Here is a 44,283-nt window from a genome sequence, read left to right on the forward strand (position 1 = left end):
CCGTACTCCTTGACCACCTGGCTGAGCGAGGGCCCCGCCACATAACCGGTCGCCACCCACGGGACCTCGGCCTCGGTGTCGGCGTCCAGCACCGGCGCGGTCCACTTCCCGCCCACCCGGCGTGCGGCCTGCACCTCACGGCGGAAACGGGTGCGGAATTCCTCCTGGGACGCCAGTTCGTCGCGGACCAGCTTCACCGCCACCGTGCGCCCGCGCTCGGAACGCGCCAGGTAGACGATGCCCATCCCGCCCACCCCGAGCCTGCCCAGGAGGCGGTACGCGCCGATCGACCGCGGATCGCCGGACCTCAGCTCGTCCATCGTCGCTCTTCCCCGTCCCGCTCCGCACTGTGCGGCTCCGTCCCGGCACCGCGCCGCCGCCCACCCGTACGGCGAAGAATAAGCGTATGAACGGCAGGGGGTCAGAGGTGTTCCCCGTTCCGCTCGCCGCGCATACGCGTACGGGCTTCGCATATCGTGTGCGGCAGTCACCCGCGCGTACGAACGTACGAATCACCGGAGTACGTGGGCGCGCGCGACGCACAAGGACGACGAAGGAGACGGCATGCCGGACGGCGGCGTATCGCCTGTGCGGCGCAGCAGTCTGCGCCAGCAGATCGCCGACGCCCTGCGCGACGAGGTGCTGACCGGACGGCTCCAGGCCGGCCGCCACTTCACCGTCAAGGAGATCGCCGAGCTGTACGGCGTCTCCGCGACCCCCGTCCGCGAGGCCCTGGTCGACCTCGCGGCACAGGGACTCCTCGAAGTCGAGCAGCACCGCGGCTTCCAGGTCCGCCGTTTCACCGCACAGGACTTCCGCACCCTCACCGAAGCGCGGCTCTTCGTCGTCGAGGCGTCCTTCCGGCGGATGGCCGAGGTCGGCATGGGCGACGTGCCGCCCGACGCCATCGCGTCCGTGCGGCGCCGCGCCGAAGCCGCCGCCCGCGCCGCCCGCTCCGGTGTCCTCGACATCCTCATCGGCTGCGACCTGCGCTTCTGGCGCGAGTTGACCGCCCTCGGCGGCAACCCGCACATCTGCGAATTCCTCGACCGCGTGCGCACCCAGACCTGGATCTACGCCGTCCCCCACCTGCGCGCCCTGCACGACACCGCCGGGGTCTGCTGGTCCGACCACGTCGCCCTCGTGGACGCCGTCGCCGCCCGCGACACCGCGACCGCCCGGCAGCTCACCCTGGAGCACAGCGACCACACCAGCGCCCTCATCGAAAAGCTCGTCCCCGCCCGGCCATGACGCGACCGGCACGGGCGTTTTAGGCTGTACGCCCCCGACCGGATGGAGTGTTCGTGGCCTGCGACTTGTGGCTGGTGCCCCTCGTGGACGTGCTCTGCCACAGCCCGGAAAACCCCTTCTCCGAGGAACTCGCCCGATACGACAAGGCATTGAACGACGCCGGACAGCCGCCCGTCCCCGTCTACAACTACATGCCGGGCCTGTCGGGCGACGTCGGCCCGATCGCGTGCTTCGACTACGACGCCCTGCACTTCCTGCGCCGCGCCTATCTGCTCAGCCTCCAGGGGCTCGAGGTCACCCCGGTCGACGCCCTCGGCGGCGACTACGAACAGCTCCTGGAGATGTTCGAGGCCACCGCCCAGCGGTCGCACCTGGTCTGGCACTACGACCACGCGGGCGCGTACGTCCCCCTCGACTTCCCCCAGCCCGTCGTCAACGACGAACTCCTCGAAGGCGGCGGCCCCCTCGGCTCCAGTCACGGGCTGCTGCGCGAACTCGAATTCGTGGCCCCCGTCATCGGCATCGACCCCGCCAACCCGCCGCTGCCGCCCGCGCCGCCCGAACACCACACCACTCTTGAGGAGCCGGCCGTCTCACCGGTCGTGGGCAACGGGCCGTTCGCGCGGGAACACCACGTGTGGCTCGGCCTGCACGCGGCGGCGACGCGGAGCCTGGGCCAGGGCTCGATGATCGTCTTCAGCTAATCGCACCGGGCTCCTTGGCGAGCCGCACCGGGCTCCTTGGCGAGCCGCACCGCGCTGCCTGGCGAGCCGCACCCGGCCGCCCCGGCCAGTTGGCGAGCCGCCCCCGGCTACCTCGGGCTCTCCGGCGGCCGTTGGCGCGGCATGTTGGGGCGCGTGCTCGGGTGCGCCAGGCGCGGACCCGGCGACGGCTCCTGGCGGCTCGGCCACCAGGCGGCGGACTGGGTGCGCAGCGGAGCGCCGGAGGTGTGGCCGCCGAATTCGACGATCCAGTCGGACGTCTCCATCCGGACGAGGTCGGCCAGGTCGTCGCAGAAGCGGCGCAGGATGGCCAGACAGCGTTCCGCGGCCTCGGCGGCGGTGCCCTCGGTGGGGCCGAGGACCTCGCGGACGCTCTCGGAGGCCCAGTCGAAGCGCAGGGACTCCAGGCGGCGCTGGACGGCCTGGGCGGTGGCGACGTCGCGCATCCACCCCGAGGTCAGGCCGAAGAGGCGGTCGGTGCCGAGGCAGACACCCGCCAGGAGCAGCGCGAGATAGCCCCAGCTCGCGCTGGTGTCCGCGGTGCCGGTCAGCTCCACCAGCGGCAGGGCGGCGCCGGCGGTGCCGAAGAGGACGGCGCCCAGACGCAGAGCGCGGGCGCCGCGGCGCTTGCGGACGCGGTCGTCGAGGTACCAGTCGGCGGTGCGCAGGGCGCCCGTCTCGGCCCAGCGGTACAGCTCCGCCAGGCGTTCCGCGGGCTCGCCCCAGTCGCCGAGCGGGAACGGCAGCGCCCGCAGGTCCTCGTGCTGATGGTGCAGCGCCCGCCGCTGAGGCTCGTCCCGAGGTGCTTCCTCGGGAAACATGTCCGGCTGGCTCACTGCACGCTCCCTCGTATGGCCCCAAGGGCCCCTCGTGGACCTCATATGCGGCTTTCGGCGCCGGATGTCCGGCCCGGTGGTGAAGCACTCTTCTTACCGCCGAACGGCTGAGCGCGGGGTAGCGATCTCCGGATATCCGCCCATACGGGCAGCGTGATCAGGTATAGGCCGATGAATGCGGTCGCTCGAAAGAGTGAGGGCGGCCCGCCGCCCCGCGGCCCACTACCCTGGTGCGCGTGAAGGTCCTTGTCATCGGCGGCGGCGCCCGCGAACACGCCCTGTGCCGCTCCCTCTCGCTCGACCCCGACGTCACCTCGCTGCACTGCGCGCCCGGCAACGCCGGAATCGGCGAGGTCGCCGAGCTGCACCAGGTCGACGCCCTCGACGGCGCGGCCGTCGCAGAACTCGCCGTCTCCCTCGGCGCCGACTTCGTGATCGTGGGGCCCGAGGCCCCGCTGGTCGCCGGGGTCGCCGACGCGGTACGGGCCAGCGGCATCGACTGCTTCGGCCCGTCGGCGCGGGCCGCGGAGCTGGAGGGCTCCAAGGCGTTCGCCAAGGACGTGATGGCGGCGGCCGGGGTGCCGACCGCGCGCAGTTACGTCTGCACGACGGCCGACGAGGTCGATGTGGCGCTCGACGCCTTCGGCGCGCCCTATGTCGTCAAGGACGACGGGCTCGCGGCGGGCAAGGGCGTGGTCGTCACCGGCGACCTGGCCACCGCCCGCGCGCACGCGCTGAGCTGCGACCGGGTGGTCATCGAGGAGTTCCTCGACGGCCCCGAGGTGTCGCTGTTCGCGGTCACCGACGGCGAGACGGTCGTACCGCTCCAGCCCGCGCAGGACTTCAAGCGGGCGCTGGACGACGACGAGGGCCCCAACACCGGCGGTATGGGCGCCTATTCGCCGCTGCCGTGGGCCGACCCCAAGCTCGTCGACGAGGTCGAGCGGACCGTGCTCCAGCCGACCGTGGACGAACTGCGCCGCCGGGGCACGCCCTTCGCGGGCCTGCTCTACGCCGGTCTCGCCATCACCTCGCGCGGTGTGCGGGTCATCGAGTTCAACGCGCGCTTCGGCGACCCCGAGACGCAGGTCGTACTCGCCCGGCTCAAGACGCCGCTGGCCGGACTGCTGCGGGCCGCGGCCACCGGGCAGCTCGCCGCCTTCCCGCGGCTGCGCTGGAGCGACGGCGCGGCGGTGACCGTGGTCATCGCCTCGTACAACTACCCGGACACCCCGCGCACCGGCGACCCGATCTCCGGGCTCGCGGACGTCGCCGAGAAGGACGAGCACGCGTACGTCCTGCACGCGGGCACCCGGGAGGACGACGGGCGGATCGTCAGCGCGGGCGGGCGGGTGCTGTCGGTCACCGCGACCGGTTCCGACCTCGCCAAGGCCCGTGACCGGGCCTACCGCGCGGTCGACCGGATCGGTCTTGACGGTGGTCACCACCGTACGGACATCGCCGCGAAAGCGGCCGGTCTCTGACCAAAGCCACTCCAAGGAGTGATGACTCGGCCATAAGGCTGACTCCTTCCCGGCGCCGAACTAGGGTGCCCCGAAAGCGCACTGCGGGACATTGCGGCAATCAGCCGTACGGCCATTGCGATGTCCGTGGGCGGTGCGACAGTGGGGGGAGGCCGCCATCGGGGCGGTCACCACAGCGCAGGGGGTGAGTCGCCGATGGCCGGAGAAGCAGGTGAGGCGGTCGCGCGCTCCCGTGCCCTGGCGGTGCTCCGGGTCCGGGGCGCCGCGCTCGGCGCGGCCCTGCTGCCCGCCGCCGTCGCCGTCGTCCTGCACGCGGGCGGCGCGACCGGCCGGATCGGCTCGCGCTGGGACGGTGTGCGCTGGGGGATGACCGGTGGCGCGCTGGTGGTGCTGCTGGTCGCGGCGGCTGTCGCGGCGGTGATCGTACGGGCCAGGCCCGCGGTCAGTCCCGCGGTGCCGGTGGCCGAGACCGCCGCGCCCGACCTCTACCGGATGGTCCGCGACCTGGCGGAGCGGATGGAGGTGCCCGCGCCGTCGGCGATAGAGCTGACGCCGGACTGCGACAGCTGGCTGGAGGAGCGCAGGGCCGACCGGCCCGCGGGCCGCAAGGCCAGGAAGGCCGCCAGGGAAGAGGGCAGGCGGACCGCGCCCGTGCTGGTGATCGGCTCGCCCTTCATGTGGTGGATGCGGATCGCGGAGCTGCGCGCGCTGCTCGCGCCCGTGGTGGCGGGCACGGGACCCGCCGCCGATCCGGAGATAGCGGCCGCCCGCCGCTTCGTGCGCGGCCTCGACGCGGCGGCCGGAGTCGCCGCGCACGGCCGCGAGGGCACTGTGCTGCTGCGACCGGTGTTCGGCGTCCTCGGCTGGACGGTCCGGCTGCTGCTGAACGGCTGCCGTGTCCATGTCGCCGAGATGGAGCGGGGCGTCGCCGCCTCCGCCTCCGAGCGCGCGCAGGCCGTCGACTACGGGCTGCGGATCGTCGCCCAGGAACAGGTGGGCCTGGCCTACGCGGGCTGGGACCGGCTGCTCACCCGCGTCGCGCTGCCCGCCTGGCGGATGGGCCGCTGGCCGTCCCGGCTGGACGCCGGGGTGGTCGCCGCGCTCACCGAGCTGTCCCGGCGCGACCGGCTCGCCGACGGCTTCGAGACCCGGCTGGGCGAACGCCCGGCCTGTGATCTCCTGGAGGAGCCCGGCGCGATGGACGAGGCCGTCTCGCTGCTGGCCGCCCGGCTCTTCCACGCGGGCCCGCAGCGGCCCGGCCCCGACTGGGCGCCGGTGAGCTGGAACGGCTATCCGGACGAGGTCGTCGACCGCATCTGGCGCACCGAGGCCGCCCGGTTGATACGCGTCCTGGACGAGGTGCCGCCGCCGGAGCCCGGCATCGCCGCCGCGGCCGAGGAAGAGGACGAAGGACCGGCCGCGATCGGCGGCGGGCGCCGCAGCGGCCTGCTCCTCGGCGACCGGGCCATGACCGGGCCGACCGCCGCCGCCCGCACCTCGGCGGCGGAACGGGCCGCCGCCGCGCTCGCCGACGAGCCGGGCCGCGCCACCCTCACCCGCGTCATCGACCGGCTCTCACGCGGCGGCAGCGAGGAGCTGGCCGCCAGGATCGGCGCGCTCGCCGCCCGCGACGAGGCGGCTCGGCACGCCGCGACGGCCGAGAACGCCAAGGGCGGCGGCGGAACCGGCGGCGGAAACGGTGGCGGAACGGGCGGCGGTACGGAGGAAACCCCCGTGCCCGTCTCCCCGTTGCTGCCGCCCCGCACCGGCCGTGAGCTGCTGACCGACCACGTCACCGCCGTCGTCTGCTGCGCCGCCGTGGACACCGCGGGCGCTGACGCGGGCCTGGACTGGCTGGACGGCCCCACGCTGCTCGTCGGCGGCGCCCGCCGGGCCGATCTGACCTGGCCGGTGCTCCGCCTGGTCGAGAACGGCGACGCGGCACCGCTGCGCTCCTGGCTCAGGGCCGTCGGCGTCCGCCCCGACAAGCCGATCCGGCTGGTGTGATCAACCGACGTATTGCGCCGTCGTGATCGACGGGCGTGACCCGACGTCGTGATCGACCGACGTGACGCGCCGTCGTGACCAACCGACGTGACGCGCCGTCATGATCAACCAATGTGACAAGCGCCACGTCGCCCCCGCGCGAGCGCCGTCCGGGGGCGACGCGTTTCGGCCACGACCGCACACCGCCCGGCACCGCCTCGCGCACCGCCCCGCGGCGCGCCACACGGCGCGGAACCCGCCCGGCTTCTGGCCCGTACCGCCCGCTCCCGACCGCTCGGAGCGCGCGGCGCGACCTCTTGACCTGGGTCATGTGACGTTCACCACACGCCGGTTGACCGAATCTGCTTCACTCGTCGCCCGATCCGTTCCGATAATTCACCACGAACGGTAACCGGTGCGGTGCTTTCTGTGATGTGCTGGGTATGTGCGCCGCACTATTGCACCGCATGGGTGAACCACGGGTGGAGCGGGGAACCGCGGGAGCCGGCGCGGCCGGGGATCGGGTGAGGGAGGGGCTTCGATGAGTACGGACCAGATCCGACGGTGGGAGTCCGGAGCGCATGCCCACGGGGTCTCCGACCCCTTCGGCCAGGGCCCGCTGCCCTGGCTGCGCGGCGCCTCCCAGTACCTGGACGACGACGGCCAGGTCGTCCCCTGGTACGTCGACCTGGCCGTGAGCAGCGGCGACGCCGCGCACCGCCCGCGCTTCCCCGGACCGCGTACCGCCGACGACGTACGCCGTCAGATCAAGGGCTTCGCCTCCGCGGGATCCGTCGTGCCCGGCGAGGCCATCGACTTCCGGATCACCGTGGACCCGCCGCAGGAGTTCACGGTCGACGTCTACCGGATCGGCCACTACGGCGGCGACGGCGCCGCGAAGATGTCCGCGAGCCCCCGGCTGTCCGGCATCGTCCAGCCCGCGCCGCTGGCCGCCGGAAGGACGGTTTCCTGCCACCACTGGTGGCAGTCCTGGCGGTTGCAGATCCCCACGTACTGGAACACCGGCGCGTACGTGGCCGTCCTCACCACCGCCGACGGCTACCGCAGCCACGTCCCCTTCACCGTCCGCGCCACCCACGAGGCGGACCTGCTCCTGCTGATGCCCGACGTGACCTGGCAGGCGTACAACCTCTACCCCGAGGACGGCAGGACCGGCGCCAGCCTGTACCACGCGTGGGACGAGAAGGGGCAGCTCCTCGGCGAGGAACAGGCCGCCACCACCGTCTCCTTCGACCGCCCCTACGCGGGCGCCGGGCTCCCGCTGCACATCGGCCACGCCTACGACTTCGTACGCTTCGCCGAGCGCTACGGCTACGACCTCGCGTACGCCGACGCCCGCGACCTGCACGCGGGCCGTATCGACCCCACGCGCTACCGCGGCCTGGTCTTCCCCGGCCACGACGAGTACTGGTCCAAGCCGATGCGCCGGGCCGCCGAGACCGCGCGCGACGCGGGCACCTCGCTGGTCTTCCTGTCGGCCAACACCATGTACTGGCAGGTCGAGCTGGCCGCGTCCCCGGCCGGGGACGCGGACCGGCTGCTGAGCTGCCGCAAGCGCCGCGGCGACAACAAGGGCCGCACCGCGCTCTGGCGCGACCTCGGCGAGCCGGAACAGCTCGTGCTCGGCGTGCAGTACGCGGGCCGCGTCCCCCAGCCGTCGCCGCTCGTCGTCCGCAACGCCGAGCACTGGCTGTGGGAGGCCACCGGCGCCACCGAGGGCGACGAGATCGACGGCCTGGTCGCGGGCGAGGCCGACCGCTACTACCCGCGCGCCCCGCTGCCCGAGAGCATCGAGCGCATCCTGCTGGCCCACTCGCCGTACGAGTCCACCGACGGCCGCCGCTGCCACCAGGAAACCTCGCTCTACCAGGCCCCCAGCGGCGCGTACGTCTTCGCCTCCGGCACCTTCGCCTGGTCCCCGGCGCTCGACCGCCCCAACCACGTCGACCCGCGCGTCCAGCGCGCCACCGCCAACCTCCTCGACCGCATCTGCAAGCACGACTGAGGGGTGGGTCCGCCGGAGCCTGCGAGCCGGAGGCGGCGCGCCGGGTCCTAGCCGCCGGAGGCGAGCGGGCGGCGAAAGGAGGAGCCCCCGCGCGCTCCAGCTGTCCCGATAAGCGAGAATCGGGAGCTGAACCGCCGAGTGGGGAGGACGACCCGTGTCCGGATTCGTCGAGAAACCCGAACCTGTCCAGGTGCCGGGACTGGTACATCTGCACACCGGCAAGGTGCGCGATCTGTACCAGAACGCGGAGGGCGACCTGGTGATGGTCGCCAGCGACCGCACCTCCGTCTACGACTGGGTACTGCCCACCGAGATCCCCGACAAGGGCCGGATTCTCACGCAGCTCTCGCTGTGGTGGTTCGACCTGCTCGCCGACATCGTGCCCAACCACGTGATCTCCACCGAGCTGCCCGAGGGCGCCCCCGCGCAGTGGGCGGGCCGCACCATGGTGTGCCGTTCGCTGCGCATGGTGCCGGTCGAGTGCGTCGCACGCGGCTATCTGACCGGCTCCGGCCTGGTCGAGTACAACCGGGACCGTACGGTGTGCGGCCTCGCGCTCCCCGAGGGCCTGGTGGACGGCTCCGAGCTGCCCGCGCCGATCTTCACCCCCGCCACCAAGGCCGAGGTCGGCGAGCACGACGAGAACGTGTCGTACGAGGAGGTCGCCCGCGAGGTCGGCGCCGAGACCGCGGCGCTGCTCCGGCAGACCACGCTGGCCGTCTACGGCAGGGCCCGCGACATCGCGCGCGAGCGGGGCATCATCCTGGCCGACACGAAGTTCGAGTTCGGTTACGACGAACAGGGCACGCTGGTCATCGCCGACGAGGTGCTGACCCCCGACTCGTCCCGCTTCTGGCCGGCCGACCTGTGGGAGCCGGGCCACGCGCAGCCGTCCTTCGACAAGCAGTTCGTCCGCGACCACCTCACCGACCCGGCGCTGGGCTGGGACCGCAACGGCGAGGAGCCGCCGCCCGGCCTGCCCGCCGAGGTCGTCGAGCAGTCCCGCGCCCGCTACGTGGAGGCGTACGAGCGCCTCACCGGCACCGCCTGGTCGTAGCACCCCGGCGCGGAAGCGGAGAGACGACGAAGGCCCCGGTCGTGGTGACCGGGGCCTTCGCGATGCTGGAGCGGACGACGAGATTCGAACTCGCGACCCTCACCTTGGCAAGGTGATGCTCTACCAACTGAGCCACGTCCGCAGGCCGTGCAGACACTGTACCCGATCGGACGCGGCCATTAGAAACCGATATATCCCGCCGCCCCGTGACGCGCCGAGCGGACGCCCGGATACGACGAAGGCCCCGGTCGTGGTGACCGGGGCCTTCGTGACGCTGGAGCGGACGACGAGATTCGAACTCGCGACCCTCACCTTGGCAAGGTGATGCTCTACCAACTGAGCCACGTCCGCATTGCTGCGGCCACTCTACCCGATCCATAGGACCGGCCGGAGCGACCAGAGCGGGCGACAGGAATTGCACACTGCCCCTCCCCCCTGGAAGGGGGGCGCTCTGCTACTGAGCTACACCCGCGTGACCTCCGCTGACCTGGCCTTTCCGGCCCTGCCCTCGGCGTGCTCCACACACTAGCGGAAGGGTGGGGGTGGCTGTCCAGTCGGCACCACCGCCCCCGCCCGTTCGCCCGGCGGTTGTCAGTGAGTTGTCGCGGAACCGTCAACTGGCCTTGTTGAACGCTTCGTAGACCTTCTTGGGGATGCGCCCGCGGGCCGGGACCTCGAAGCCGTTCGACTGCGCCCAGGCGCGGACGGTGGCCGGGGTCGGGGCGATCGGCGTGCGCTTGTAGGCGCGGCCCGAAAGGGTGCGGCGGCGGCCGGCCTCCACGTAAGGAGCCAGGTCATTGCGCAGCTTGTCCGCGTTCTGGGACGAGAGGTCGATCTCGTACCACTGACCGTCGACGCCGAATGCGATGGTTTCCGCCGCTTCTCCGCCGTCCAGGTCGTCGGCGAGGGTGACCAGTACGCGTTGCGCCATAGGGATGTGGTCCTTTCGTACGCCATCGGCCTTGCCGGGGCCCGGCGATCGCACGCGGCCCGTGTGTCGTGGCGGTCGCGAGCGGGAACGGTCGCGACCGGACGCCGGGCCCCGGTGTCACGGGTGGGCCGACAAGTCGAGTGTCGACAAGTTTTCATTTGTACGATGCCACGAAATGGGCACCGCGTGATACATCGTGACACCTGTTAATTCCCCCGGGTGCCGCTTCGTAATCGGGACCCTATGTTTCACCTACGGGTTTCCCCAAGCATTTCGGCGGCCGATACATAAACGTGATCAGTGATCTAGGGGTGCGCTAGGGGTCGCGTTCATATCTACTCGCGTAGATTTTCGCACCGGGTACGCTGAGAGAACCTCACGCACCACACCACCGGGAGTGCAAGTGGCACGCGTCGTAGTCGACGTCATGCTCAAGCCGGAGATCCTCGACCCCCAGGGCCAGGCGGTGCAGCGAGCACTGCCGCGCCTGGGCTTCGACGGGATCTCCGACGTCCGCCAGGGAAAGCGCTTTGAACTAGAGGTCGAGGGGCCGGTCGACGACGCCGCCCTCGCCCGCATTCGCGAGATGGCGGAAACCTTTCTCGCGAACACCGTGATCGAGGACTTCGCCGTAAAGGTGGAGTCGTGACTGCGCGCGTTGGCGTCGTCACATTCCCCGGCACGCTCGACGACCGTGACACACAGCGCGCCGTCCGGGTCGCGGGCGCCGAAGCCGTACCGCTGTGGCACCGTGACAAGGATCTCCAGCAGGTCGACGCGGTGGTTCTGCCGGGCGGCTTCTCGTACGGCGACTATCTGCGGGCCGGCGCGATCTCGCGTTTCTCGCCGGTGATGGAAACGATCATCGAACAGGCGAAGGCCGGAATGCCGGTTCTCGGCATCTGCAATGGGTTCCAGGTGCTCACCGAGTCGCATCTGCTGCCAGGCGCGATGCTGCGCAACAACCACCTCCACTTCGTCTGCCGCGACCAGAAGCTGCGGGTCGAGACCAGCGCCACCGCCTGGACGTCGCAGTACGCGGACGGCCAGGAGATCTCCATCCCGCTGAAGAACATCGACGGCCGCTACACCGCCGCCGAGCGGGTGCTGGACGAACTGGAAGCCGAGGGCCGGGTGGTCTTCCGCTATCTGGACGGCAATCCGAACGGGTCGCTCCGTGACATCGCGGGCATCAGCAATGCCGCGGGCAATGTCGTCGGCCTCATGCCGCACCCCGAGCACGCCGTCGAGCCGCTGATCGGCACCGGCCGCACCGACGGCCTCGGATTCTTCACCTCGGTCCTGAAGAAGTTGGTCTCCGCATGACCCTCGATACCGTCAAGCACGCCGCCGAGACGCCCGAGGCCGGGCAGCCGTGGAAGGAACTCGGCCTCAAGGAGGACGAGTACGCCCGGATCCGCGAGATCCTGGGCCGCCGCCCGACCGGCGCGGAACTGGCGATGTACTCGGTCATGTGGTCGGAGCACTGCTCGTACAAGTCGAGCAAGGTGCACCTGAAGCAGTTCGGCGAGAAGGCCCCGCAGACCGACGCGCTGCTCGTCGGCATCGGTGAGAACGCGGGCGTCGTGGACGTCGGCCAGGGCTACGCCGTCACCTTCAAGATCGAGTCGCACAACCACCCGTCGTACATCGAGCCCTACCAGGGCGCGGCCACCGGCGTCGGCGGCATCGTCCGCGACATCCTCGCGATGGGCGCGCGGCCGGTCGCCGTGATGGACCCGCTGCGGTTCGGCGCGGCCGACCACCCCGACACCCGGCGCGTCCTGCCCGGCATCGTCTCGGGCGTCGGCGGCTACGGAAACTGCCTCGGCCTGCCCAACATCGGCGGCGAGGTCGTCTTCGACCCCTGCTACCAGGGCAATCCGCTGGTCAACGCGCTGTGCGTGGGCGTCATGAAGCACGAGGACATCCACCTCGCGCAGGCGTCGGGCCCCGGCAACAAGGTGATCCTGTACGGCGCCAGGACCGGCGGCGACGGCATCGGCGGCGTCTCGGTGCTGGCCAGCGAGACCTTCGACTCGACCGGCCCGTCCCGCCGCCCCGCCGTCCAGGTCGGCGACCCCTTCCAGGAGAAGCTGCTCATCGAGTGCACCCTGGAGATCTTCCGCGAGCAACTGGTCGCGGGCATCCAGGACCTCGGCGGCGCGGGCCTGTCCTGCGCCACCAGCGAGCTGGCCTCGGCCGGCTCCGGCGGCATGCGCGTCGAACTGGACACCGTGCCGCTGCGCGACGCGACGCTCTCGCCCGAGGAAATCCTCATGAGCGAGTCGCAGGAGCGCATGTGCGCGATCGTCGAGCCCGACAAGGTCGAGCGCTTCCTGGCGATCTGCGAGAAGTGGGACGTCATCGCCACCGTCATCGGTGAGGTGACCGAGGGCTCGCAACTGGAGATCTTCTGGCACGGCGAGCAGATCGTGGACGTGCCGCCGCGCTCGGTCGCGCACGACGGGCCGACGTACCACCGCCCGTACGCCCGGCCGGACTGGCAGGACGCGCTCCAGGCCGACGACGCGGGGAAGCTGCCGAGGCCCGGTACCTCCGCCGAACTGCGCGAGCAGGTGCTCAAGCTGGTCGGCTCGCCGAACCAGGCGTCCAAGGCGTGGGTCACCGACCAGTACGACCGCTTCGTGCAGGGCAACACGGTGCTGGCGCAGCCCGAGGACTCCGGCATGATCCGGATCGACGAGGAGACCGACCTCGGCGTGGCCATCGCCACCGACGGCAACGGCCGCTTCGCGAAGCTCGACCCGTACACGGGCGCGCAGTTGGCGCTCGCGGAGGCGTACCGCAATGTCGCCGCCTCCGGGGCCAAGCCGCTGGCCATCTCGGATTGCCTGAACTTCGGCTCGCCCGAGGACCCGGCCGTGATGTGGCAGTTCGCCGAGGCCACCCGCGGTCTCGCCGACGGCTGCCTCCAGCTCGGCACCCCGGTGACCGGCGGCAATGTGTCGCTGTACAACCAGACCGGCGACGTGGCGATCCACCCGACCCCGGTGGTCGCGGTGCTCGGCGTGATCGACGACGTCAACCGGCGTACGCCGATGGCCTTCAAGGACGAGGGCCACCTGATCTACCTGCTCGGTGACACCCGCGAGGAGTTCGGCGGCTCGGCCTGGTCGCAGGTCGTCCACGACCACCTCGGCGGTCTGCCGCCCGCCGTCGACCTGGACCGCGAGCGGCTGCTCGGCGAGATCCTGATCTCCGCGTCGCGCGACGGCATGATCGACGCCGCCCACGACCTCAGCGACGGCGGTCTCGTCCAGGCGGTCACCGAGTCCTGCCTGCGCGGCGGGCACGGCGCGCGGCTGGTCGTCCCGGACGGTCTGGACGCCTTCACGTTCCTGTTCTCCGAGTCCGCGGGCCGCGCCGTCGTCGCGGTGCCGCGCTCCGAGGAACTGCGCTTCACCGACATGTGCGGGGCGCGGGGGCTTCCGGCGGCGCGGATCGGCGTCATCGACGGCGACGAGATCGACGTGCAGGGGGAGTTCAGCATTCCGCTGGGCGAACTGCGCGCCGCGCACGAGGGGACGATTCCGGCGCTGCTCGCCTGAGCGTTCCGCTGATGTGACGGAAAAGTCCACCGGGTGCCCCGGCCGCGATGACGCGGCCGGGGCATCTGTGCGGTGTGGCGTGGACCGGCGATGGTCTTAACGGTCTGACGAACGGCTTGACGTTTTACGGGAATCGGGCGTCGTGGCAATTGCCGGAGGCGTCATAAGACGGCATGTGCCGGATCCACCCGTATGGCGGTGCTCGGGGCTGTGCGCCGTCACCCATGATCGTTTCGCGCGCTCGCACGTTGGCGCACGAAACGAGGGGAATGTGCAGTGATCACACGTAAGAACATCGCCGTGCTGCTGTCCGCCGCCGTGATGACGGCGGGTCTCGCCATGACCGGCGGGGCCTCGGCCACGGCCGCCGCCGCCGCTCCGGCGAAGGAGAAGGTCAGGCCGGCCGCCGAGTGCGGTGTCCGCTCCGACGGCCGTCTGTACTGCGGCAACAAGGTCGGGGCCAGGGGCTTCGCGGACCGCTCTTACCGCTCGGCGACCCGCGGCACCCTGACCACCGGCTTCAACTGGTTCGTCTGCTGGGGCCACGGCGACCCGCACGCGGGCCAGAACGACATCTGGTACTGGACGCAGCTCGACAACGGCGCCTGGGGCAACGTCCCGGCCGTCGACCTCTACACCGGCCAGGACCCGGCGCCCGGCCTGCGGGAGTGCTGAGACCGTTCGCCACTCGGGGATGACCGCCTCCCGGTGCCGCGGGCACAGAGGTGCCGGGGGGCCGGGGGGCCGGGGGCCGGTCAGAATGGACCGTGACCTCAGAGCAGACCGAGACCCCCGACCCGCGCACCGGCCCGCCGACCACGGGCGGTGAGCGCGAGACGCTGCGAGGCTTCCTCGACTACCACCGCGAGACCCTTGCCATGAAGTGCGACGGCCTCACCGACGACGAACTGCGCCGCTGTTCCATGCCGCCGTCCACCCTCAGCCTGCTCGGGCTCGTCCGGCACATGGCCGAGGTCGAACGCGCCTGGTTCCGTCGGATCATCGACGGCGAGGACATCCCTCTCGTCTGGTCCGCCACCGGCGACTTCCAGGAGGCGTACGACGCCTCCGGCTCCACCCGCGACGAAGCCTTCTCCGCCTGGCACGCCGAGGTCGCCCACTCCCGCCGCATCGAGGGCGCCGCCCCCACCCTCGACCTCGTCGTCCACAACTCCCGCCACGACGAGGACGTTTCGCTCCGCCTGGTCATGCAGCACGTCATCCTCGAATACGCCCGTCACAACGGCCACGCCGATCTGCTCCGCGAGGCCATCGACGGCACCGTCGGCGCCTGACGGCGCCGTTCCGCGTGGGCGCGCTCACCCACCACGCTCCCGCAGGTCACCACCCGCCCCGGGCGGGGCAGTTCGGTTGTTCCCGGACCACCGGCCGGTGGTGGGTTGCTCGCGCAGTTCCTCGCGCCCCTGAAATGCCCCGCCTTGCGCAAGGCCAGCGACCCTCGTCCTCATCCGCGAGGGCCTGTGCGGGCGGTGAGCCGGTCTTTTGAGGGGCGCGGGGCTGTGTTTGATGTGCGGCTGCCGCCGCGTGGGCGCGCTCAGCCATGACGCTCCCGCAGGTCACCGGCCGCCCCGGCGGGGCAGTTCGGTTGTGCCCGGACCACCGGACGGTGGTGGGTTGCTCGCGCAGGTCCTCGCGCCCCTGACGGGGCGGACTGTCTTTTGTCCGGGCGGTGGGCCGGTCTTTTGAGGGGCGCGGGGAACTGCGCGACCGGCCACGGGGTTGGTGCGCCTTTGAGAACCGGCCCCAGTGGGGCAGATGCGGTTGTTTTCGGGCTGGCGGCCCGGCGGGGGTGGGTCGCGGCCCATGGCGGGGCACGTCGTGGGTGAGGGCGGCGAAGTTCACGGGGCCGCCCGCCGCGCCCCGGTGGTGCCGCCGCTTTCGGTGCGGCGGCACGGGAGTTGGGGCTACCGTCGAAGAGTGACCGGTGTGGAGATTGCGATCGGGTACGTGTGCGCGTGGCTGGTGGCCAAGGCGCGGCGGGTGGCGGGGCGGGCGGACGCGGAGGTGGACCGGGGTCTGGACGCCGGAATGGACCGGCTGCACACGCTGGTCTCCGGTGCGCTGGGGGAGGACCCGGCGCTGGAACGGGCGGCACGGGAGGCGGACGCCGGGGAGGTGTCCGCCAGGACGCGCCGTCGCCTGACCGACGCGCTGGACGAAGCGGTCGAGCAGGACGGGGAGTTGGCGGAGGCGCTGCGCCGCGTCGTTGACGAGGTACGGGCGTTGACGCCCGCGACGGCCTCGGCGGAAGGCGACGGCGTCGCCATCGGAGGGAACGTCGAGATCCGCGCGGACGGCGGCTCGGCCGCCGCCGTACGGATGGGTGACGTGACGATCGGGAACCCCCCGGCGCCGGACCCTCAGGTGCCGGGTCCGCCACAGGGCTGAGCGCACCCGGCGCTCCACCCGAAGAGCCCACGAGGACGCCAACGGCCGTCACGATAAGGGCCGTTGACGGTTCCGTCGCGGCCCACACCGTCCACGGCGGACTCCACCAGCACCACCACCCGCCCCCGCGCCCGCCCGCCGCCTGGCCCGTACAGATCGGCGTCGTCCCGCGCGAGGCGGACTGCTTCCAGGACCGCGCGGCCGTCGGCGCCCTGGACGCGGCGCTCACCGACGCCGGTACGGCCGTGGTCGGCCAGGTCCTCACCGGCATGGGCGGCGTGGGCAAGACCCAACTCGCCGCGCGGCACGCCCGGGACGCGTGGCGGTCCGGCCGCCTCGACCTGCTGGTGTGGGTCACGGCGACCAGCCGCCAGGCGGTGGTGGACGGCCTCGCGGAGGCCGCGCAGTCGCTGCTCGGGGCGGACCGCGAGGACCCCGAGCGCGCCGCCCGCGCCTTCCTGGCGTGGCTTGAGCCCAAACCCGCCCCGGAAGCGCCGCGTTGGCTCGTCGTCCTGGACGACGTCACCGACCCCGCCGACCTCACCGGCCTGTGGCCGCCCGACAGTCCCACCGGCCGTACGGTCGTCACCACCCGCAGCCGCGACGCCGCCCTCACCGGCCGGGGCCGTAGACAGGTCACCGTCGGCGTCTTCACCGAAGAGGAGAGCGAGGGCTATCTGACCGCCGCCCTCGCCGCCCACGACCGCGAGCCGCTGCGCGAACTCATGGCCCTGGGCAGCGCATTGGGCTGGCTGCCGCTCGCCATGTCCCAGGCCACGGCGTACGTCGTGGACGCCGGAATCACCTGCGCGACCTACCGCGCCCGCCTCGCCGACCGCGCCCAGCGCCTCGCCGACCTGCGCCCCACCGCCCTGCCCGACGACCAGACCACCGGCGTCGCCGCCGCCTGGACCCTGTCGCTCGACCGCGCCGACCACCACGCCCCGGTCGGCCTCGCCCGCCCCATGCTCCAACTCGTCTCGATGCTCGACCCCAACGGCATCCCCGAGGCCGTCCTCACCGGCGCCCCGGCGCTCAACTGGCTCGCCCAAGAAGCCCCTTCCCAGGACACGGTCTCCTCCGACGACGCCGTCCGCGCCCTCCGCGTCCTCCACCGCCTCAGCCTCCTCGACCACAGCCCCCGTACCCCGCACCGCGCCGTCCGCGTCCACCGCCTCGTCCAGCGCGCGGTGCGCGACACCTTGACCGAGGCGGAACAGGACGCGCTGGCGCGGGTGGCCGCCGACGGGTTGGTGGAAGCCTGGCCCGAGGTCGAGCGGGACACCGAACTGGCGCAGTCGCTGCGGGCGAACACGGCCGCCGTGATCGGGGTCGCGGAGAAGGCGCTGTACGAGCCCGCGTCGCACGTCGTGCTGCACCGCTACGGCAGGTCGCTGGGAATGGCGGGCCAAGTCTCCGATGCCATCGCCTACTACGCGAACGTCGTACGCGTGTCGCACACGCTTTTGGGCCCCGCCCACCGGCACACCTTGTTCAACCGTGCCGTCCTCGCCAACTGGTACGGGCGGGCGGGAGACGGTACGGCCGCCGCCGCGCTCGGGGAGTGGCTGGAGAGCCCGCATCTGAAGGTGAGCCCCGACGATCCACTCACGTTCGCCATCCGCAGCGACCTCGCTCACCAGGAAGGCGGCACAGGCGATCCGTCCTCGGCCGTCGCGACGTACGTCGAACTCCTGGCGGACGCCACGCGGGTGCTCGGCCCCGATCACGATCAGACGCTCGCCATCCGTGGGCACCTCGCCGAATGGCAGGGCAGAGCGGGTGCTCCGTCCGGTGCCGTGGCCGCGTACGAGGCGCTGTACGAGGACTACGCGCGGGTCCTCGGCCCCGAGCATCCGCACACCTTCCTCCTCCGTGCCAGGCTTGCCAACTGGCTCGGCGTGGACAGGAGCGCCGCCGCCGCTGTCACCGTTCTCACGTCGGTGCTGGACGACATGGTCAAGGTGCTCGACCCCGAGCATCGCGACCTCCTTCTCGTACGCGAGCGGCTGGCCCACTGGCAAGCGAAGTCCGCCACTGACCGGACGCGTTGAAGCACCCGCTCCCGCCCCCTCTAGAACGTGCTGTGAAGTCCTTGTGAGGACCCCGCGATCCCCGCCCCGCACAAGGCGACAATTGGTGCTCCTGTGACTCCCGCCCCGGCGGCCGAGAAGGAATGAGCGCCGTGGAGCCGCTACAACCGGAGGACCCGGAGCAGATCGGGGGTCATCGGCTGCTGGCGCGACTGGGCGCGGGCGGAATGGGCGTGGTGTACCTGGGGCGTTCGCCGGGCGGGCGCGCGGTGGCGGTCAAGGTCGTCAAGGCCGGGTTCGCGCGGGACGCGCGCTATCGGGCGCGCTTTCGCAGGGAGGTGGCGGCGGCCCGTACGGTGACGGGGGCGTTCACCGCGCCGCTGCTGGACGCCGACGCGGACGCCGCCGTGCCGTGGCTGGTGACCGAGTACCTGCCGGGCCTGTCGCTGCGGGAGGCGGTCGGCGCGTACGGCGGTCTGCCGCCCGCCGCCGTACGCCTGTTGGCGGCGGCCCTGGCCGAGGCGCTGGTGGACATCCACCGCGCGGGCCTCGCGCACCGGGACCTCAAGCCGGAGAACATCATGCTCACGGTGGGCGGCCCCCGCGTGATCGACTTCGGGATCGCCCGCCCCGACGGCGCCACGTCGATCACCGCCCCCGGCGCGCTGCTCGGCACGCCGGGCTTCATGTCGCCCGAACAGGCGTCCGGCGGGCTCGCGGGCTCCGACAGCGACATCTTCGCGCTCGGCGCGGTGCTGGTGTTCGCGGCGACCGGGCGGGAGCCCTTCGGCGACGGCGACCGGGCGGCCACGCTGGAACGGGTACGGCGCGCGCGGACGGATCTCACCGGGGTGACGGATCGGGGGCTGCGGGCCCTCGTCGCGTCCTGCCTGCGCCGCGAGCCCGGCGAACGCCCCAGCGCCGCCGCCCTGTTGGAACGGCTCGGCGAGCCGGAGGCGTCCGTGCAGGGCACGCGGTGGCTGCCGCCGCCGATGGCCGAGGCGGTGGACCGGCGGATGACGGGAGCGGAGCCGCCGCCGTACGCCCCGACGCCGGGGCGGGTGCGGCCCGAAGGAGCGCCGGGACCGCAGGCCGTGGCGCCGGGCCAGACGACGGCCGACCCGGCCGCCGGTCCGCCGCCGCTGCCGCCCGGGCCCCCGAAGCCACCCGGCACCCTCCGCGACCCGAGCCGCCGCACACTGCTGCTGACGGTGGCCGCCGTCGCCGCCGTACCCGTCACGGCAGGGGTCGTACTGGCCGTACGGGGCACCGGCTCGGACCCGGGCCCCGGGCCGTCCGGCAAGGGCCGGGCGTCCGTCGGGCCGAAGCCGTCGAGCGGCCCGGCCTCGCCGCCGTCCCCCACCGACCCCCCGGAAGCCACCTCGCGGTGGAAGACCAAGGTGCCCGCCAACGGGCAGGGCTACCCCGACATCTACGCCACCGGCGACGTCCTCCTCACGGCGAACGACACGGGCACCGCCGTGGCCCGCGCCCTCGACGCGCGCACCGGGAGGCAACTCTGGTCGCGACCCATCGACTTCGCCACTCAGGCATCCAAGATCACCGTCGGCGACGGCGCCGCGTTCGTGATCGACGAGCGCGAGAACGACACCTCCACGCTGCGCGCCCTCGACCCGGCCTCGGGCGCCACCCTGTGGACCTACCGGGTGCCGCTCATGAACTTCGTGTGGGGCGCGGCGGCCACCGGCTCGATGGTCTGCGTCACGGGCGGCGACGCGGTGACGGCGTTCGACGCCAAGAGCGGCAAGGTCATCTGGCGTACGACCGTGGAAGGGCAGTACGCCACGGCGGGCGCCGGGCTCGTCCTGGTCGAGAGCACCGCGCGGGGCACCAACGCGATCACCGCCCTGTCCGCGACCACCGGCCGCGTCCGCTGGACGCACAAGCTGGCGGACCAGCCGATGGACACCGTCATCGGCGGCGACGGCTTCGTGTTCACCCACGACGCGTACGGCAACCTGTTCGCTCTCCACTCCGCCACCGGCAAGGCCGCGTGGAACAAGACGGTGGACACGCGGAGTTCGTACCGCCGCACCGGCGGCGGCCTGCTCTTCGCCGACGACGTCGACGGCCACATCCGCGCGCTGCGGGCCAGTACGGGCGCGGAGGTCTGGTCGCGCCGCATGGGCCAGGACACGGCGAGTCCGTACGGCGAGTCGACGGCGATCGGCCTGTCGGGCGGCACGCTGTGGGTCGGTACGACCGACTCCGTCGTCTACGCCCTCGACGCCGCAGACGGCAGCGTCCTGTGGACCTACGGCGCCGACGCGATGAACGAACCCGGCGCCTCCGCCGATCCGGCGTGGGGAGCGCTGGCAGTCGGCGGGCTCGTCGTCCTGGGCACACGGGACGGCTACCTCGACGCGGTCAGCCCGCCGGACGGAATCCGGAACGGAACGCCGGGCGGAATCCGGAGCGGAACGCCGGGCGCGACGTCAGGCGGCGTGACACCGACCGCCACACCGGGTGGAGCGCCGAGCGTCACACCGAGTGGGTCACCGAACGGAGCCCCGAATGCTGCGGCTTGAACCCGGCGACCCCGGTACGGTCGGCCCGTACCGGACCCTGGCGCGCATCGGCACGGGCGGCATGGCCACCGTCTACCTGGCCCGTTCCCGGGGCGGCCGGTCCGTCGCCGTCAAGGTCATGCACGCCGACCTCGCCCGCGAACTCCCGTACCGCGAACGGTTCCGGCGTGAGATCGCCGCCAACTCCGCCGCGGGCGGCGTCCACAGCCCCTCCGTCCTCGGCACGGACCCCGACGCCGCCACGCCCTGGATGGCCACCGAATTCCTGCCGTCGCTCTCCCTGCGCGACACCGTCGAGCGCTTCGGCCCGCTCCCGGCCGCCTCTGTCCGCCGCCTCGCCGCCGGTCTCGCCGAAGCCCTCGCCGACCTCCACCGCAACGGGGTCGCCCACCTCGACGTCAAGCCGGCGAACGTCCTGCTGACGGCCGACGGCCCCCGGCTGATCGACTTCGGCATCGCGACGACGGCCCCGCCCGCGCCGCCCGGGACGCCGCCCGGACCCGGCCACGTATCGGTCAACGCGTCCGGCCACGCGGGCTCTTGGGGCTTCATGTCCCCGGAGCAGGTCGCGGGCGCGGCCGGTCCGCCGAGCGACGTCTACTCGTTGGGCGCGACGCTGGCGTACGCGTACGGGAGCGCCGACGGCGGGGTCGAGGACGGCGGCGGTACGGACGCGCTGCGTGCCCTCGTCGCCGACTGCCGACGGCCCGACGCCGCCGCGCGCCCGACCGCCGCCGCGCTGGTCCAACGGCTCGCCCCGGCGCCGGACGAGAGCGCGGTCCCCGCCGTCCACTGGCTCCCGCCGCAGGTCGTCACGGCCATCGACGCGAACGCGAGCGCCGCCGACAACCCGCCCGGCCTCTCGCCGCCGTCAACCGGGCCGGGGCGGCGCCGCGTCCTGCTGGGCGGCGTGGCGGCGGCCGTCGTGGCCGTGGCCGGGGCCACGGCGGCGGTGCTGGCCACGCACTCGGACGGCTCGTCGTCCGGTGAGGGACCGGGCGGTGACGGGAAGTCGCGTACGACGCCCACGCGTTCGCGCGCGGGCGCCACCCCCACGGCCACGGCGGCCCCCACGGCCCCCACGCCCTCGGCGAAGCCGGTCTCCCTGGTCTTCGAGGTCACGGGGACCGGCACCCTGACGACGGTCTCGTACGCCGTCAACGGCAAGGTGACCAGGAGCAGGAAGCCGCAGAAGCTGCCCTGGCGCAGGACGGTCGAGGTGCCGGGGGTCGCGGGCTCCGTCGGCTGGGAGATCAGGCTCACCCTCGGCTCGGGCACGGCGCACTGCCGCATCCTGCTGGACGGCAGCGCGGTGTTCGACCAACGCGCTCCCACCAAAACGCCGTTCGGTCCGACGTATCCCACCGACATCGCGGGGGGCGGGTCCAGTTCCCTGCCGGGACCCCTCCCGGGGCTCGACGGTTAGCGTGTGCGCCCCCGGCCGAGGAGAAAGGCATTCACCATGGTGAGCAAAGTCAGCTTCCTGCCCAAGGACATCGGCAGCCTCAGCCGGGGAATTCCCGCCGCCGCGCCCGGCACGCTCTTCGTGCTCGGCCCGAGCGGCGGCATGAGTGTCGCCCCGGACGCGGACTTCGCCGTGATGTTCGGCCGCAACGAGCTGGACGTCCACGTCTGCGTCGGCACGGGCGACGCGTGCGTCAGCCGCCGCCAGGGGATCATCGCCTACGCGCACTCCCGCTGGACCCTCGGCAACACGGGCAAGCTGCCGATCCGCTTTCCCGGTTCACGTCTCGTACTCGGCGGCGACCAGGCCGAGTTGAGCACCGGCTACACCCCGCTCTTCATCGTCGCCCCGCGCCAGGAGCACCTGCTGGAGGTCCGGATCGCCTCCGCCGGCCCGCAGCCCGGCGCCGCCGTCCGGGGCTCGGCCTCCGTCGCCCACGAGCGCGAGACCAGCGACCGCGAGACCCGCGACCTCACCGACGAGGAGAAGCTGGTCCTCACCTGCCTCGCCCAGCGCTACCTCCGCAACGACCCCCAGCCCCAGCCCCTCACCTGGTCCCAGGTCGCCTACGAACTCACCGACCTCCACCCCGCCGACCCCTGGAGCGCCAAACGCGCGGCCCACGTCGTCGCCAAGCTCCGCCGCCGTCTCCACCGCGAGACCGACATCCGCGGCCTCCTCGAACACGAGGTGCCCCCGCCGGTCGGCAACGCGCTCAACCACAACCTCATCACCGACCTTCTGCTCACCACCACGATCACCAAGGCCGACCTGGACCTCCTGGGCGACTGATGACGGCGACAGATGACGGCGACTGACGACGGCGAATAACGACGCCCGCCCGGTGAAGTGGCGTGGTCAGCCCGCCAGTTCGCCGAGGAGCGTCCAGGTGCGCAGGCGGTCCGCCTCGCCCGCGATGTCGGTGCCCGAGAACACCACCTCGGTCGCGCCGGCGTCCCGGTAGCGCCGTACCTCGGCCGCGACCGTCTCCTCGTCGCCGATGACCGCGACGTCGGAGGCGCGCCGGCCGCCGGAGAGTTCGATGGCGCGCGCGTAGGAGGGGATCTGCTCGTAGAAGGCCAGTTGCTCGGTGGCCTTCGCCCGGACCGTGTCGACGTCGTCCGTCACCACGCCGGACACCAGGGCCACGATCCGGGGCGCGGGGCGGCCCGCCGCCCGCGCCGCCGCGGTGACGGCCGGGACGATGTGCTCGCTCAGGGCGCGCGGCCCGGCCAGGTAGGGCAGGATGCCGTCGGCCAGTTCCCCGCTGACGCGCAGGGCCTGCGGCCCCATCGCGGCGACCAGCAGCGGAACACCGCCCTCGGCGCCCGGCACGCGCGCGGGAACCGGGGTGGCGGCGGTGAGCAGTTCGCCGTGGAAGTCGGCGGCGCCGGTCTGCGTCAACTGCCGCAGGGCGGTGAGGAATTCGCGCAGGCGGGCCACGGGCCGCTCGAAGGGGATGCCGAATCCGGCCTCGGTCAGCAGCTTGGTGCCGAGCGCGAGCCCGAGGTGGTAGCGGCCGTGCGTGGCCGCCTGGGCGGTCTGGGCCTGGCTGGAGACCAGCAGCGGGTGCCGCCCGAAGACCGGGATCGCGGAGGTGCCGACGTGGAGGCCGGGCACCTCACGTCCGACGATCGCGGCGAGCTGCGGCGAGTCGGCGCCGAAGGTCTGCCCGAACCAGGCCGAGCGCAGGCCGTGGGCCGCGGCCTCACGGGCGAGTTCTACGGTGGCGTCGACCTGGTTCGCCGCCTCGGACGCGTGGAGTGTCACTCCTACAGTCATGGTGGTGAGAACCCCGCGCTCCTGACCAGGTATTCCGCCGAGTGTGACGGCGTCGTGTCAGGTGTGTGAACCGGGGGCGGAAGGACACCGGGCCGGGTCGCGGTCGGCCGGCGTCCGGCCCCGCCGGCCCGCCCGCGGCGCGCGTCCGCACCGGCCGACCGGCTCACTTGTGGCGAACCGGTGCCGGGCGCGCGCCCGGCTGTGACACGATCCGGTGAGACCGTGTTCTGGTGGGCGCGGGAACGGACGCCGGGGGGTGGCGGTAGTGCGGTTGAGTATTGCGGCGGTGGACGAGGACGGGGCCGCTGAGCTGCGGGAGCTGTCCGAGTGGCTGCGCACCGACGAGGACGGTCCCGACGAGGTCCGGCTGGCGACGCGGACCGGCGGTAAGGCCGGGGAGATGGGCCCCGTCGAGGTCATCGACCTCGTGCTCACGCACGCCGTGGCCCTCGCCAACCTCGCCGTGGTGTACGCCGGTTGGTGGAAGTCGCGGGCGCCGCGCCCGCCGGGATCGGGCTTCACCTTCACCCGTGAATCCGACGGGCTGACCGTGACCGTGTCGGGGCAGGACGGTTCCGAAGAGGCCGTACGCCGCCTGCTGGCCGTCCTCGCGGAGCCGCAGCAGCCGCCCGCGGGGCCGCCCGAGGTGGAGTAGGGCCGTGGAACTCGCCGACCCGCTCCGCTCGTACGCCGTCCTCATCGGCTCCTCGACCTTCGCCGACCCGGGCCTCGACGACCTGCCGGCCGTCGCGAACAACCTCGCCCGCTTAGGGGAGTTGCTCGAAGACCCCACCGTCTGGGGCCTGCCGCCCGACCGCTGCGTACGGGTCCCGGAACCCGCGTCGCCGGGCGAGGTGCTGGACGCGGTCCACGACGCGGCCCGCAGGACCGAGGACACGCTGCTCGTGTACTACGCGGGCCACGGCCTCAGCGACGCCGACGGCCTGCTGCTGACGCTGCCGTCCACCGACCCCCAACGCCCCTACACCTCCGTCGGTTTCGACTCCGTGCGCCGCGAAGTCCTCACCGCCCGACGGGACGCGAACCGCATCGTGATCCTCGACTGCTGCTACAGCGGCGGCGCGCTCGTCGGCGGCATGAGCGGCGGCGGCGCGGCGAACGCGCCGGTCGAGATGGCCGAGCAGACCCGTATCGCCGGGTCGTACCTCCTCACCGCGAGCGCCGCCACCCGCAAGGCGCTCGCCCCGCCCGGCGAGACCTACACCGCCTTCACCGGCGAGCTGATCCGCCTCCTCGACCAGGGCCTGCCCGGCGGCGACTCCCTGATCGAGGTCACCAGCGTCTACGAGCGGCTGCGCGGCGAACTCCTCGCCAAGGGACGGCCGTTGCCGCAGCAGCGGCTGAGCAACACCGGCCGCACGCTGGCCATCGCCCGCAACCGGTACGGGGCGGCGCACGCGGCGCCGCCGCCGTCCGAGACGCTGCCGGGCCCGAAGCCCGCCCCGCCCGCCCTCACGATCCCGAACGACCTGAAGGAGGCGCTGCGAGGAAAGCCCCGCGCCCTCGCGAGGGAGTACGTGCGGTTGGGGCAGACCGAAGGCGGACGCGCGCACGCCCGGGAACTGCTGCGCCTCGCGGGCGCGTTGCGGCCCCCGCAGGAGGTCGCGGCGCTCGTCGCCCTTCTGAACGGGGACAGTTGGGGCATCCCCTTCCAGGAAGTCGCCGCGCGAGGCCCGCAGGCGGTCGTGGAGTGCCTGGAGGCGCTGTACGCCGTGGACGGCGCGGAAGAGGCCCCGCACGGGCTGATCGAGGTGGTGACCACCCAGATCCCCGAAATCGTCGTGGGCACGGTGCGGGCGCTGCGCGCCGCCGGATACCCGGCCGAGGCGGACCGGCTGCTGTCCAGGACGGTCGCGGAGAACGCGTACACCGAGTACGTCCTCGGCCTGCTCGGCGCCCTGTGGTCCGCGGAGCTGGACGCCGACGCCGACCGCGTCCTGGCCGAGGCCACCACCGAGTCGGACGAGGAGGCCGTACGGTTCGCGGACGCGCTGCTGACGATGGGCCGTCGGCAGAAGGCGTTCGAGCTGTACGTGCGGGCCGCGGCGGTCGTCGTCCGAAGGTCGCCGGTCGACCTCATCCGCGTCCTGAAGGCGGTGGACGAGGAGCGGGAGGAGGAGCGGACCGGGGGCCGGCCGCCCGAGACGGCGGACGCGCGGATCGTCCTGCTCCAGGGATTCGCGACCACCCTGCTCGACACCGCCGTCACGGAGGCCGAAACACCCGCCGGGCTGGCCGAGTTGTGCGAGGCGCTGTGGAGCGCGGGCATGGAGGGCCGCGCGCTGATCGCGCTCGCGGCAGCCGCCGAGTCGTACGACGCCCCTGCCGTCGTGGAGCTGGCCGACGCCCTCCGCGAGAGCGGCCACGCGGACGGCGTACGCCACCTGATGCGCGCCGCCGCTTTCACACATCCCGTCGAGACGACCCCCTACTTCGTGGAGGCGCTGCGCGACATGGGCTGGCCGGTGGACGCCAACCGGCTGCTCGCCACCGCCCTGACCCGCTCGCCCGAGGAGATCGCGGCGCTGCTCGCGTCGTTCGGGCCGGGCCGGGAGCGGGACCGCGCCCAACTGGTCACGGCCGTCAACAGCCGCCCGGTCGCCGACCGGCTCCGGCTCCTCAGCGGTCTGCTGGCAGCGCCGGGCGACTACGAGGACTTCCTCGCCTCGGTCGCGCTCCTGCCGGACGAGGACTTCCTGGAGGTCCTGGAGGCGCTGCGCGCCGCCGACGACCCGACCGCCCTGGTCACGCTGTTCCGCTTCCAGATCCGCGCCGACCCGATGGGAGCCGCGAGGCGGCTGCTCTTCCTCATCGACAACGCGGAGGCGTTCGGCGTCGAGAGGGCCGTGCTGGCCGCGCTCGCCGCCAAGGAGCGGGACGGCGACAGCGAGCTGTCGGTCGCCGAGGTGAGCCGTCTGGTCGGTCCGACCGTCGCCCTCGAAGCGCGCGTCTACGCCACCGCCGCGCTGTGGGCCGCCGGATACGGCGAGCAGGTCCGCACCGCCCTGTCCCGCCAGCACTACGTGGCGACAGGCACCTACCTGGTGAGGTGGCTCGTCGCCCTGCACGACCACTCCCTGCCGGAGTGCGTCAACGCGGTCATCGCCAGCCGCTCCCTCACCGAGAGCAGCCCGCCCATCCTGGCCGACCTCGTCGCCGGTCTCGCCGAGGCGGACATGAAGGACGCCGCCACCTTCGCCCTCAAGCGGTACGCCTTCGCTCTCGGCCCCCAACAGGTCAGCGCCCTCGCCCGCCGTCTCGCCCTCATGCCCGCCCTCCCGGCCCCGTCCCGCCCGTGACCGTCGCTGTCAGTGGGCCCGTATAACCTCGGGCGCATGCCCGTTGAACGGCGCCGACGCGCGCGGACGTATGAGCCCGACCGGACGTGGGGGGCGCTCACCGCGCAGGCGGGGCATCTCCGGTCGGCCGTGAGCGCCCTGACGGGGGAGCGGCTCCAGCGGGAGAGCGGGCTGCCCGGCTGGGACGTACGGACGCTCGTCGCGCATGTCGTACGGCAGACCGTGGTGCTGCCGCGTTACGTGGCCGAAGCCGTGCCCGCCGGGAAAGGGCAGCTGACCGACCTGGACACCTGGGCCGTCTCGACGGCCGGGATCGCCGACCGGCTGGACGCCACGACCAAGGAGGCCGCCGCGGCCATGGGGGACCCGGCCGAGGCGATGGCGGCGGCGGCCGAGGAACTGGCCGGGTGCAGGGAGCGGGCGCTGCGGACGGATCTGGTGGTGCCGGACGTGTTCGGCGGGATGCGGGCGCTGGACTTCACCGTGACGCGGCTCGTGGAGCTGGTGGTGCACAGCGACGACCTGGCGCGGGCGACCGGCGTGGACGTGCCGCTGGACCGGCACGCCGTCGCGGCCGTCGTCCGGCTGCTCGCGGACGCGCTCGCCGCCAAGGCGCCGGGCAATTCCGTGGAGGTCCGCGTCCCGCCGTACGCGGCGGTGCAGTGCGTCGAGGGCCCGCGGCACACCCGGGGCACGCCGCCGAACGTCGTGGAGACCGATCCGCTGACCTGGCTCCGGCTGGCGACCGGCCGTACGACCTGGGCGCGGGAAGTGGACGCCGCGACCGTGAGCGCCAGCGGCGAGCGCGCCGACCTGGACGCGTACCTCCCCGTCCTGGGCTGACCTCCCCACCGGACGACGACCCGGCCCCCGGGACCGGCGGCACCCGGAGCCGACCCGGCCCCCGGACCTGGGGGCGCCCGGAGCTGCCCCGCCCGGACCGGTGGCACCCGAACGGCGGGGCCCACGTCACATGCCCTTGCCCCGCAAGGCACTACGCGCATAGAACCTGGAGATGCAAGGGTCGCCCGTTCGGACGATGGGCAATCCTGCCCTAGACTCGTGAACGTGCCTCGTGGTGATGGACGACTCAGCCACGACCTGCTCCCCGGTGAGAAGGGCCCCCAGGACGCCTGCGGCGTTTTCGGTGTCTGGGCCCCCGGTGAAGAGGTCGCCAAACTCACCTATTTCGGGCTGTATGCCCTGCAGCACCGCGGTCAGGAGTCCGCGGGCATCGCAGTGAGCAACGGCTCCCAGATTCTGGTCTTCAAGGACATGGGCCTGGTCTCCCAGGTCTTCGACGAGACCTCTCTCGGCTCGCTGACCGGCCACATCGCCGTCGGCCACGCCCGCTACTCGACCACCGGCGCCTCCGTGTGGGAGAACGCGCAGCCCACCTTCCGCGCCACCGCCCAGGGCTCCATCGCCCTCGGGCACAACGGCAATCTGGTCAACACGGCCGAGCTGGCCGAACTGGTCGCCTCCCTCCCGCAGGGCCCGGGGCGGGCCACCAAGGTCGCCGCCACCAACGACACCGACCTGGTCACCGCGCTGCTCGCGGGCCAGGTCGACGACGAGGGCAACCCGCTCTCCGTCGAGCAGGCCGCCACGAAGGTGCTGCCGCAGGTCAAGGGCGCCTTCAGCCTCGTCTTCATGGACGAGCACACCCTGTACGCGGCCCGCGACCTCCAGGGCATCCGCCCGCTGGTCCTCGGCCGGCTGGAGCGCGGCTGGGTCGTCGCCTCCGAGACCGCCGCCCTCGACATCTGCGGCGCCAGCTTCGTCCGGGAGATCGAGCCCGGCGAGCTGATCGCCATCGACGAGAACGGCCTGCGCACCTCCCGCTTCGCCGAGGCCGCCCCCAAGGGCTGCGTCTTCGAGTACGTCTACCTCGCCCGCCCCGACACCGACATCGCCGGGCGCAACGTCTACCTCTCCCGCGTCGAGATGGGCCGCCGTCTCGCCAAGGAGGCCCCGGTCGACGCCGACCTGGTGATACCGACGCCGGAGTCCGGCACCCCGGCCGCCGTCGGGTACGCCGAGGCCAGCGGTATCCCGTACGGCTCCGGGCTGGTCAAGAACAGCTACGTCGGCCGTACGTTCATCCAGCCGTCGCAGACCATCAGGCAGCTCGGCATCCGGCTCAAGCTCAATCCGCTCAAGGAAGTCATCCGCGGCAAGCGCCTGGTGGTCGTGGACGACTCGATCGTCCGCGGCAACACCCAGCGCGCCCTGGTCCGGATGCTCCGCGAGGCGGGCGCCGCCGAGGTGCACGTACGGATCTCGTCGCCGCCCGTGAAGTGGCCCTGCTTCTTCGGCATCGACTTCGCCACCCGCGCCGAACTGATCGCCAACGGCATGACCGTGGACGAGATCGGCACCTCGCTGGGCGCGGACTCACTCGCGTACATCTCCATCGACGCCATGGTCGAGGCGACCACCATCCCCAAGGACAACCTCTGCCGCGCCTGCTTCGACGGCGTGTACCCGATGGACCTGCCCGACCCGGAGCTGCTGGGCAAGCAGTTGCTGGAGACCGAACTGGCCGGTGGCGCGGACGCCGCGGACGCGCTCCGCCGCCCGTAGGCTCCGCGGCAGCCACGCAGCCCTCCGCACGAACGACACGAAGGTTCCCCAGCTATGTCTGAGTCAACCGGCGCCGCCTCCACCGGCGCTGACTTCTCCGGTGCCAGCTACGCCTCCGCGGGCGTCGACATCGAGGCCGGCGACCGTGCCGTCCACCTGATGAAGGAGTGGGTCCGCAAGGCCACCCGCCCCGAGGTGGTCGGCGGGCTCGGCGGCTTCGCCGGACTCTTCGACGCCTCCGCGCTCAAGCGGTACGAGCGCCCGCTGCTCGCCTCCGCGACCGACGGCGTCGGCACCAAGGTGGACATCGCCCGCCGTATGGGCGTCTACGACACGATCGGCCACGACCTGGTCGGCATGGTCGTGGACGACCTCGTGGTGTGCGGCGCGGAACCGCTGTTCATGACCGACTACATCTGCGTCGGCAAGGTCTACCCCGAGCGGGTCGCGGCCATCGTCAAGGGCATCGCCGAGGGCTGTGTGCTCGCGGGCTGCGCGCTGGTCGGCGGCGAGACCGCCGAGCACCCGGGGCTGCTGGCCGCGGACGACTTCGACGTGGCGGGCGCGGGCACCGGAGTGGTCGAGGCCGACCAAGTGCTGGGCGCGGACCTGATCCGGCCCGGTGACGCGGTCGTCGCCATCGAGTCGTCGGGGCTGCACTCCAACGGCTACAGCCTGGTCCGGCACGTGCTGTTCGACCGGGCGGGCTGGTCGCTGGACCGGCAGGTGCCGGAGTTCGGCCGCACGCTCGGTGAGGAGCTGCTGGAGCCGACGAAGATCTACTCGCTGGACTGCCTGGCGCTGACCCGTACCACCGAGGTGCACGCCTTCTCGCACATCACCGGCGGCGGGCTCGCCAACAACCTGGCGCGGGTCGTCCCCGACCACCTGCGGGCCACCGTCGACCGCTCCACCTGGGAGCCCGCGCCGGTCTTCGGACTGGTCGGGGAGCTGGGCGGGGTCGAGCGCCTGGAGCTGGAGAAGACGCTGAACATGGGCGTCGGCATGATCGCCGTCCTGCCGCAGGAGTCCGTGGACGTCGCGCTCGCGACCCTCGCCGACCGGGGCGTAGGGGCCTGGGTGAGCGGCGAGATCACGGCACGCGAAAGCGGCACGGCGGCCGTCGAACTGACCGGCGACTACGCGCGGTAGAGCGGTGGGGTCCTCAGCGCCGACGAGCCGACGACGAAACCCGGTCCGGGGCGGGACCCCGGACCGGGCCGACGTGACATGCGGTGATGTGCGTCTACGTGACAGGTGTCAAGCGTGACGGCGCTGGGGGGATGACTCGGACTCGTCGTCCTCGTCCCCGTCGTTGTTGTAGCGATCCGCGTACTGTGCGTACGGGTCGTCATCCTCGTCGTCATCGTCCTCGACAGGCTCCGGATTGACCGGAAGCGGTGACGATGCGCCCAGCTCGTCGGCCAGACGTGAGAGATCCGTGCCGCCGCTGTTGTACTTCAGCTGGCGGGCGACCTTCGTCTGCTTGGCCTTGGCCCGGCCGCGCCCCATGGCTCGACCCCCTTAACGGCGGGGCTCAGCGGCCCCGAGTCTTGACACGCGTTCATGATTCGGAGCGGCCTCCCCGGAGAGAGACCGGTCCGTAGGCCCACAACGGTACCTGCTTCCGACGCCGCACGGTACGTCGCCCGCACGACACGCGTCGGAACAGGGGTCGTTCACGGCCCTGTTCTGCCTGGTCAGGGCCGATTTTACCTTCTTCTAGCGCGAACTTGCTATCGGGCCGTGCTGTCGGTCACGCGGACCCCTCCGGACGCAGCCATTCCGAAGCCGGTGTACGGTCCGCGATCCGCTGTTCCGCGAGCCTGTCCGCGGCCACGGCCGGGGGGACGCCGTCGGTCCTGGCCCGGTCGAAAATGGCCAGAGTCGTGTCGTAGATCTTCGTGGCCTTGGTCTTCGCGCGGTCAAAATCAAAACCGTGCAGCTCGTCCGCGACCTGGATCACGCCACCGGCGTTCACCACGTAGTCCGGCGCGTAGAGGATGCCGCGGTCGGCGAGGTCCTTCTCGACTCCGGGATGGGCGAGCTGGTTGTTGGCCGCGCCGCAGACCACCGTGGCGGTCAGCGCGGCGACCGTCGCGTCGTCCAGGGCGCCGCCGAGCGCGCAGGGCGCGTACACGTCGAGCGGGGTGCGCACCAGCACCTGCGCGTCGCTCACCGAGGTGACCCGCGGGTGACGGGCGACGATCCGGTCGACGGCGTCCGCGCGGACATCGGTGATCACGACCTCGGCGCCGTCCTCCAGCAGGTGCTCCACCAGGTGGTGGCCGACCTTGCCGACGCCGGCCACGCCGACCCGGCGGCCACGCAGCGTCGGCTCGCCCCACTGGGTCTTCGCGGCGGCGCGCATGCCCTGGAAGACACCGAAGGCGGTGAGTACGGAGGAGTCGCCGGCGCCGCCGTTCTCCGGCGAGCGGCCGGTCGTCCAGCGGTTCTCGCGGGCCACGACGTCCATGTCCGCGACATACGTGCCGACGTCGCACGCCGTGACGTACCGGCCGCCGAGCGAGGCCACGAACCGGCCGTAGGCGAGCAGCAGTTCCTCGGTCTTGAGCGTGTCGGGGTCGCCGATGACGACGGCCTTGCCGCCGCCGTGGTCGAGCCCGGCGAGCGCGTTCTTGTACGACATGCCGCGGGAGAGGTTGAGCGCGTCCTCGACGGCCTCCTCGTCGGAGGCGTAGGCGTGGAAGCGGGTGCCGCCGAGGGCCGGGCCCAGGGCGGTCGAGTGGAGCGCGATGACGGCCTTGAGGCCGGTTGCGCGGTCCTGGCACAGGACGACCTGCTCGTGCCCGCCCTGTTCCGATCGGAACAGTTTGGCGAGGACGGTCGACGCGGTGGAGCCGGTCGACTCGACTGACGAGGAGCGGTCGGTCTGTCGTACGTCGGTCACGGTGGTGACTCCCATAGTCCAGTTTTTCCGGGCGAACCCGGTTGGCCTTGCTGGCCTCCGGCTCCCCGTGCGGGTGGCGGGAGGCCGGATATGCAGAAGGGTAGGCCCTGGGCGGGCGATCATGGGACCGCGTACATGTGTGGGTTTCCGGTGATCCCGCGACGGTTTTTCACAGTGGCCGGGATCACCTCCGGGGCGGGGGGTCGCGTGGGACGATCGGAGCATCAAGGCCGTGACGAGGGAGCGGGTGTGGGCGGTTCACCGGTACTGGTCCCGTACGCGGCCTATTTGCGGGTCTACGAGCCCCTGGCGGCCTTTCCAGAGCCCGAACGCACCCACTGGTACCGGTATGCGTCGGCCGGGCTGACGCGTACCGCTCAGGACGAGCTACGGCAGTCCCTGGCCGACCTCCTGCCGGTGCCCCCGGTGGCCGTCCCGGTGCACGAGAGCGGCGACGCCTTCGTGGCCGTGGTCTCCGGCGTCACCCACATCTGCCCCTGGCGCACCCGGCTGCGCGGCTGGCTCGCTCTGGAGAACGTGGGGGAGCTGCTGCCCGAGCCGGTGCTGGACGCGATGCTGCCGCCGGTCGTACGCCGGCAGGCCGCCGCCGACCACGAGAGCTGGCGGGAGCGGAATCCGGACGCCCGGCCGTGGATCCGCTCGGCCACCTGGCACGTGCCGGTGCGCTGGTTCGCCCTCGTCGGGGACGACGAGCGGGAGTACGAGCCGTCGGGCGCGGGGGAGTCGAAGGAGCCGCTGCTGCGGTACCGCACGCCCATGGTCCAGGCCAGGCGGCGGGTCGCGCGGGCGCTGCGGGTGCTCAAGGACGCCCTGGACGAGGGCCCGTTGATCGACGGGCTGATCGATGTGGGGCGCTGGCTCGAGGAGTTCCACCCGCGCTCGCTGGTCGAGCTGGACTACGGCGGCCTGGTGCACGTGATGGGCCAGGACACGCTCGCGGAGGACCGCTCGGCGGCCGATGTGGCCGAGGGGCTCGCCGCGCTGCGGGCCGGGGACTCGGCGGCGGCCGGGGTGGCGTACGAGCGGCTGACCGACCGGTGGCGGGCGGTCAGGGAGCTTCAGTTCTCCAGTTGAGGGCAGGCGGGACGTGACGCGGGTCACGGTCGGGACTCCGGCGGAATGTGCGCCGAAGCTCTGGCCCTGGCATCGACTCCGCGTTCGACGCATGGGCCGATGTGACCTTCGGCGCAGGGTTCGCGGGTCCTCTGTTGTCTCGTTGTGTCTCTTCCGCCTCTCAGCTTGCCTTTTGGCATCGAGAGCGGCGGTAATGGCCCAAGCGTGACGGAGAGCACGTAAGCGGACTCTTGCCTGCATCACCATGTCTCGTGTCAAAATGGGACATCGGGTCCTCCTCGGACTCGTTTCGAAGGTGGGGATGGGGCAGATGATCAGGTTGTGACTGATCGTCACGTTGGTGTGACTGTCCGCTATGGCATGGTCCATCGGCTTCCGCCGAGCTTGAACACCTGAGAGGGCAATTCCATCGGTTTGGCCGACGAGGCTGGACGGATGGTGTAGTTGTAGTGCCGAGGACAAGCCGTTCGTCCTATTACCGACTCGGCCCGCGTCTGCCATTTCGGGCAACGTGGGTCAAGGTGCAGAATTTAGAGGAAAGAACCGCGTTGGTTCGGTTCTCTCGAGGAGGCCGCTCATGACCGCTCGCACCCCTGATGCCGAGCCGTTGCTAACCCCTGCTGAGGTCGCCACCATGTTCCGCGTCGACCCGAAGACGGTCACGCGCTGGGCAAAGGCCGGCAAGCTCACATCCATCCGCACGCTCGGCGGGCACCGCCGCTACCGCGAGGCGGAGGTCCGCGCGCTGTTGGCGGGCATTCCGCAGCAGCGCAGCGAGGCCTGACAGCCCTTTTGGGCGGCTAACGGGGCCCCCACCCCATACGTCGCCCGGCCCGAAGGCCACCTGCCCCCATCAGGGACGCCGGAGGGAGCTACGAGCTCTACCAGCTCCACCCAGCTTCACCAAGACCGCATCGGACTCCGCCGGGTCCGATGCGGTCTTTTTCGTGCCCGCGGCGGCCCGGGGCGGCGCCGGGGCGGCGCGGGGTCATGTGGGGCCGCGCGGGCGGTTTGTGGGCGTTCCGTGCGCGCCGGGGGCGTGGTCTGTGGGGTCCTGGGGGCGGTTGCGTGCTAGCGCCGGAGTCGTCCCCAGGGAGGTGCAATTGCACATATTAAATCGAGAGCCTTCCGGAGGGCGTCGAGTTCCCCACTCCCGAAACGGGTTTCCGTGACTCCCGTCACACGCCGGGCTCTTGTGGATCTTGATCCCCGTGCGCTAATGAACTCCCCCCGGTGCGGAGGGAGTAGGCCGAGAGCGCTCTCCGCGCCGACGCCGGTGCCCCGCCCGCGGCGGTACGAGGAGGCCGTAGCGGGCGCGGCTTCGGGGGACAGCGAAAGGGCCCGCACCTTGAGGAGGCACGGGCCTTGCGACGTACTGTGGTGCGGTCTGCGGGGACAGCGAAAAGACCCGCACCTGAGCAGGTGCGGGTCTAGTGGCAGACGGTACGGCGGTCCTGACGGGATTTGAACCCGCGGCCTCCACCTTGACAGGGTGGCGAGCACTCCAAACTGCTCCACAGGACCTGGTGTCACAGCCTGTTGGGCTCGGCTGCGAGACAGACTGTACAGCAGGTCAGGGGGTGGGGTCGAACTCGTTGCCGGGGGGCGGCCGGGCGGTGCGGGGCGGTCAGGCCCAGGCGTCGTCGAGGGCCTTGAAGACGCGTTTGTCGGAGACCGGGAACGCCGTGCCCAGCGCGTGCGCGAAGTAGCTGACGCGCAGCTCCTCGATCATCCAGCGGATGTCCCGCACCGCGGCCGGCACCGGCCGCCCGGCCGGCTGGGCGGCCAGCAGCTCGCCGTACTCGGCCTGGATCTCCCGGACCTTCTCCATTCGCGTGGTGTCCCGCTGGACCCCCGTCGGCATCTGCTGGAGGCGGCGGTCGACGCCGACCAGATACCGCATCAGGTCGGGCAGCCGCTTGAGCCCCGCCTCGGTCACGAAACCGGCGTGCACCAGGCCCGCGAGCTGCTCCCGTACGTCCTGGAGGTTGGCGACCAGCGCGAGGCTCGTGGTGTCCTTCAGGCGCCGCTCGCAGGACTGCCAGGCGGCCAGCACCTGCTGGACCCGCTGGACGCTGCGCGAGGTCAGCTCGACCAGATCGGCGCGGACCGCGTCGTACAGCTTGCGGAAGGACTCCTCGTCCCACGCGGGCCCGCCGTGGTCGGCGATCAGCCGGTCGGCGGCGGCGGTCGCGCAGTCCTCGAAGAGCGCCTGCACGCTGCCGTGCGGATTGCGCGAGAGCGCCAGCTTCTGCTGGTTGGACAGCTTGTCCGCGGCGAACTTCGCCGGATTCACCGGCACGTTGAGCAGGATCAGCCGCCGTGTGCCCCGCCACATCGCCGCTGCCTGCTCCGGCTCGGTGTCGAAGAGCCGTACGGCCACGGTGGCGCCCTCGTCGACGAGCGCCGGGAACGCCTTGACGGGCTGGCCCGCGCGCCGCGCCTCGAAGGTGCGCGGCAGCGCGCCGATCGTCCAGTCGGTGAGCCCGGTGCGCTGCTGGACCGAGGCCAGCGCGGGGTCGGAGGCCGACTCGAAGGCCCTGGTGATCGCCTCCCGCGTCTTCGGCTTCAGCCGCAGCCGCAGCGCGTCCAGGTCCTTGTCCTCGGCGAGCTTGCGGCGCCGCTCGTCCACCACCCGGAAGGTGATCTTCAGATGCTCGGGCACCTTGCCGAGGTCGAAGTCCTCCCCGGTGACCGGCACCCCGACCATCTTCTGCAACTCCCGCGCCAGCACGGACGGCAGGGGGTCGGGCCCGGCGACCGCGCGCTCCAGGAACTTCTTGGCGTAGTTCGGCGCGGGGACGTAATGCCGGCGGATCGCCTTGGGCAGCGAGCGGATCAGCTCGGTGACGACCTCCTCGCGCAGGCCCGGGATCTGCCAGTCGAAGCCGTCGGCCGAGACCTGGTTGAGGACCTGGAGCGGGATGTGGACGGTGACGCCGTCGGCGTCGGCGCCCGGTTCGAACTGGTACGTGACGCGGAATTTGAGCGCGCCCTGCCGCCAGGAGTCCGGGTAGTCGTCCTTGGTGACGGCCTCCGCGTTCTCGTTGATCAGCATGGAGTGCTCGAAGTTCAGCAACTCCGGCTCTTCGCGCCGCTTCTGCTTCCACCAGGAGTCGAAGTGGGCGCCGGAGACGACGTCCTCCGGCAGCCGCGCGTCGTAGAAGTCGAAGAGCGTCTCGTCGTCCACGAGGATGTCGCGGCGCCGGGCGCGGTGCTCCAACTCCTCGACCTCGCCGAGGAGTTTGCGGTTGTCGTGGAAGAACTGGTGGTGGGTGCGCCAGTCGCCCTCGACCAGCGCGTTGCGGATGAACAGCTCGCGGGAGACCTCGGGGTCGATCCGGCCGTAGGTGACCTTGCGCTGGGCGACCAGCGGGACGCCGTAGAGGGTGACGCGCTCGTACGCCATCACGGCCGCCTGGTCCTTCTCCCAGTGCGGCTCGCTGTAGGTGCGCTTGACCAGGTGCTGGGCCAGCGGCTCCACCCACTCCGGCTCGATCCGCGCGTTGACCCGCGCCCACAGCCGGGAGGTCTCCACCAACTCGGCCGACATGATCCAGCGCGGCGGCTTCTTGAACAGCGCCGAGCCGGGGAAGACGGCGAATTTCGCGCTGCGGGCGCCCAAGTACTCGTTCTTGTCGGTGTCCTTGAGCCCCAGGTGCGACAACAGCCCCGCCAGCAACGACTGGTGGACCCGTACCGGATCGGCCGCGTCGTCCTCGGACCTGGGCTCGGTGACCGTGATGCCCAGGGACTTGGCGACCGTACGGAGCTGGCTGTAGATGTCCTGCCACTCGCGGATGCGCAGGTAGTTCAGGAACTCCGAGCGGCACATGCGGCGGAAGGCCGACGAGGACAGGTCCTTCTGCCGGTCGCGGACATAGCCCCACAGGCTGAGGAAGGACAGGAAGTCGCTGGTCTCGTCGCGGAAGCGGGCGTGCTGCTGGTCGGCCTGCGTCTGCTTGTCCGCGGGGCGTTCGCGCGGGTCCTGGATGGACAGCGCCGCCGCGATCACCATGACCTCGCGCGCGCACCCGTTGCGGTCGGCCTCCAGCACCATACGGGCGAGCCGCGGGTCCACCGGGAGCTGCGAGAGCTTGCGGCCCAGCGGGGTCAGCCGCTTGCGCGGGTCCTTCTCCTTGGGGTCCAACGCGCCCAGCTCTTCGAGGAGTTGGACACCGTCCTTGATGTTCCGGCTGTCCGGCGGGTCAATGAAGGGGAAGCGCGCGATGTCGCCGAGCCCGGCCGCCGTCATCTGGAGGATGACCGAGGCCAGGTTGGTGCGCAGGATCTCGGCGTCGGTGAACTCCGGCCGGGACAGGAAGTCGTCCTCGTCGTACAGCCGGATGCAGACGCCGTCCGACGTACGGCCGCAGCGGCCCTTGCGCTGGTTGGCGCTGGCCTGGCTGATCCGCTCGATCGGCAGCCGCTGCACCTTGGTGCGGTGGCTGTAGCGGGAGATCCGGGCGGTGCCGGGGTCGATCACGTACCGGATGCCGGGGACGGTCAGCGACGTCTCGGCGACGTTCGTGGCCAGCACGACGCGGCGCCCGCTGTGCTGCTGGAACACGCGGTGCTGCTCGGCCGACGACAGCCGCGCGTACAGCGGCAGCACCTCGGTCGAGCGCAGGTTCTTCTTGGTCAGCGCGTCCGCGGTGTCGCGGATCTCGCGCTCGCCGGAGAGGAAGACCAGGATGTCGCCCGGCCCCTCGGCCTGGAGTTCGTCGACCGCGTCGCAGATCGCGGTGATCTGGTCGCGGTCGTCGGCCCCCTCGTCACCGTCCGCGCCCTCGTCGGCCAGCGGCCGGTAGCGGACCTCCACCGGATACGTCCGGCCGCTGACCTCGACCACCGGCGCGTCCCCGAAGTGCCGGGAGAAGCGCTGCGGGTCGATCGTCGCCGAGGTGATGATCACCTTCAGGTCCGGGCGGCGCGGCAGGAGTTGGGCCAGGTAGCCGAGGATGAAGTCGATGTTGAGGCTGCGCTCGTGCGCCTCGTCGATGATGATCGTGTCGTACGCGCGCAGCTCGCGGTCGGTCTGGATCTCGGCGAGCATGATGCCGTCGGTCATCAGCTTGACCAGCGTGGAGTCGCCGACCTGGTCGGTGAAGCGGACCTTCCAGCCGACCGCCTCCCCGAGCGGTGTCGCCAGCTCCTCCGCCACGCGCTCGGCGACGGTACGGGCCGCGATCCGGCGCGGCTGGGTGTGGCCGATCAGGCCGCGCACCCCGCGGCCCAGCTCCAGGCAGATCTTCGGGATCTGCGTCGTCTTGCCCGAGCCGGTCTCGCCCGCGACGATCACCACCTGGTGGTCGCGGATCGCCGCCAGGATGTCGTCCTTCTTCTGGCTGACCGGCAGCGCCTCGGGATAGCTGATCCTCGGCACGGCGGCGCGGCGGGCCGCCAGCCTCGCCTCGCCCTTGTCCATCTCGGCGGCGATCTCGGCCAGCACCGCGGCCCGCGCCTCCGGCTTGCGGATACGGCGGGCGCCGTCGAGTCGGCGGCCGAGCCGCTGCTCGTCGCGCAAAGTCAGCGACGGCAGCCGTTCGGCGAGATCAGCGGAGGTGGGTTGGGTAGACATACGCGGTCCAGGATCGCATCTGCGGCGGGCGCGCGGCGAACGCATTTCCCCGCGGCGGTACGCACGGTGACGGTGGGGCGCATGGCGCACGGGAACGACGTAGGCCCCGTCCGGAGACGGGGCCTACGTCGTGCGGTGGCTGGGGCCGGGGTCGAACCGGCGACCTACCGCTTTTCAGGCGGTCGCTCGTACCAACTGAGCTACCCAGCCGCAGCGGTCCTGACGGGATTTGAACCCGCGGCCTCCACCTTGACAGGGTGGCGAGCACTCCAAACTGCTCCACAGGACCAAGCTTGTGCGGGATAATTCTCGCACAGGATCTCGGATGCTCCGTACCGCTTGTCCGCCGCTGATCCGGGACCAGAAAGTGACCGCAGGATCACGCTGGGACAGGGGCACGTCGCTGGATCAGCGTAGCAGACCCCCGAGGTGGTCCTTTTCGGTGAGCGGGCGGAGCGGGGTGCCGGTGAGCAGGCGAGGGCGACGCCGTCAGACCGTCTCGTCGCGGAACACCGCGCGCACGATCCGGCCGATGCCGTCGCGGCCCGGAGCCACTTCCCACTCGTCGCACACCGCGTCCACCAGCAGCAGCCCGCGGCCGTTGACCTCATGGGTGCCGCTGTCGCGCATCACCGGGCCCTCGCCGACGTTTCCGTGGTCCTCGACCTCGATACGGACTCGTACGCCGTCCCGCCGGACGGAACAGATGACGGTCGGGCTCGTCGTATGACGCACGGCATTGGTGACGAGTTCACTCACCAACAGAGCGGCCGTATCGCAGGCGTCCAGCCCGCATCCGCGCGCGGTCAGATATGCGCGCGCACGGCGCCGGGCCTCGGAAACCGACGCGCCGCATGCCAGCAGTTCGAATGTGCAGCCGTCGGCACGGGGGCGGGGCGTACGGGAAGCGGAGCCAATGCCGGGAGTAGTCAGACGGGAACTCACGGTATCGGTGGTAGGTGAACCCACAGCGGAGATTCCTCTCCATCGCGTGTGCGTGAACGTGGTCACCTGGCCACTATGCGCCCCGACGCGCTCAGTGGGCAAGGTTAATCTTGATAATTTCACCGAGAAGGCAATCGAGGTGTGGATATCACTGAGGGGGTGGCACACTTCTCCCATGGACTCGGTGAGAGGAGCCGGGGCGTGACCGCTGCGCAGTCGTCGGGCGGCTCGACCGTTCGGCTGATGGTGCTCGGCAGACGATTGCGCGACCTGCGGGTCGCCGCCGGGAAGTCGTTCGAGGACGCCGCCGTCGTCCTCGACGTGGCTCCTCTGACGATCCGACGCATGGAGCTGGCCAAGGGCAAGTGGAAGCTCCCCTACGTCAAGACGCTGCTGGAGGAGTACGGCGTCCCGGGCGATGAGGCCAGGACCTTCCTCGCCCTCGTCCGCGAGGCCAACCAGCCCGGCTGGTGGCACCGTTACCGGGACGCCCTGCCCACCTGGTTCAGCGGCTACGTCAGCCTGGAGGAAGAGGCCAGCCTCATCCGGGCCTACGAACCCCACTACATCCCCGGCCTGCTCCAGACCGAGGAATACGCGCTGACCGTGCTGCGGGCCGGCCTCCACGACGCGGAGGAGAAGGCCGCCCAGGAGGTCGAGCGCCGGGTCGCCGTCCGCAAACAGCGGCAGCAACTGCTCACCTCCGCGAATCCGCCCGAATTGTGGGTGGTCATGGACGAGACCGTGTTCCGCCGTCCCATGGTGCCCGCCGAGATCATGCGGGCCCAGATCGACCGCCTCATCGAAGCGGCCGAACAGCCGAACATCAAGCTTCAGGTGATGCCTTTCGGCATCTGCGCGCACGAGGGCATGTACGGGTCGTTCCACATCTTCCGATTCCCGCACGAGGAGATCTCCGACATCGTCTATGTCGAGAATCTCGTCGGTGCGGTCTATCTCGACGAGTACGACGATGTCACGACGTTCCAGGAAGCCCTGGACCGTATGTGCGCCCACGCCCTGCCAGTACAACGCACCGGAGAATTCCTCGGTGCCATTCGCAAGGAGCTCTAGGCCAGTGAATCGCATACACAACGCTGTTCTCACGCTGGGAGCGGAAGGCTGGCACAAGCCGTGGAGCGGGAGCAACGGCGGCAGTTGCGTGGAGGTCCGCAGGCTTCCCGACGGCCGTTACGCGGTCCGCCAGTCCACTGATCCGGAAGGTCCCGCGCTGATCTTCACGCAGATCGAACTCGACGTCTTCTCCCAGGGCTGGGAGGCTGGACAGGCCAGCCTCCCGGTTTCCTGACGCTCATCACTTACTTAACGCAGGCGTACTCAGGAGGAACAGCGGATGCCCGACGACATGGCCTGGACGCGGCGGCCTGCGAACTACGAGCCGCCCGAGATCGACACGAGCGTCGCGCACTCGGCACGCGTGTACGACTACATTCTCGGCGGCAAGGACAACTACCCGCTGGACCGCGAGGCCGCCGAGCAGATGCTGAGCGGCTGGCCCAGTCTGCGGATATCGATGCGTGAGAACCGTAAATTCATGCACCGGGCCGTCCGCTTCATGGCCGAGCAGGGCATCGACCAGTTCCTGGACATCGGCACCGGCATTCCGACCTCGCCGAATCTCCACGAGGTCGCGCAGGGCGTCACCCCGAGCGCGCGCGTGGTCTACATGGACAACGACCCGATCGTGCTGGCCCACGCGGGCGCCCGGCTGACCAGCACGCCCGAGGGCCGTACCGCCTACATCCACGCGGACATGAAGGACCCGGCGGCGATCCTGGGCTCGGCCGAGCTGGCCGAGACCCTGGACCTGTCCCGGCCGGTCGCCCTGTCGATCATCGCCGTGCTCCAGTTCGTCACGGACGACCAGAAGGCGTACGACCTGGTCAAGCAGTACGTGGACATCCTGCCGTCCGGCAGCTACCTGGCGATCTCCACGGTCACCACCGACTCCAGCCCGAAGCCGATCGGGGGTGTCGTCGCCGAGTACACCAAGCGCGGCATGCCCGCCCGCAACCGGACCCACGCCGAGGTGCTGCCCTTCTTCGCGGGCCTCGACCTGGTCGAGCCCGGTGTCACCCTCGTCCACAACTGGCGCCCGGACCCGGCCGCCGAGGGCACGGTCGACGACTCGCAGGTCGCGATGTACGGGGGAGTGGCGTACAAGCCGTAACGGCTCGTACGTCCTCGGCTCGTACGTCCTCGACTCGTACGTCCTTGGCTCGTACGTCCTCGGCCGGTGCAGGTTCCCGCGCCGATACCCTCCCGCGCCGATACGTTCCGCGCGGATGTGTCCCGCCCGGCCGCTCCCTGAGCGGCCGGGGGGACGGTGACGCCGTCGGCCGCCGATGAGGCGCCGCGGCCCCAGCGGGACAAGGTTTCCCGCCACCCAAGACGGCGCTTCCGACGATAACCACAGGTCGGCGGGGCGCGCGGGCGTGGCCGGAAAATGCGGTCCATCCTCTTGACGTGACGCGTGGCAAGGTCCACAGTGCTCGTTAATGCGCATTACTAATGCGCATTAACGAAGGAGGAGCACAGGTGGACGAACCCAGGAAGCGATCCCGGCCGGGCCGGGCGCCCTCGCCGACCGGGCGCACGTCACGGCCGCGCCAGGCGGAGGTCGCGCGGCTCGCGGGCGTCTCGCAGGCCACGGTCTCGCTGGTGCTCGGCGGCAAGCGGGAGGGTGTCGCGATCTCGGAGGAGACCCGGCGCAAGGTGCTCGACGCCGCGCGCAGCCTCGGATACGTCCCCGACCCGGCCGCCCGCAGGCTGGCCGCCGCCCGCAACGACCTGCTGGGCGTCTTCAGCTTCACCGCGACCTTCCCCACCGACGTGCAGCACTCGTACTACCCGTTCCTGGTGGGCGTCGAGCAGGAGGCCGCCGCGCGCGGCTACGACCTGGTGCTCTTCACCGGCTCCAGTTCCGGCGGCGCGGGGGCCGCCGGACCCGAGGCGCTGAGCCGGGTCCGGCTGGCGGACGGCTGTCTCTTCCTCGGCCGTCACGCGCCCGCGCAGGAGCTGAGCCGCCTGGTCGGCGACGGCTTCCCCGTGGTCCACATCGGCCGCAGGGACGAGCTGGAGGGCCTGCCCTGGGTCGGCGCGGACTACGTCAACGCCACCCGTGAGGTCGTGGCCCGGCTCGCGGAGCTCGGCCACCGCCGGATCGTGCTCGTACGCGAGGACGACGAGGCGCCCGCGTCGACCGACCGTGAACACGGCTTCCTCAAGGGCCTGGAGGCGGCCGGGCTGCCCGGCGGCCCCGCGGCCGTCTTCCGCTCGGCGGCGCCCGAGCGCGAGCTGACGCCCGAGCGGCTGCGCGGCTGGCTCGCCGAGGGCGTCACCGCGTTCGTCGCCGAGGAGACCGACACCGGCAGCGCGTGGCGGGCCCTGCGCGGCGCCGCCCGCGCCGCCGGGATCGAGGCCCCGCGCGACGCCTCGCTCGCCCTGCTCGGCAGCCCGCCGCCCGACCTCGCGGGCGAGCCGGTGCCCACCGGATTCGACATCCCCCGGCCGGAGTTGGGCGCCGCGGCCGTCCGCATGCTGGCCGCCCTCGTGGCGGGCGAGGACATCGCGGCGGCCACCGAGCCGCTGGTGGCCTGCCCCTTCCGGCCGGGCGCCAGCGCGGGACCGCCTCCGGCGCGGCCCCGGGACCCACGCCCATGACCCCCCACCCGCCCTGCCCGCCGCCCGCGAGCCCACGCGCCGGGGAGCCGGTGCTCGG

35 protein-coding genes and 6 tRNA genes (1 of these 41 running past the window's edge) are annotated in these 44,283 nt (G+C 71.9%); 27 read left to right on the forward strand and 14 right to left on the reverse strand.

The features are described 5' to 3' along the window. Positions 1-320, reverse strand: partial view of a protein kinase gene (locus ACIQCJ_RS02775; RefSeq protein ID WP_402710508.1) — the beginning only. Its footprint begins 1,423 nt before the window's first position; 320 of the gene's 1,743 nt are visible here — the first part of the coding sequence; it begins with the start codon at positions 318-320; the stop codon falls past the left edge of the window. 244 nt (positions 321-564) lie between these two features. Between ACIQCJ_RS02775 and ACIQCJ_RS02780 the strand changes: the two genes are divergently transcribed. Together ACIQCJ_RS02780 and ACIQCJ_RS02785 are read left to right on the forward strand one after the other, a co-directional pair. Continuing rightward, complete coding sequence (locus ACIQCJ_RS02780; protein WP_402710509.1) at positions 565-1,251, forward strand: GntR family transcriptional regulator; 687 nt, start codon at positions 565-567, stop codon at positions 1,249-1,251. 53 nt (positions 1,252-1,304) lie between these two features. After that, positions 1,305-1,955: a hypothetical protein gene (locus tag ACIQCJ_RS02785; protein WP_188284155.1), complete on the forward strand. Its 651-nt coding sequence runs from the start codon at positions 1,305-1,307 to the stop codon at positions 1,953-1,955. Positions 1,956-2,062: 107 nt separating this feature from the next. Here ACIQCJ_RS02785 and ACIQCJ_RS02790 read toward each other — a convergent pair whose 3' ends face one another. Beyond that, positions 2,063-2,809: an SLATT domain-containing protein gene (locus ACIQCJ_RS02790; RefSeq protein WP_402710510.1), complete on the reverse strand. Its 747-nt coding sequence runs from the start codon at positions 2,807-2,809 to the stop codon at positions 2,063-2,065. A 236-nt stretch (positions 2,810-3,045) separates the two neighbouring features. Between ACIQCJ_RS02790 and purD the strand changes: the two genes are divergently transcribed. The 4 genes from purD (at position 3,046) to ACIQCJ_RS02810 (ending at position 9,362) form a co-directional block, all read left to right on the forward strand. Further along, positions 3,046-4,293: a phosphoribosylamine--glycine ligase gene (purD, locus tag ACIQCJ_RS02795; protein ID WP_355336130.1), complete on the forward strand. Its 1,248-nt coding sequence runs from the start codon at positions 3,046-3,048 to the stop codon at positions 4,291-4,293. 195 nt (positions 4,294-4,488) lie between these two features. Beyond that, positions 4,489-6,300, forward strand: a complete 1,812-nt coding sequence (locus ACIQCJ_RS02800; protein WP_355336132.1) for a hypothetical protein — start codon at positions 4,489-4,491, stop codon at positions 6,298-6,300. A gap of 520 nt (positions 6,301-6,820) precedes the next feature. After that, a complete protein-coding gene (locus tag ACIQCJ_RS02805) occupies positions 6,821-8,305 on the forward strand; it encodes a N,N-dimethylformamidase beta subunit family domain-containing protein (RefSeq protein ID WP_391042664.1) in 1,485 nt (494 codons plus the stop codon). A gap of 154 nt (positions 8,306-8,459) precedes the next feature. Continuing rightward, a complete protein-coding gene (locus ACIQCJ_RS02810; protein WP_401314290.1) occupies positions 8,460-9,362 on the forward strand; it encodes a phosphoribosylaminoimidazolesuccinocarboxamide synthase in 903 nt (300 codons plus the stop codon). 66 nt (positions 9,363-9,428) lie between these two features. Here the strand turns inward: ACIQCJ_RS02810 and ACIQCJ_RS02815 are convergent. The 4 genes from ACIQCJ_RS02815 to ACIQCJ_RS02830 form a co-directional block, all read right to left on the reverse strand. Further along, positions 9,429-9,504: transfer RNA gene (locus ACIQCJ_RS02815), tRNA-Gly, on the reverse strand. Between the two features lie 133 nt (positions 9,505-9,637). Further along, positions 9,638-9,713: transfer RNA gene (locus tag ACIQCJ_RS02820), tRNA-Gly, on the reverse strand. A 49-nt stretch (positions 9,714-9,762) separates the two neighbouring features. Beyond that, positions 9,763-9,834: transfer RNA gene (locus tag ACIQCJ_RS02825), tRNA-Gly, on the reverse strand. Between the two features lie 141 nt (positions 9,835-9,975). Then, positions 9,976-10,293: an Lsr2 family protein gene (locus ACIQCJ_RS02830; RefSeq protein ID WP_188284161.1), complete on the reverse strand. Its 318-nt coding sequence runs from the start codon at positions 10,291-10,293 to the stop codon at positions 9,976-9,978. A gap of 403 nt (positions 10,294-10,696) precedes the next feature. On the opposite strand from ACIQCJ_RS02830, the gene purS reads away from it, so the two are divergent. The 10 genes from purS (at position 10,697) to ACIQCJ_RS02880 (ending at position 23,113) form a co-directional block, all read left to right on the forward strand. Further along, the gene (purS, locus tag ACIQCJ_RS02835) at positions 10,697-10,942 is read left to right on the forward strand and encodes a phosphoribosylformylglycinamidine synthase subunit PurS (protein WP_093716007.1); all 246 of its coding nucleotides are present in this window, start codon (positions 10,697-10,699) and stop codon (positions 10,940-10,942) included. Beyond that, on the forward strand, positions 10,939-11,619 hold the full coding sequence (gene purQ / locus ACIQCJ_RS02840; protein ID WP_355336137.1) for a phosphoribosylformylglycinamidine synthase subunit PurQ: 681 nt from the start codon (positions 10,939-10,941) through the stop codon (positions 11,617-11,619). The genes purS and purQ overlap by 4 nt, the downstream gene beginning before the upstream one ends. Next, a complete protein-coding gene (purL, locus tag ACIQCJ_RS02845) occupies positions 11,616-13,865 on the forward strand; it encodes a phosphoribosylformylglycinamidine synthase subunit PurL (protein ID WP_391130439.1) in 2,250 nt (749 codons plus the stop codon). The genes purQ and purL overlap by 4 nt, the downstream gene beginning before the upstream one ends. Positions 13,866-14,141: 276 nt before the next feature. Beyond that, entirely contained in the window at positions 14,142-14,540 is a 399-nt protein-coding gene (locus tag ACIQCJ_RS02850) for a hypothetical protein (protein ID WP_391159372.1), read from the forward strand. Between the two features lie 92 nt (positions 14,541-14,632). Further along, positions 14,633-15,160 (forward strand): DUF664 domain-containing protein, encoded by a 528-nt coding sequence (locus tag ACIQCJ_RS02855; RefSeq protein WP_391130444.1) that lies wholly within the window; start codon positions 14,633-14,635, stop codon positions 15,158-15,160. A 652-nt stretch (positions 15,161-15,812) separates the two neighbouring features. Next, positions 15,813-16,274: a hypothetical protein gene (locus tag ACIQCJ_RS02860; RefSeq protein ID WP_355336145.1), complete on the forward strand. Its 462-nt coding sequence runs from the start codon at positions 15,813-15,815 to the stop codon at positions 16,272-16,274. 245 nt (positions 16,275-16,519) lie between these two features. After that, a complete protein-coding gene (locus ACIQCJ_RS02865) occupies positions 16,520-18,328 on the forward strand; it encodes an NB-ARC domain-containing protein (RefSeq protein WP_402710511.1) in 1,809 nt (602 codons plus the stop codon). 131 nt (positions 18,329-18,459) lie between these two features. After that, complete coding sequence (locus ACIQCJ_RS02870; RefSeq protein ID WP_402710512.1) at positions 18,460-20,856, forward strand: PQQ-binding-like beta-propeller repeat protein; 2,397 nt, start codon at positions 18,460-18,462, stop codon at positions 20,854-20,856. Beyond that, positions 20,843-22,282 (forward strand): serine/threonine-protein kinase, encoded by a 1,440-nt coding sequence (locus tag ACIQCJ_RS02875; protein ID WP_402710513.1) that lies wholly within the window; start codon positions 20,843-20,845, stop codon positions 22,280-22,282. Before ACIQCJ_RS02870 ends, ACIQCJ_RS02875 begins: the two co-directional genes overlap by 14 nt. A 36-nt stretch (positions 22,283-22,318) precedes the next feature. Beyond that, a complete protein-coding gene (locus ACIQCJ_RS02880) occupies positions 22,319-23,113 on the forward strand; it encodes a hypothetical protein (protein ID WP_355336152.1) in 795 nt (264 codons plus the stop codon). A gap of 66 nt (positions 23,114-23,179) precedes the next feature. On the opposite strand, the gene ACIQCJ_RS02885 is transcribed toward ACIQCJ_RS02880, so the two are convergent. After that, a complete protein-coding gene (locus ACIQCJ_RS02885) occupies positions 23,180-24,136 on the reverse strand; it encodes a TIGR03564 family F420-dependent LLM class oxidoreductase (RefSeq protein ID WP_391043550.1) in 957 nt (318 codons plus the stop codon). Between the two features lie 253 nt (positions 24,137-24,389). Here ACIQCJ_RS02885 and ACIQCJ_RS02890 point away from each other — a divergent pair, with 253 nt between their 5' ends. The 5 genes from ACIQCJ_RS02890 to purM all read left to right on the forward strand — a co-directional run bounded on the left by ACIQCJ_RS02890 (position 24,390) and on the right by purM (position 31,161). Continuing rightward, a complete protein-coding gene (locus tag ACIQCJ_RS02890; RefSeq protein WP_355336154.1) occupies positions 24,390-24,758 on the forward strand; it encodes a hypothetical protein in 369 nt (122 codons plus the stop codon). A 4-nt stretch (positions 24,759-24,762) separates the two neighbouring features. Continuing rightward, positions 24,763-27,423, forward strand: a complete 2,661-nt coding sequence (locus ACIQCJ_RS02895; RefSeq protein WP_402710514.1) for a caspase family protein — start codon at positions 24,763-24,765, stop codon at positions 27,421-27,423. 36 nt (positions 27,424-27,459) lie between these two features. Beyond that, positions 27,460-28,266 carry a sterol carrier family protein gene (locus ACIQCJ_RS02900; RefSeq protein WP_402710515.1) on the forward strand — a complete coding sequence of 269 codons (807 nt, stop codon included), beginning with the start codon at positions 27,460-27,462 and terminating at the stop codon, positions 28,264-28,266. Between the two features lie 225 nt (positions 28,267-28,491). Further along, positions 28,492-30,009, forward strand: a complete 1,518-nt coding sequence (gene purF, locus ACIQCJ_RS02905; RefSeq protein ID WP_355336160.1) for an amidophosphoribosyltransferase — start codon at positions 28,492-28,494, stop codon at positions 30,007-30,009. 54 nt (positions 30,010-30,063) lie between these two features. Beyond that, complete coding sequence (gene purM / locus ACIQCJ_RS02910) at positions 30,064-31,161, forward strand: phosphoribosylformylglycinamidine cyclo-ligase (RefSeq protein ID WP_355336161.1); 1,098 nt, start codon at positions 30,064-30,066, stop codon at positions 31,159-31,161. A 108-nt stretch (positions 31,162-31,269) separates the two neighbouring features. Here purM and ACIQCJ_RS02915 read toward each other — a convergent pair whose 3' ends face one another. Both ACIQCJ_RS02915 and ACIQCJ_RS02920 read right to left on the reverse strand, forming a co-directional pair. Beyond that, positions 31,270-31,521 (reverse strand): DUF3073 domain-containing protein, encoded by a 252-nt coding sequence (locus tag ACIQCJ_RS02915; protein ID WP_355336163.1) that lies wholly within the window; start codon positions 31,519-31,521, stop codon positions 31,270-31,272. 244 nt (positions 31,522-31,765) lie between these two features. Further along, a complete protein-coding gene (locus ACIQCJ_RS02920) occupies positions 31,766-32,920 on the reverse strand; it encodes a Leu/Phe/Val dehydrogenase (RefSeq protein WP_401716927.1) in 1,155 nt (384 codons plus the stop codon). A 249-nt stretch (positions 32,921-33,169) separates the two neighbouring features. Here ACIQCJ_RS02920 and ACIQCJ_RS02925 point away from each other — a divergent pair, with 249 nt between their 5' ends. Then, positions 33,170-34,015, forward strand: coding sequence for a hypothetical protein (locus ACIQCJ_RS02925; RefSeq protein WP_355336167.1), 846 nt, complete (start codon positions 33,170-33,172; stop codon positions 34,013-34,015). Positions 34,016-34,592: 577 nt separating this feature from the next. Beyond that, positions 34,593-34,799, forward strand: coding sequence for a developmental transcriptional regulator BldC (gene bldC, locus ACIQCJ_RS02930; RefSeq protein ID WP_003949541.1), 207 nt, complete (start codon positions 34,593-34,595; stop codon positions 34,797-34,799). Positions 34,800-35,464: 665 nt separating this feature from the next. On the opposite strand, the gene ACIQCJ_RS02935 is transcribed toward bldC, so the two are convergent. The 5 genes from ACIQCJ_RS02935 to ACIQCJ_RS02955 all read right to left on the reverse strand — a co-directional run bounded on the left by ACIQCJ_RS02935 (position 35,465) and on the right by ACIQCJ_RS02955 (position 40,718). Next, a tRNA-Asp gene (locus tag ACIQCJ_RS02935) sits at positions 35,465-35,539 on the reverse strand. Between the two features lie 103 nt (positions 35,540-35,642). Continuing rightward, positions 35,643-39,596: an ATP-dependent RNA helicase HrpA gene (gene hrpA, locus ACIQCJ_RS02940; protein ID WP_391159393.1), complete on the reverse strand. Its 3,954-nt coding sequence runs from the start codon at positions 39,594-39,596 to the stop codon at positions 35,643-35,645. 136 nt (positions 39,597-39,732) lie between these two features. Continuing rightward, positions 39,733-39,806 (reverse strand) — tRNA-Phe (locus tag ACIQCJ_RS02945). Between the two features lie 4 nt (positions 39,807-39,810). Further along, positions 39,811-39,885 (reverse strand) — tRNA-Asp (locus ACIQCJ_RS02950). A 200-nt stretch (positions 39,886-40,085) separates the two neighbouring features. Further along, positions 40,086-40,718: an ATP-binding protein gene (locus ACIQCJ_RS02955; protein ID WP_355336171.1), complete on the reverse strand. Its 633-nt coding sequence runs from the start codon at positions 40,716-40,718 to the stop codon at positions 40,086-40,088. A 24-nt stretch (positions 40,719-40,742) separates the two neighbouring features. Between ACIQCJ_RS02955 and ACIQCJ_RS02960 the strand changes: the two genes are divergently transcribed. The 4 genes from ACIQCJ_RS02960 to ACIQCJ_RS02975 all read left to right on the forward strand — a co-directional run bounded on the left by ACIQCJ_RS02960 (position 40,743) and on the right by ACIQCJ_RS02975 (position 44,225). Next, a complete protein-coding gene (locus ACIQCJ_RS02960; RefSeq protein ID WP_355336173.1) occupies positions 40,743-41,615 on the forward strand; it encodes a helix-turn-helix transcriptional regulator in 873 nt (290 codons plus the stop codon). A gap of 4 nt (positions 41,616-41,619) precedes the next feature. Then, the gene (locus tag ACIQCJ_RS02965) at positions 41,620-41,850 is read left to right on the forward strand and encodes a DUF397 domain-containing protein (protein ID WP_355336175.1); all 231 of its coding nucleotides are present in this window, start codon (positions 41,620-41,622) and stop codon (positions 41,848-41,850) included. A gap of 45 nt (positions 41,851-41,895) precedes the next feature. Next, complete coding sequence (locus ACIQCJ_RS02970) at positions 41,896-42,732, forward strand: SAM-dependent methyltransferase (protein ID WP_355336177.1); 837 nt, start codon at positions 41,896-41,898, stop codon at positions 42,730-42,732. Between the two features lie 368 nt (positions 42,733-43,100). Then, positions 43,101-44,225: a substrate-binding domain-containing protein gene (locus ACIQCJ_RS02975; protein WP_391159396.1), complete on the forward strand. Its 1,125-nt coding sequence runs from the start codon at positions 43,101-43,103 to the stop codon at positions 44,223-44,225. Positions 44,226-44,283 lie beyond the last annotated feature (58 nt).

Origin of the sequence: Streptomyces sp. NPDC093221 (genome assembly GCF_044753885.1) — a bacterium.
Taxonomy (GTDB): Bacteria; Actinomycetota; Actinomycetes; order Streptomycetales; family Streptomycetaceae; genus Actinacidiphila.

Coding starts and splice junctions, on each gene's coding strand:
- ACIQCJ_RS02780 (WP_402710509.1), top strand. CDS start 565: ATGCCGGACGGCGGCGTATCGCCTGTGCGGCGCAGCAGTCTGCGCCAG.
- ACIQCJ_RS02800 (WP_355336132.1), top strand. CDS start 4,489: ATGGCCGGAGAAGCAGGTGAGGCGGTCGCGCGCTCCCGTGCCCTGGCG.
- ACIQCJ_RS02805 (WP_391042664.1), top strand. CDS start 6,821: ATGAGTACGGACCAGATCCGACGGTGGGAGTCCGGAGCGCATGCCCAC.
- ACIQCJ_RS02830 (WP_188284161.1), bottom strand. CDS start 10,293: ATGGCGCAACGCGTACTGGTCACCCTCGCCGACGACCTGGACGGCGGA.
- purL (WP_391130439.1), top strand. CDS start 11,616: ATGACCCTCGATACCGTCAAGCACGCCGCCGAGACGCCCGAGGCCGGG.
- ACIQCJ_RS02875 (WP_402710513.1), top strand. CDS start 20,843: ATGCTGCGGCTTGAACCCGGCGACCCCGGTACGGTCGGCCCGTACCGG.
- ACIQCJ_RS02880 (WP_355336152.1), top strand. CDS start 22,319: ATGGTGAGCAAAGTCAGCTTCCTGCCCAAGGACATCGGCAGCCTCAGC.
- ACIQCJ_RS02900 (WP_402710515.1), top strand. CDS start 27,460: ATGCCCGTTGAACGGCGCCGACGCGCGCGGACGTATGAGCCCGACCGG.
- purM (WP_355336161.1), top strand. CDS start 30,064: ATGTCTGAGTCAACCGGCGCCGCCTCCACCGGCGCTGACTTCTCCGGT.
- ACIQCJ_RS02915 (WP_355336163.1), bottom strand. CDS start 31,521: ATGGGGCGCGGCCGGGCCAAGGCCAAGCAGACGAAGGTCGCCCGCCAG.
- bldC (WP_003949541.1), top strand. CDS start 34,593: ATGACCGCTCGCACCCCTGATGCCGAGCCGTTGCTAACCCCTGCTGAG.
- hrpA (WP_391159393.1), bottom strand. CDS start 39,596: ATGTCTACCCAACCCACCTCCGCTGATCTCGCCGAACGGCTGCCGTCG.
- ACIQCJ_RS02955 (WP_355336171.1), bottom strand. CDS start 40,718: ATGGGAGAAGTGTGCCACCCCCTCAGTGATATCCACACCTCGATTGCC.
- ACIQCJ_RS02970 (WP_355336177.1), top strand. CDS start 41,896: ATGCCCGACGACATGGCCTGGACGCGGCGGCCTGCGAACTACGAGCCG.